The organism is Paracoccus yibinensis (assembly GCF_030846195.1).
GTDB classification, from domain to species: domain Bacteria; phylum Pseudomonadota; class Alphaproteobacteria; order Rhodobacterales; family Rhodobacteraceae; genus Paracoccus; species Paracoccus yibinensis.
Genome location: NZ_JAVCWH010000018.1, coordinates 1 through 42,911, shown reverse-complemented (window position 1 = coordinate 42,911; position 42,911 = coordinate 1). Strand labels below are relative to the sequence as shown.

The window sequence follows — 42,911 nt, the reverse complement described above, 5'->3', positions numbered from 1 at the left end:
GCCTTCCCGACCCCTTGACAGTCTCGGCCGGGGCCACGGGCAGGGCTGCGCCCTCCCCGCTCTGCTTTCCGAAAGGCATGGGCCTTTCAGAAATCAGAACAGGAAGGCTCGCCCATCGGCGGAACGGGCAGAAGACCCGGCCGCCCCGTCGCTAAAGGAGAGCCACAAATGGCTGACAAGTTCGACCTCTACGCCCACGTCACCGACAGCATCATTGCCAGCCTCAAAGCAGGCACCCCGGCATGGCGCAAGCCGTGGACCGGCGACAAGGGCGGCGCCCCTTTCCCGCTGCGGAGCAATGGCGAACCCTATTCCGGTATCAACGTCCTGATGTTGTGGCTTGCCGCTGACGCCAAGGGCTACCGCGCCCCCCGCTGGTTCACCTACAAGCAGGCCCAGGAGGCAGGCGGTCAGGTCCGCAAGGGCGAGAAATCGTCCACCGTCGTGAAATACGGCACCTTCGAGCGCGAGGACGCGGAAACGGGCGAGGAACGCCGCCTGCCCTACCTGAAAGCCTACCGCGTGTTTAACGCCGAGCAGATCGACGGCCTGCCCGCCGAATACTATGGCACCCCGGCCGAGCCTGCCCGCGACCTTGGCACCGAGGCCGACCCCGCCCTTGACGCATTTTTCGCAGCCACCGGCGCGGACATTCGCACCAGCGACGAGCCGCAAGCCTTCTACAACCCCGCCGACGACTTCATCCACATGCCGCCGATTGCGACGTTCCACAGCGCCGCAGGCTACTATGCCACGCTTGCCCACGAGGCCACGCACTGGACGGGACACAAGAGCCGCCTTGACCGCTTTGCCCGCTTCAACGACCGCAAGGCTTATGCCTTCGAGGAACTGATTGCCGAGATTGGCAACTGCATGACTTGCGCCCGGCTTGGCCTGACCCCCGATTTTGACCAGTCCGGCGCATATGTCCAAAGCTGGCTGCGCGCCCTGAAGGATGACAAGCGGCTGATTTTCAAAGCCGCCAGCGAGGCGCAGAAGGCCGCCGAATGGCTGGCAAAAGGCAAGCCCGCCGAGAAGGAAGAAGGGGCGGCCGCATGAGCGGCCCCCACCCCCTGCCCGCCCTGTCCTGCCGCAAATGCGGCAGGAGCAACCCCTTGGTCTATCTCGCGCCGGTCGTGGTCGAGGGAGCCGGAACCTGCATCTGCATGGATTGCGCCAAGGCGCGCGGCTGGCTGAATGCTGTCGGAAATCTTAAGCCAGGAGTTTCCTTGTGACCACCTACGAGATCCGGGACGACCCCGATGACCTGCCCATCATCTGCGCGACCTTGGCGGAAGCGGAGCTGCGCGGCCGACGCCGCGCCGCCCGCCTCGGCATCGAGGTTCTGATTTACGAAATGCACCCCACGCGCGGAGAGCGGTTTATCGGCGCGATCTGACACCCGGCCCCCGCAGCAGCGGGGGCTTTTCCTTGTCGATCTGATTGACCAGGCGGGGCGGAGCCGTCGAGCCGGCCCCGCCCCGCCTGGCCCTGCGCTATCCGCGCGGGAGCCGCGTGCGCGGCGATGCGGAGACGGCTGCGCCGTCAGCCCATGAAGAAGCCCCGCCCTTTCGGGCGGGGCGAGACTCAGGGAGGGAGTGTCGTTCAACGTAGGGTTGCCCCAAGGGTTCCTTTTGTGCCGCGGTATGGCGGCAGACATAGCCCCGATCACTGCCGGAATTGACCACAGCCTACTCACGTCCCTTCGCTCTGTGGGGGCACGTTCCGTTCGTAGGCTGCAAGCCCGTGGCAAGGGTCTGCCACGGGTGGACAATTCCGATCCGGCCACGCAAGGCCGCCTGCCTCGGAGGTTTTCAGGCTTCAGCACCACATGAAACCGGAAACGCGGAGCCTGTGTCCAACCGGAAGGTCTTGCCGTCTGCCGTCAGCTCGATCTGCGACCCACTGCGCAAAACGCCAACGAGGCCCTTCCAGTCTTCGCCATCGCGACTGACGGCGGAGCCGGAAACCATCTTGCCTTGATGCGCCTGTGTCGGGGACTTGATCAGATACTCCCCATCCAGCGGTTCACCGTCGAGCGTGACGCTCAGGTGGTTGGTCGGAGGAATGAACGCACCATCGGGATCACAGACGGCCGTGGCGGAGATCCCGTCACCGGAGGCGGTGTAGATATGAAGCCCCCTGAAATCGGTTTCTTCCTCCCAAGCCGATGCAGGAACGGCAACCAGACAGAAGGCAGCGGCAAGAGCCATGTGCTTCATTTCGACAGTTCCTTGATGGTGTCGTCCACGCAGGCGAACCAAGCTCGTTCGATCTGGCCGACTATCAGACTGGATCGCGGGGCCTCTGCACCATTGAGAACCTGATCCTGGATCGCCTGAAGTATCTCCTTCTTCACGGCGACAGAGGTGCGGTAGTTCCACTCGGAAGGCCCACTTGGTTCCTGCACTTGTGGGATGTAGCGAGGTTCGATCCGGATTTCTGGAAGACGGCTGTAGGCAGTTCGCAGCACGTCGCCAGGGTCGATGCCCCTCTCCACGATCTTCCTCATGGGCTCCACTTGTCGGACCAACAGCCTGAGGCGCACATCGACTTTTACTCCGCGGTTCTTCTTAGCGCGGGGCGGAAGAACTATCGTTGCGAGGCCCGGAGCCGTGGAAGCCGATGCACCCTTGGGTGCCGTCTCGGTCTCACTCATGATCGGTTCCTGCTGGAGCGACTCCTGTTGCACAGGGGTATTATCTGCTGGCAACTGGAGGCTTTCGCTGACATCAGGAACGGCGGTTTCAAGTGAACCTGAGAGCTTTGGGTGCGGTTCTGAAGGCGCTGCACTGACCTTCTTCCGCTTGTTGAATGCTTCCAAGGCATCCTTATTGAAGGGCTTGAGGATTGTGGGTTTGCGAACACCCGTCACCCCTTCCTCGAAGCCGGTGGCATCTTCTCTGGTGGTTCGGATGCGTTCACGCGCCATGAATATCCCCCATTCTCCTGTCGTCGAAGATGTTGTTCACAAGAGTGATGGCGTGAGCTAGAGCAGCCTCGAAGTGAAAAGCCTTGAGCTTTTCGTTTTTGTCTTCGCTGTCTCTGCACTTGGTCAGAACAGCACCCAATGGACCTAGTTCATCCATTTCACGATACTGCGTCTTTTCTGGCACCATCGTGGCAAGAGGATTGAACTGGTCGATGATTTCGTAATGGCGCTCAAACTCACGTGCCGCTAGATCCTTTGGCTTCGGATTGCCCCGGACGTGCGTCAGAAGGTTTGGCTTCACTCTGGAAAGCACAATCCTGAGAGGCGGTATCGAGTCCGGGTTCTCAGCCCTCCTTTTCAAATCCTGATGCCATTCTAATGTTTCTTTGGTGCGTTCGCGATCACCTTTAGCGTTCATGCATGGAACGATTAGAACGTCCGATACACTTGCTAGATCAACTGCCCAAGAGCTACCCTCGCCCTTTGTGTCGATTATGATGAACTCGACCTCATCCTCATAGCGTGAGACCAAATCGAATAGATCGTCAGCATCGGTCGGAGCGCGAACAATAATGTTCTTGTCGGCGTAGCCCGTTTCATTCGCTGTAACCCACCAGTTCACAATGTCTTTGCTAGGGTCCAAATCGATTATGAGGCATTTATGATCGGTGAAGGCAAAGGCAGAGGCTAAGAGCTTAGTTATAGTTGACTTCCCTGCGCCGCCTTTTCGGCTGATCATTCCAAGCACAGTTGCCATTTCGTTAGCTCCGTTTCTGTCCCAGCCTCTTTTGAGGCAATTTCTTTAATGATGGCAGGCTCACTTTCATTCCTATCGTCCTGCAATGCTATGTCAAGTCGTCGCGACGTAACGACGCGACGGGATAGCGTGCCGAGACAACGTGACGCGATGACGCGACACTATGACGCGACAATATGACGCGACGCAACGACGAGACGCGATGACGCTACGTAGCAACGCGACGTAACGGCGTAGCTACAGGACGAGACGTGAAAACGCGACGTAAAGACGTGACGTAAGAGCGTAACGCTACGACGCGACGTAACGACGGGGCGCGATGACGTGACGCAATGACGCGGAGTAACGACGCGAAGGTGCGACGTGGAGAGATGACGTAATGTTGCCTCAGATTGCAGTCGCGCCCGAGTTGCTAGCTTGATCTGGACGCAGCATTCGATGAGAGCCGCCTGCAGGGCCGCTGAGAGGGGCTAAGGGCTGCTCACTGGGAAGATGCACCCGAATGAACTTAAGGGCGCTCGGCGGCCCGCTCAGCCCCTCTGTGCCCCTATCAGCCACGTCACACTGCTTAGACTGTAGCCGGAAACGGAAAGGCTAGTGTTGGTCAAGCCAGATTTCATTGACATTTCATCAGTCTTGACCAACACTAGCCTTGTAGATTGGCAAGAAATACAAGTCTAATTTTTTACACATTGAACATGGCTGGAAGAACGTCAAAAATTAGTCCTAACGACGTGAAGAAGATCGTATCTTCAATGCGTTCTGGCGTGCCGGTCGCAGTCCTGGCGAAGACCTATGGTGTCACACGCCCAACCATTTACCGGGTTGTGCGGGCCTTCCACGAGAAGGAGGCTGTTGCGAATGCTGGCACCGCCCCAGTCTCATTCACTGTCGATCGTGACAGTCTCAGGGCATTCGACGCGTTCACAGGCCGTCTTGGTCTTGCAAGTAGGGCTGATGCCCTGCGTCGTGTTTGCCGCGTTCCAGCGGGTTTTTTAGAGCCTGACCCTGATCTGGCGGATGCGCTGCGCGACGTTGCGGCGCAGTTGTCAGCCATAGGGCGGAACGTGAACCAGCTTGTCGCGACCAAAAACTATGAGGTGAGGCGTGGTCAAAAACTCAAGCTGACCAAGCCGCAGGAGCAGCTTCTAACTGATCTTCTTGAGCACATCGACGGCGTTTCAACTGTTGTCCGCGAGATCGAAGGCAAGCGTGCGTCGCAGACCCTCCGTAGGTTTGTTGCGGCGATGAAGGGGCATGACGATGAGCCGCGTTAATGCCGTTTCTGCTGTAACCGGAAAACTCTTCGATGAGGATTGGAGCAGGGTTGGACGGGGTAGGGGGGTCGGTCAAGCTCGCCATATGGCACGCGCCGCCCAAGGCGCATCGCCAGCAATTTTCAAGATGATCCGCACAGGCGGTTGTGCCTCGCGCAGTCAGCTATCTGCTCAATTCAATTACCTGTTCAGCAAAAGTGTCGATGTTCACGATTCAAGAGGACTGCTGGACGGCGCAAAGGTTCTGAACCCGGAGCAGATCGAGTCTGCTGTTTCGCGTTGGGCTGATAACTGGAAGGGGCAAATGAATGCGGCACGGACAAGCCATATGCTTATGTCCTTTCCGCGCGGGGCAAAGCCCAGCCATGTCAGCCTGATCGCGGGAGAAATCTGCCGCGAAAAGCTGGGTGGTAGGTTCGACTACATGATTGCGGTTCATACCGACAGCCCGAACAAAAATCCTCATGCCCACATCATCGTCAACAGGAGAGGTCAGGATGGAGATTACTTCATCCTGCGCCGAGGCACGGAATACAGTTACGAGGCTTTCAAGGAGGCCATGGTTGATCATGCTGATCGCTATGGCATTAGACTTGAGGCCACCTCACGCTTGCAGCGAGGTCATATTCATTATCCGCCGACTGACGGCGAGTGGCGACGTGCCAGGGAAAGATCTGCACAGACTGGCACCGCTTTCGAGGCACCAGAAGGAAAGCCCCGAATTGGTGATGCTCTGGTCCGTGCCACCCAAGAAGTTCGCGACTGGTCCCTGCGCTATCGCGATTTAGCGAGCTTTGCCTCGCAGCAGAACATGCAGGATCTAGCAACTGCATTTGAAAAGGCATCTTCGGTCCTTGCCGGAGGTGGCACCATTATATCGAAAGGGGAACCATATATGTCCTTAGTAGAAGATTTCGATAAAGCCGCCGCGAACTTGAGAAAGGCCGTTGATGATGCGGAGCAGCGCATTGAGAATGCGGCCCCGAACCAGCGTCCCGCCATGGAGCGCAAGCTGGCCGAGGCGCTGACCTCTGTAGAGCATCTGCAGCCCTTGGGCGCCCGGTCGCGTGATCTGCGCGAGAGCGCCAGCGAAGAAGGTATCTATTCGGCCCATAATCTAAGCATGGTGAACACCCGCTTTGCCCTGGAAGGACGCGACAAGCTGACGGCCGCCCTGGACGGGACCGGCATCGATCCGGTCGAGGTCGAGGCTCGGATGCGCGTGGGGGCCAATTCTGCGGCCCTTGAGGCACGATGGGTTCAGCATGACCTACAGAGCGTAGCTGATCTGCGCGGCTTGGATCTGAGAGACCAGGCACAATTGCAGCAGGCTATCGCAGTGGTGGATGCCGCCTATGATCGCGTTGCAGACGCCTATGGCGTGGATGATGCAATCCATCAGAGAGCAGTCACAAACCGGAGCACTGGTGTAGAAGTAAGCACGGAAAACCCCGATCCGGTTGCAGGTCTGCCCACCGCCAGCGAACTCACTGAGTATCCTGGCTATGATGAGGTTAGAGCCCATATTCAGGGCAACTGGGTGTCTCGTGATGGCGTGGAAGAAACCCGTAGCGTCGTGATCGAAGATGAGGGTCGTTTCTATCCGGCCCTTGAGATTTCCAGAGGAGGGGGCGAGTCGACCTACTCCTTTGATGACAGCAAGTCCTATGCCTCCCTGCGGGAAGCGGCTGATAATAGCGCCGATGCGTATCGCTATTGGGAAGGTCTCGATACTGCCTCCCAGATGGAGCGTTCACGTGAGTCGGACGTGCTTGATCATGCGCCTGCGACTTCGATTGGATCGCAGCATCATGCTCAACCTAACTATGCCGAACTGGCCCGTTATGCGCGTCCTGTCGGGTCCGAGGACGAGAGACGGTTGCGTGAAGCCATTGAGAAAACTCTTAGCAGCGACGAGTTGGAGCGGTTGAAGAAGGGAGATGTGGACGTTTTGCGCGGGGTCGGTGACCGCGACGATCAATTGACCATGGCAAGGGACTATCTGCGTGCGGCTAACGACCCGGAAGCCCGGCATGGCCTTGAGCGCATCAGCGAACAGTTGAGCGAGGAACGCGAGCGGCAGCGTCAAGAGCGCGGTCATGAGGGAGGCGGCCATGAATAAGCTCCACATCTTGGGCGGGGCGCTGCTGTTTGCTGTCCTTGGAACCGGCTTCGCCTATATTGTCGGCATCGGGTTTCTGTCCTTCTGGCGTGGCTACAACGGCCAGTATCTCGACTGGCTGGCGATCGTGCGGGAATACCCGTCACTGCGTTCGACCGATCCGCGAGCATTTCAGATCCTCAACCTGATCTGGGGCGGCTTTGTTCTTCTGTCGCTAGTGCTGGCGGCCAATGTCCTCACCGAAAAACTGACGACCTTCGGCAAGGCGCATTGGCAAAGCAGGCGTGAATTGAAGAAGAACGGCTTTCTGGGAAAGCCGGGACGCGGATTTGTAGTGGGCAAGACGGGACCAGCCAAGGGCAGGGGGAAGTTTCTTTGCTCAGCTGCGTTTCCTCATTGTTTGCTGGTCGCTCCCACCGGGGCAGGGAAAGGGATCAGCTTCGTTATTCCGAACCTTCTCTTGTTCCAGGGCAGTGCCGTGGTTCTCGACGTGAAAGGTGAAAACTTCGAACTGACCAGCCGCCACCGGCAGTCTATGGGTGACAAGATCTGGCGATTTGCACCCCTCGATTGGGACAATCCCGGCCACCGCTATAATCCTCTGGACCGGATCAACGCACTGCCGAACCCCGATCAGCGCCAGATGGAAATCCGTATGTTGGCCGAGCTGTTCCTGCAAACGGAGGATGATGGTGCCAAGGGCCTGCTGGACGGCGGCATTGACCTGTTTGTTGCTTGCGGCATCTATGCGATTGAGCGCGGCACTCCGACCTTGGGAGAGATTTACCGGCTGGCTTCGGCTGGGGGCGACAAGCAGAAGCAATACATGAAGTATGCGGATGATGTGAAAAGTCCGGCTGCCCGTTTGCTGTTCGAGCGCCTGGCCTCGACCAATGACCGCACCCTGACCTCCTATCTGTCGCTTCTGATGACCTCGGGCCTGTCGCTCTGGTCAAACCCCGCCATCGACCGGGCAACGGAGACCAGCGACTTCAGCTTCCGGGATTTCCGGCGCTTTCCGCAGTCCGCTTATTTCGTGGCGCCGCCGCATGATAAGATCCGTGCCATCGCTCCACTCGTCCGGCTGTTCTTTTCGGATCTGCTGTCGAGCCTTCACGACCATCTTCCCGGTGAAGACGAGCCTTGGCGGGTCATGATCATGCTGGACGAGTTCGACATGCTGGGCCGAATGCCGAGCGTGACCGACAGCATCAAGACGCTGCGGGCTTACGGCGGTCACTTAGCTGTGGTGACGCAGACTATCCCTGCCCTCGACAAGATTTATGGCGAAGATACCCGGCTTTCGTTGCAAGGGGGCGCAGGGGTTAAAATCTATCTCGCCCCGTCCGAGCAGCGCACCAAGGCAGAGTTGGCGGCGGCTGTCGGCAAGACCACCGTGCGGGTCACGTCAAAGTCCCGGACCATCGGAAAAGGACCCCTTAACAGTATCAACGTTTCCGAGCGACATGAAGAACGTGACCTGTTGACCGAGGACGAGGCCGGGCGGCTTAAAGAGGATGAAATGATCATCCTTGCCAATGGGCATCACCCGATCAAAGCGTGGCGGATCAAATACTTTGATGACAAGGTGCTGAAGCCTATCTTCCAAGCACAGAAAGGCCCGCTGCCTGGTCCTGATCCCAAGGATATTGAACTGCGTTCGATGCGTGGCGAACTCATGCTTGCCACCAGCAAGATCACAGAACTGGCTCAGAAAGTAGACGGCGGTGTCACCAAAAGAAGCCGGGTCAAGGGTGCCTTACCACATATTGTGCTTGAGCAAGTGGGAAAGAAATCGTCCGATAATAAATCGGCCAACAATCCTGACAAGACAGCGCCAGTGATCGTTCGGAGGCGCAGCCTTAACCCAAACCTAGCGTCAGGTATCGCAATTTCCACCAATGATGCTGCCGTCAAGGCGATTGTCGTTACAACTGAAAAGGTTCAGACGATCTCGCCGGACGATGATGGACTGTCCCTAGAAGCAAGTTAAAAAAATCAGGCGGCCTGAAGGCCGCCTGTTTTCTTAGGTCGTTAGATCGCGCGCTTGAACACTATCTTTTTGCCAACGCGCGGGCCTTGTCCTGCATCCGATTTATGGACTCAGCCACACCTGTTGACGCTTGGGTGACTGCCGGATGCGCTGCAAACGCTTGGGCATTGCGACCAATCGCGTTCTCACCCCGATATGTTTGCTGGGCAGCTTGGATGGTGGATTTAGTCGCGGCAGCAGTGTTTTTTAGGCCCCCCATATACGTCCTTGCGTTTTTCCCCGCCATGTAACCAACAGCCGCCAAGCCCATCATCTGCATGTTTCCAGACACGGAACTGACAAGGGAGGGCAGGAGCACCATGCAGATCAGGATCAGGATCATCAGGACGATGAACGGCACGAAGGCCCCGATGCTGGCGAAGTTGGAGGTTCCGATGCGTCCAACCAGGTCGGTCCCCATAGAGATCATGATCGAAAAGATCGAGGCGATGAACAGGGGGTAAAGAGACCAACTGACACAGGCCGAAACCCACCGCTCGAAGAAGCCCTTTGTCGCCTCAAACAAGGTCAGGGCGATGACAATCGGGGCGAGACCCAGAAGCACGGTGATGACCACCTTCGGGAACAGGATCAGCACGGCAGAGACGGCCGATATGGTGCCGATCAGCAGGAGGCAGATCCCGGAGACAACGGCGGTCACAAACCAGCCACCCATTTCCGCAGCGATGTTCGTGGCCGCAAGGGTGAACTTGTCCATCATCTCGTCAATGGCAGTGGCAAATCCATCGGTGATCGTCGGCCCGCTCAGGCCGTCTCCGCTTGATGCCAGAATGCCGCCTGCCGTGGCCTCGATGGCTTTCTGGATGCCGCCCGCCACAGCCCAGAACTGGTTCCAGTTCCAGGCGAAGATGCCGATCAGGGCCAGCTTGATCATCAGGGCCAAGGCGTGCCCCCAGGTCATGGGACGCAGTTGCAGCATCATGTTGATGCCGACCAGGGCCACGGCCAGAACCGCCATATAGCCCACGAGGGTTCCAGAGGCTTCCACCAGCCCCAGGAATGTCGATCTGGCGGCATTGGTCAGGAAGGACTCGGCTGAACCCACGATCAGTTGGACAGCGGACATGTCAGCGCCCTCTCCATGCTTTACAAATATCCAGCGACTGTTTCAGGGTGTCGCCTTCCTTCCGGCCAAGCTGGGCCGAAAGCTGAAAAATCCCATCCCGATCCTTGCCAGCCGTCAGCTCCTCATACTGCCGTTCGGCTTCATCCCAGGATGGAAACTCAACCTCGCAGGGGCAGGAGTTGGTCTCGATGATCGCCTGTTGACGACTGATATTGTAGAGATGTTGCAGGATCAGGGATCGCCGCGCTTCGGCGGGTGGCAGGTCATCCGCCCATTGCGGCAGCGGAGGCATGACGCAGCCATGCCGCGACCTCTTTTCGCCGGTTTGAGGTTCAGACAGGTCCGGCATTGTGAAGTCCATGAAGTCCCGTTCAGCCTGGGCCGCTTCAGCCATTTTCCCTGTATCCGGGAACGGAGGCGGATCAGCGCGAAGCATGTTGGTCATCACCTCCGCCCCGGCGATCATGCCAACGGCTGCCGCCGCTGCACCAAGCAGCATCGAGTTGCGGTCAAACATGGGGGGCTTCTCCTTCGTCTCCGTTGTCGGGGATGTAGAATTCGAGAACGCCGCGGTTACCGCCGGCACGGCCGGTCTGGATCACCACGTCGATGGAACTGCCGATGTAGCGCAGCGTGTCCGTATAGGTGAGCGGCAGGTCCGCCTTCAGCGCCATGATGGCGAGCTTTGCCAAGGCCAGCTTCGGTGTTTCGGCATGGATCGTCGTCATCGAGCCGCCGTGGCCGGTGTTGATGGCCTCGATAAAGGTCATGGCTTCCTTGCCGCGCACCTCGCCCACAACCAGACGGTCAGGCCGCATTCGCAAACAGGACGTGAGCAGAACATCCGGCGAGCGGGTCCGGCTGTCGCGGTCCGCAATCAGCGTCACGACATTGGGCTGCGCAGGCACCAGCTCTGCCGCGTCCTCGATGGTGATCAGCCTCTCGCTGTCGGGAACATAGGAGAGCATCTTGCGGGCAAAGACGGTCTTTCCGCTGTCTGTCGCCCCCGCGATCAGGGCATTCATCTTGTGCGCGACGATAAAGGCCATGGCCGCGTCGATCTGGCCTGAGGCCGCAAGCGCCTTCAACTCGCGCTTCATCTCGGCGCGGGCTCCATCCACCGAATATTCCTGGCCATGGAGGTATTTGACCGTGATCTGGTCGAGGGGCAGGGTGGAGAAGAAGCGCAGCGAGATCGCCGCGCCCGTCGAGACTGCGGGGGCCGTGACCACCTGGGCGCGGATGGGCCGTCCCTTGTAGATCACGGAGGTGGAGATGATCGGGGCCTCCTTGCCGATGGTCAGCCGCCCGGCACTGGCGATGCGTCGGCCGAGATCGTCTATTTCCATCGCGCTCATGGGGGTGCGTTCGACCGGCTGCATGGCCGCGTCGCCATGCCGGAGTGACCAGATGCGCCCGTCCGGGTTGATGGCGATTTCCACAAGGGCATGGCTGTCGATGACAGGTCCAATCGCCGCCAGGGCTTCATCGAGATAGCTGCCGTGGCTCAGGTCATCCATGCTCAGAATATCTCCAGGTCGCGGTCCACCATCACCGTGACGCGGGTGCCCTGGGCCACGGTGATCGTCGGCGGGATCGAGATGTATTTTCCAATGGCCGCGTCCGTTGCGCCGCCAAGAGCATCCGACACGCCCGTTGCGGCGTCCGAGCCGCCCGTCGAGATCGTCACGCCTCCGTCGTTGTCTTCATCTTCCAGAAGCGAAGGAATGGCCGAGATCGTGGAAATCAGCGCCGCTGCCCCGAACCGCTTGAAGAAGTGGCTGTTGACCTTGCCGGTCGTGCCCGAGCGGCCAAGCGCGTCACCGCCAAAGGAACTGATCTGCACCGACTGGTTGTCGGGCATGATGATCCGTTCCCACGCGACCAGAAGCCGGTTCTGCCCGGTATCCACATCCGCCGAATAGCTGCCGATCAGCTTTGAGCCACGCGGAATGAGGATGCGCGAACCGTCATAGCTGACCACATCGGTTGTCACCACGCCCCGGATCGGGCCTTCAAGCGTCGAGTCGATGGCGGTTTCCAGAACCGCCTGGATCATCGTGCCCTGCGTGACGGTGTTGGCCGGGTTGACGATGATTTCCGCGCGCTGCACCTGCACCGGGCGTCCAGCATTGCGCACAAAGGCAGCGTCATCGCTGAGCTTCGCGGCCTGCTGCGCGGCACCCGCATCACCAAAGCCTGCGGCCTCCGCGATGGCACCTCCGGGACCATCGCCGCCGCCGATCGCGATCATCGAGGATTGCAGGCGCTGCTGTTCCAGTTGCGCGGCTTCTTCCGCAGCTTGCCGCCGCTGCGCCAAAAGATCATCGTCGCTGCCCGGCACGAAGCCCCCGCCGCCTTGCAGGCGCAGCATGTCCATTTCATTGTTCAGGCCAGCAATCTGCAAATCGCGGTCGCTCAGCATGTTCTGAAGCTCGCGCTCGCGGTTTTCCGCTTGCTGGCGAAGTTCCTCCAACTCGCCCTGCAGGGTGGCAAGGGCCTCGTTCTCGCCGTCCGATGCCGGGCTTTCAGCCTCGGGTGCGGGCTTGGACAAGGCATCGACTTGCGCCTGAAGGCTTCGGATCAACTCGATCACTTCCGAATTGTCGGGGGCGGGAACCGGGTCCGGCACAGCCTCCACCACGGCTGCGGGTTCAGGTGCGGGTTCCTCCCGCTGCGGCCGGTCCATGTCCCCAAAGCCGCTGCCTTCCGGCTGGAACTCCTGAGCCTGCCTGACGGGAAGAACCGTCTCGCCTTCCGGTTGGCTATAAACATAGACCGCACCGGCCAGAACGGCTGCGCCGCCGAGAGCCAGGGCCAGCTTGGCCGCACCGGGCTTGGCTGCCCGTCCGGTCCCACCCGTTCCGGCCTCCTGATCGTTCAGGGAGGCGAGCCGCTGACGAAGATCGTTGTTTGCCCCATCGCTCATTTCACCAACCTCACGGCTTTCATCATCCCCACGGTGGACTCGACCTTGCCCAAGCGCAGCACCCAGAAGGGGCTTGTGCCTGTCACCCGCACCACCCCGTCCGGCATGGTCTGCGAGTTGACCGTGACTTCCTGTCCGGCCGTGACCTTGAAGATCGCGGGCAGCTCGCCGTTGCGGCGGAACTTGAAGTAGGTGAAGGCACCATCATCCCAGACCTGCGTGGGCGTCGTGCCGTTCACCACGTTTCCACCATAGTCATGATTGGCAGGCCCACGGGCGATCTGCCGGTTGGCAGGCGTCGTGCCGCCCGAGCCGCGCGGATAGGTGAAGCGGACCACCGAGAACTGCGCGGAGGACGACTCCGAGACCTCGAAGTAATATTGCCGCTTGTTGGTATAGACGTTGATGTTGGTGGCAGCACCGCTGGTTGTGGGCTTCATCACGAAGGCACTGCCGCCCGGCACCGCGTCAAAGTTGAAGCTGACGGTATCGCCCGCAATGACAGAGGTGATCTGTTCATCCGGGCCAAACTCTACGGACGTGACCCGGCCCATCTGCGTCTGGATGCGGTAAACCTGTCCATCGACCCATTGGGCATAGCGGACACGGGCATCGAGATTTCCGGCGCGGGGCGTGACTTCAGCCCAAGCTGCGGAGACACCCATGCTGGCAGCAGCCAGGGCTGCAACAAAACCAAGAGCGCGTTTCATTGGACCTCCAACCGGTCAGACGTGATGGCATATTCGTAGACACTGAAGCCAAAGGGGTTCGTCCAAACCTCATCGAGAGGCCGGGCCTCGGTGGTCTCGTAGCGGAAGGCCAGGGTGGCGCTGAACAGGCCCTCGGTGATGCCCCCATCATCGGCCAGGCGCTTGCGCAGCCGGACCTGGGCGCGATCCTCGGTAATCAGCGTGACCGACAGGATCTCAACATCCATCCGGGCGCGGGCTCCGTATTTACGTTCGGGATAGTCCGGGTTTTCCGAGGACCAAAGGCTGCGCATCGAGGCAAGGGCTGCGCCCGATGAACGGTCGATCACCGAACGGACCCGCACATCATTGTCGAGTTGATTGAAGGTCTCGCGGTCGCGCACATAGGAATGGACAAGCGACTGAACGACCGCATCCCGGTGATCGAGGGATATGGCTTGCAGGTTCGCGGTCGGCAGCGCCATGCCGCTCGACGGATCAAACGGCACGAGGACCGGGGCAGGGGTTTCGTGACTGGCCGCGACCACGGCTGCCATGAGGCAACCGAGGGCGCCAAAGCTCCAACCGGCAATCCCGAACTTCTGCCAGAACGCGCCACGGCGGCGTTCGCCATAGATCAGTTCTTCCTCCGTTTCGCTGACCATCTTCGGAGCGACGGATGCGGCTTTCGCCTTTTTGTTTTTCTTGAGATCGAACATCGGGCCTTACCTCAGGTCCGGGATTTGGAAGTCGAGCATTTCCTGTTCCTGCGCCCAGGCACTCGCCTGCGACACATCCGACATGCCCATCCCATAGCTCTGCATGGCGAGAAGCTGGTTGTTCAGGATCAGCTCCTTCACCGCCTCGCCCATCATTCGGGTGTTGAGATCGATCGCCTCCTTGATGCCGGTCTGTTCCGGGATCTCGGCCACAAGCGTATCGAGGCGCTGAAGGCTGACAGAGGTTTCGCGCTGCGCGGTATCGGCGGTCGCCGCCACCAAGGCCCCTGTCGTGGCCTGTGTCGCCGCCCGCTTTTCCGCCACGCTGCCGCTCTTGCCCATGGTCTCGACGCGGGCAGGATCGAGGCCCGCCTTGGTCATGGTCGATTTGGCATTGGTCTGGATCGCCGTGCGATAGCCCGAGGATACCCCCGACCAATCGCCCGTGCTTGCCGATCCAGCGGCTTGCAGGATGCTGGTCATCTTGGGATCAAGAACCGTGTCGAGGCCGCCGCCCATGAGAAGGCCCTGAATATCGGCCTTGCCGGTCAGGACGGCATAGATGCCCTCCAGCTCCGCCGTCTGCCTTTGCAGTTCCGCCAGTTGATCGACAAGGTGATCCAGCATGTCGGACTGGATGCCGAAGTCTTCGAGCATCCGCTTGATCTGCGTGATCTGCTGGGTGATCGACTGCGTGTCGATGGTCGGCACGCCCTGGGCAAAACCGGATGACGTGACCGCCAGCGTCGAGGTCACGCACAAACCTGCACCGAGAAATAGACTGGTGATGGTGTTTCGCATCACAACCTCCCTTGGAAATCCATAAATCTGCGTTCCTGGGCAATGGCTGCCGCCGCAGCCACCGCCTCGGCCGAAAGCGGCTTGCAACGGGTCGCGATCAGCCGGGTCCGAATGACCAGAAGCCGGGCAAACTCCGCCCGCACAAAGCTGTTCAGAGCCATCGCCTCGGCCGCGTTTTCCGTCTTGTCGAGCCGCGACATGGCCTCTTCAAGCCGGGCCATTGCCAAGCCCATGTCCTGCCCGGCCTCGTCGGCAAACTGTGCGACGGCACCGCCGATCATCGCCTTCTCGGCATTCGCCAGATAGGAGGCCTCGATGGAGCCGATCTGGTCTGCCGCCCCGAGCTTTGCCATATATTCGCGGTATTTGGCGGGGATGACTTGGACGTATTTCCGGGTTTCCGCGAAGGGCGGCACGCCGCCATGCTTGCGGACATTGCCCGCCCCCGCGTTGTAGGCCGCGAGTGCCAGGATCATGTCGCCGTCAAAGGCATTGAGTTGCTGCGCCAGATAGCGCGCGCCGCCCTCTGCCTGAATGTAGGGGTCGGAGCGATAGGTGGACCGGATGCCCAGGTCGCCGGCGGTGTCGGGCATGATCTGGGTTAGGCCATAAGCCCCGACCGGCGACTCTGCATGAGGGTTGAAGCGGCTTTCCTGCCAGATCATCGCCTGCACCCAACACCGCCACTGGATCAGCGACAGGCCCGCTTTCTGAAGATGATGCGTGTCCCTGGCCGCGCGGATGATGATCTGCTCGACGTTTTCCCGACCCTCGCCAAAAAGCTGCTCAGCCGCCGCGCTGTTGTCCGTGGCATAGACCGCCTGCTTTCCATCCCCGGCCGCTTCAAGGTCCGCGATCATGGCAGCGGCCCCTGCGCCGCCACCCGGCAGGATCATTCCGCCCGTCACATCACCCAGGGTCTCGACCTGCTGGCGATCTGCCTCAAGCCTCTTGCGCGCTTCCTCCGCCTTCTGCCGTTGCAGCGCCAGGTCAGCTTCCATCTGCGCGGTAATCTCGGCTTCCTTGGCATTCTTGACCGGATCAAAGACCGGAACACCCTGCGCCAGCGACGTGCTGGACAGCATCAGCGCCACCAGCGGCAACGCTGCCGCCAACGGCCAAGGAAACAGCCGGTCAGGGCTGCGCATAAGGACCGTCCTCGACCGCGTTTTCATAAAAGCCGACCTTGCGAACGGCATCCTGCCGCGCCTCGCCCCACAGTTCAGGCAGGGGCCGCAGATCGCAGGTCAGATCGCCCCGCGCAGTGAAGCATTTGCTTTTGATGGGCTGTGACTGCGTGCCTGCGCAGGCCGACAGGGCAAGAGAGCCAAGGAGCGCCAGGAGGACAGGTTTACGCATTATCAAATCCTTTCCAGAAATCAGGCCGGGTTCGGTAATCCGCCCCCACAAGGGCCTCACCGGCCTTCATGCCGCCGAGGATGGTCAGGAGCGGGCCGAGGGCTGAAAGGTCCGTGTCGATCACATGCGAGCCGTCATCGGACCGCAGCAGCGCCACGCGCGAGCCGGGGTTCACCCCCATGAGGATTTCCAGCTCTTTTTGGTTGAGGCTGAGGCCGTCATAATCGCTGACACTGGCCTCCTTGTTCGGGAGCAGCATTTTCGTGGGCAGGGCTTGCAGCAGCGTGCGCCCATGCGCCGAGGCGTTCAGTTGGTGCGCAAACTGCGTCATCATCACGACAACGGTGTTTTGCTTTCGCGCTGTGACGAGCCAGTTCTCGATCCGGCCCGCGAAATAGCTGTTGTCGAGAGCCTTCCACGCTTCATCAATGATGATGATCGTCGGGCGCTTGTCCTCGATCTTCCGCTCGATGCGGCGGAAGATGTAGGACAGGACAGCCATGCGGGCCTTCTGGTTGTCGGTGTCCAGAATGTCGGTCAGGTCAAAGCCGACAAACTGACCGTCGAGGGAAAAGCTGTCCTCGACCTCCTGACCGAAGATCCAGCCAAAGCGGTGTCCGGCGGTCCATTCGTTCATCCTGTCGGCAAGCGCGCCCCCGTCATGGGTGGCACCCACCAGTTGGGCAAACTGGCTCCAGGTCCGCAGTCGCGGATTGCGCACCTCTGCGTTCTGGCGCACGGCATGACGCACCGCGCGGGACTGTTCAGGCTGAAGAGGGCTGTGCCCGCTTTCCATCAGGTGAATGAGCCAGTCGCTCAGCCATTCCTGCCCGGCCGTGTCGGTTTCCGTCCAAAGCGGGTTGAGGCCCGTGCGCTCGCCCGCCTTCAGTTCGGAATAGGTGCCGCCAAGGGCGCGCACGGCCATTTCCATGCCCCGGCGATAATCGAAGACAAAGACCCGAGCGCCGACCCGCTGCGCCTGTGCCGCCAGGAACGCGGCCTGCACCGATTTGCCCGATCCCATGCGGCCAAGGATAAGCGTATGGCCGTTGGAAGGTTCTTTCTGCGGATCGCCTTCCTCGTGGAAGTTGAAGCGATAGGCGCTGCGCGTGATGGTTGGAAACCATGTGATGTTGGTGCCCCAGGGCACCCGAGAGCCGGGCTTGCCCATGGCGGCGCGATGAAGCGCGGCCATGTCGGCAAACTGTTCGTTGGTGATCGCGCCCTCCCGGATGCGGAAGGCCCGGTTGCAGGGATGCTGGCCGAAATAGACCGTCCGCGCGGTATAGCCTTGCGAAACCAGCTTCACGCCCGCCGTGACGGCGATGTTGCGGATCATCGAACTGATGCGGCCAAGCTCTTCTTCGCTGTCGGCATAAACCGCGACCGCCATCTGATGCTGCCCGAAGGTGATCTCTCCCGAGGCCAGCCGGTTCTGGCCGTTCTGCAGGGCGAGGATCAGGTTCTCGGCCCTGTCGTTGATCGCGTCACGGCGGCGCAATTCGCGGGCGACCCGCTCTTCCATGACGCTGTTGTTGACCGGCACGAAGTAGTTGGAGACCACCATATCAACCGGCAGGTCCAGTTCATCAAACATGGTGACGAAGGATTCGCGCGGATATTCCTTGATCGAATAGATGGTGCCGACCCGATCCGGCAGGCTGCCGCCGCTCAGATAGATCTTGTCGCCCTTGAAGGTGACGCGGGTGTTCGAGACGGTTTCCGCAATCGTGCGGTCGAGGGCCGTGTGAAAGGTCGGAACCTCGATGCCCGTGTTGATGCTTTCGAGAAAGCCAAGGAGTTCGCCGCTTTCGCCCGTCAGCACGCGCGGCTCCATGCCGGACAGGGCCGAGCAGAGAAACGAGACAACCTCGCTCAGTTGCGCCACCTGGGCGCTGATCTGGCCCGCCAGAAGCGCGCGTGATTTCTGGATGCTGAACGGGATTTTCGAGAGCACGTCCGGCCGCTTGATGACCGTGATCGTGATCGTGTGTTCGCGCAGGTTCGCGCGGCCCATATAGCCTTGCCAACGCCGGTCGATCTGCGCCGCCATGCTGTCGCTCGTCACAGGCGGCAGGCTGGTGTCGATGCGCCGAGAAATCTTGTGGACCGTGTAGGCGAACTTGTCGCCGGTCTGGGCGATGATGCTGGCAAAAATGTCCTTGGCGCGATCCAGCAGCTCATCGGCCACGGTCAGGCTGTTCAGCCCACTGACCCGGATGCACTGGAAAAACTCGTTGCCCTTGGTGCGGATGGTTCGATCATCGACCAGAGACACATAGGGCAGCATGGAGGCCACCGACTGTTCCTTGCGCACCCATGAAGGCAGCACGTCGAGGGCGGCAGGCCCGATCCGAGGATTATGGTTCATAGCTGTCGGCACCCCAGAGGTCTTTGTTTCTGGTCCGGCGGGTCTGACGGCTGACGACAGTGACCACATCGAAGAAATGAGGGTCCCATTCCGCCGCCAGCCAGAAGGCCGGATAGGCAATGGCCGAGAGCAGAAGCGTCCAGAAGCTCTCGGCCCACACAAAGGCCAGGACGGACCCTGCCATCCAGATCACGGCATAGAACATCGGCAAGCCCATGAGACGAGGCGGGCGGATGAGACCGAGGAAAAGCAGGGACCGTCTGACCATGGGATCAGGCGCCCCACATGGTGTTAACGATGGTTGCCGCGCCGGCGACGATGGCGATACCCGCCACGACATAGATGACGGTGCGGAAATCGACGTAACCCATCAGCCAGGCAGCACCGATGCCGATCACGGCAAGCGTTGCCATAGCCTTGCCGAGCGGTCCGGTCAGGGTGTTGGCGATGCCGGTCAGGATATTGGTAATCGGACTCAGGTTGATCGTGCCTGCCGCCAGTGCGGGCGAAGTCATCAACATGAAAAGGCCGACCGCCAGGAGCGCGCAAAGCGCCAGATTATAGGCCGAGATCGGCATGGTGTTGTTCATAGGGTGTCTCCGTTCAGTCGGGAAAAAACGGCCATGACCTTGCGGACGTGACCAATGGTTTCGCGGTAAGGGGGGATACCGCCGTGGCGCGAAACGGCCTCGGGACCAGCGTTGTAGCCAGCCAGAGCCAGCTCCTTCGTCCCGAAGCGATCGAGAAGAAAAAGCAGGTAGCGGGCAGAACCATCGAGGTTCTGGTGCATGTCGTGGGGGTTTACGCCGAGCGTCGCCGCTGTTGCGGGCATGAGTTGCCCAAGACCGATAGCACCCACATGGCTGCGAGCTTTCGGATTGTAGGCACTCTCGATCTCAATATTGGCGCGGTAGAAGTTTCGCCATTCCGTGACGGACATGCCAGCTTTGCGCAAAGCAGCATGACCGCCGTAGCGCATCGCTGTTTGATCAATGGCACTGAGGACTTCTGGCCTTGCCGCGACTGCCCGTGGCGCTCGAAAACTGGGTTCCGGCTGGGCCAGGAAAGACATTGAGTTGTCTGGAAGCGAAGCCTGACGTTCGGCTTCCCTGATTATCGGTTGCCCACCGGAGCCATAGTGGCGGGCAAAACCGTTACTTTGTTCTCTGTATTGGAAGGTTCCATCGGACCCTGGCACAAGCACCATGCCATTTCCGAGGCAGGCATTTGCGCTAAGTGTCAGACCTCCAATCAGCAGAATAGCTGCCGTCCTTGAAGAGTTCAAACGCTTGTCCCTTTTCCTTAGGTATTATTATTCCGGGGAAGCCCCAAGATATTATTTTTGAAGCAACGCCCGACACTGTGAGCGATGTTTCTGCCTTGTTTCTTACTTTGTAGACCACTAACCGCCGTGATTTTTTATCAGCCGATACGACTTCAAAAATCCACTTGCCTACGACTGCCGTTCCTTTTCTCGAAACACTTTCGAGGCAAATAACGATAACTGATCCGCCCTCGTTTACGACTTGCGCAACATCCTCGCTGAGTATCACTGGAGGTATGACTTGACTCATTGTTGGCTCCTGCTCGTTGACAGGTGCCTTAATGCACTATGTTGGGTTGCTCACACTAGCTGGTTTCACCTAGATCAACACATGTCTAACCATTCATTTATTGTTAGTCAACAATAAATGAATTGTTTGCGAAGATCATTTTTGTTTGCGCCAGCTTGCGCGGCTAGGGCTACTCCAGCTTGCGCACAGGGCACTCGAAGACCTGGAAGGCTCCGTCGTCGTTGCCGGTTACAGGGCCGAGTTGCTTGACCGGCCAGTTCAGCGAGTTGGCCATACGCTTGAACGCTGGCGACCCTAGAAAGAGCACCGTCTCAGCGCCTTCTTCGCTTAGGAACTCGTTGACCTTCGCCAGGATCATCCGCGAGATTTCACGTGGCCCCTTCACCACCATACGGGTGATCTCCCACATGGAGGTGTCCATCGAAGGAACCTCATAGCAAAGGTTGTCCGGTAGACCGGGAAGGATACCCAGGCACGCATCCCTGATCATGTAGCTGTATTGCAGTTGACCTTTGCCGCTGACCTGGTTGGCACGACGCAGCCGAGCACCCCCGACTGTCACACCGTTAAGAGTGGCAATGACATAGACAGTATCGAAGCTGTCATACTGTTCGAACTCAAGCTCTTCAGCGTGAAAGAGAGGCCACTCCAAGCGGTCCACGAAGACCTCTTTGCGTAGCTTCAAATACTCATTCACCAAGTGCCAGCGATCCAGATTGCTGGGGCAGCGGACAACCTCAACATGGTAGCCGCTTTGCGCAGCTTCACTGAACTTTTGTTTTGCCTGCATCATCATCATTGCCACCTACTTCAAACACTTGTGTCGAACCTATAAACAAACGAATGCCATGGGGGGTCACGGCCCAGACACCGGCATTGGAGAATTTGACAGTAATTTCCTGGCCTTCGGTGAGGTGCGAAAACATCGTGAGCAGGTTTTGAGCCATATCTACTGTGAAGTTTGCCTCCGCAGAGATAGTCACCGCTTTCGGGCGCACTCTGTCCTCAATGCTCTTCATCGTTGTCCGGGCCTTCTGCCGTTCTCTTGCTTGGCTGGCATAGAGGAAGATTTTTGGCATTGACACTCACCTGTCTTTTTGGACAGGAGATAAGGACACTTTCACGAAAAGGCTTGACATTCCGCTATGCTTGAGATCGCGATCCCCAACCACGAAGCTGAGCTTCAACAGCTTGAAGCCATTGGTTTGTCAGGTTATTTTCTTGGCTTCGGACTGCGCTTCGGCCAGCCGGACTTCTTCATGAACAAGTATCCGGACGCGTGGACCAAGGAATACGAGACCGAGAACTACTTCTTTGGAGATCCCGTGGCTGTCTGGACGATCACGCGTGAGGGGATGGTCCGGTGGTCGCAGGTGAAGTTGCCCGACATGCGAAAGATCCTGGTTCGGGCCAAGGCACACGGCCTGAAGTATGGAGCTACATTTGTCGTCAAGATAGGATCGAAACGATCTTTCTTGTCTATCGCACGGCCTGATCGTGAACTGACAGATGAAGAGATGACACTTCTCATGTCGAAGATGAAGATGTGGGCTCAGCTCTTTACGCGGTCACGTGTTGCCTTGACTAACCAAGAACTAGAGACGTTGAGACTGATGCACAGCGGGTTGCGGCAGAGTGAAGCTGCGGAATTAATGAATATCAGTGTCTCAGGATTAAAGGCCCGACTTGATAGTGCGCAAAAGAAGCTGGGTGCCCGGAATACCACCAGTGCTGTCAGCACGGCAGTGAGAATGAACCTGATCTAATAATCAATTGTGTTAATCAATAAATAATCAATGCCGCGGTCATGCGGCATTGACTATTTTGGCGCACCTTATATTAATTTTTTCTTATTACAAAATCATGTATTCGGCGGGGCCGTATCAACCTGTTGATCGGCGCTAGGCTTGGTTAACAGAGAAAGTCAAGGGCAATCGTCTTATTGGCTAAATCTTCTGTCCATTTAGCCACTGGCCTTTAACTTCCAAAACTTCACCCTCAGAACTGGCGCAAATAACTTCTACTGCGTCAAAGAACCATGACCTTCTCTCTTGCACATCTACAGTTGGAGTCGGTCACACCTGGGCGGGCTTTGTCGCACTGCTGGAAGGCAGGTGCATGATCGGTCCACTTGCTGTCATAGCCTTGGTTCAGGTGGCTTCATCAGGACCATACATCCCTGCGCCTCAAGTTCTGCATCTGTGCGTCCCTCCCGCTGATCCCATAGAGGATCAAGCTACTCTGGAGCGGCACGGAATAGAGGAAAGAGAAGAATACATACGATATTTCAATGATTTAAACGCTTATCTCCTTTGCTTGCAGAAGTCCCAGACCGACATCATCCAACAGTCGAATGTCTGGCACGAGCGATACAAAGAAAAATTCCTGAGCGAATAAAGATGAAATCTTTAAATCATTCATTTATGTTGTATGTTGAGACCTACACGTGCTACTGGCCGTCAACAAGGAGGTTCAGATGAAGGTTAAGACCCTCGGTGCTGCCGCATGTGTAGCAACCGCCTTCAGCTTTGCATCGCCTGCTGCCGCCTACCCCATCGACTGCGCAATCCTTCTATGTCTGGCAGGCGGTTTTCCGGCCTCGGCAGAGTGCAGCGCGGCAAAGGCCGAACTAATCCGCCGCATCACACCCTGGCCGGTTGAGCCGCCCCTGCAACTGTGGCGATGCCCCATGGGCGGTCACAGTGTAAGCCTGCCAGGTGGAGGTGGTTCTGACAGCATACCGCCCGAGGTTGCCAAATATCGTGATGCCATCGAACTCTGGCAGCTTTCCAAGCATGTGACGAGCGGTAGCGGAGGACGAGACGTTTACACCAGCACGGTTCGCTACGGATATGCGCCTTCGTCTGGTGAGTGGGTCCGATTTCCTTCCAACGACAATGCCTTGCCTGAATGGCTGGATGACACGATCAGGCAGCGGACGGGCAAAGGGTTTCAGGACGAGTATGGCCGAGGCTTCAGGAGCATCGTGGTTCGGATGCAGGACTACACGGGCGCATCCATGACGGAATGGGTGAGCTACTGATGAATCACCGCCGAGGTCTACACAAAGAATTGCCGCTAAGCCCTTGCTGGCGTAGGCTGTTCGGCAAAATACCCAAAACGGGAGGGACGAGCGGAATCGGATAAACCACCAGCCCAAAAGGAAACCCCCCGCGCGGGGGTCCGCACGAGGGGGCTTGGTAGCATAACACAGGTTTGGCGACCTGATTAGCAGCGGATTACACCTGCTATAGTTAGCTGCCTACTCCCGGAAATCAAGAGCAAAAAGCGCATCTGTGCGAACGGATGAGGCTTGCCTGCGGACACCGCGCTTCTTGTGACACAGGAGCAGCACTTGACGACTGTAGCAGCCGCAGCAGGCGGCGATTTTTTCAAGCGCCTTGGCGTTCTGGCCCAGGCTTGCACCGGCGCGCGCGCCCAAGGCAGGACGCGCTTGCACCGCAACTCTCACCGAGCGGGAACCTGCGAAGGCACGTTCTGGCGCAGCACCACCCGGCAGGAGGTGCAGAGGATCATCAGGGCCGCGCAGCGATACGAGCTGCACGGCCGCAAGCCCGGGAGACGCAACGGACCCTTGGGCAGCATCGCCTTGGAGATCCTGGCGCTGTTCGGGAACCTGGTCAGCTTCAAGACCGGCCGCCTGGACCCGTCCCTTGACTGGATCATGGACAAGCTGAAGCGGTCGAGGGACGCTGTTGTTCGCGCCTTGAAGGCGCTGCGCGACCACGGTTTTCTGGACTGGCTGCGCCGGTTCGAGCCAACCCCGAATGAAGGCCGCGGCCCCCAGGTTCGGCAGGTCAGCAATGCGTATCGTCTTTTCGCACCCAAGCGTGCCTTGGCGCTTCTTGGCCGCTGGTCCGGCCGTCCTTCCCTGCCAGATGACGATGCCGCTGCACGGGATGACAGGAAGGCCATCGAGGCTGAGCATGTGGCATCGCTCGATCTAGGCAACTTCGCCAGCTTCCAGCTTGGTGACTCGCCTCTCGGGAGGGCACTAGCGCAGATGGGCAAAGCCCTGGACTTACGCGAGTCTGCCAAGCGGACTGAATCCCAGTCTACCTCTTATTCCTATGTCGTCATGTAAAACGAGGGTGTGACGCAAACGCGCTCAAACTGATCCGTCAGCTTTGGCGGCACCCGTGCATGGCTATGAACATAGCCTGTGGAAGCCGCACGGCACATCAGCACTGTCGCACGAGTTGAGACGTCCGAAAGAGGATCGTTCAACGGACACACAACCCTGCTGCTGAATAAGGCGGTAGAGCGTCAGCATTTGCTGCCTGGACGAAATCTCAGATGAATGGTCCGATATTTTTTGCAATGAAGGGGCGCCTAATGTTACAGATCAGGCCATGAAACAGATTTTGATCGGCTATGCCCGCTGTTCCACCGACAAACAGGATCTCGCTGCGCAGAAGGGCATCCTTTCCAGCCTCGGGGTCGCTTCCGATCGCATCTACACCGACCACGGCTTTACTGGCACGAACCGCGCCCGGCCTGGTCTCGATCAGGCGCTTGCAGCCTTGCGGGAGGGCGACACGCTGGTCGTGCCGAAACTGGACCGCTTGGCGCGTTCTGTCCCCGACGCCCGCGACATTGCCGACAAGCTGGCCACGCACGGGATCAAGCTTCAGCTTGGCACCTCGATCCATGATCCGACCGACCCCATGGGCAAGCTGTTTTTCAACATCCTAGCGACCTTTGCCGAGTTCGAGGCCGACCTGATCCGAATGCGGACCCGCGAGGGCATGGCAGTGGCCCGCGCCAAGGGCAAGCTGCGCGGCAAGAAACCGAAGCTGTCGGAGCGTCAGCAGCAGGAGTTGCGGCGCATGTATGACACAGGCGAGTATTCCATCAGCGATTTGGCTGAGGTGTTCTCGATTTCTCGTCCAACCGTGTACCGCACCTTAGGCAGGCATGTAGCGGTATGATGATGGACGATGCAGAACTTCCACGTCACCCGTCCCTAAATGATCCATATGATAAATCGCCTACTGTGGCTTTTCCAATGGGAGAGTTGCATGAAATTCTGAGCAGGTTATAACGCTAGTATCTTCTTCGACGTGGTAGTCGTATGAGGTCTGGAAGACAGGGTATGTAGCCTCATTGCCCAAAGCATCCCGGACGGGTTGAGTTGTGCGCGCGAGTCGCCGATCTTCTGTAACTCGCTCAGGGGTGCCGTCATCAACTATATAGGAATAGCAAACGCGGCTAATCTCACGAGAGTCCATATCGAGGTGAGATTCGAAAGGGGGAATTACTGCTGGAACAAATGAGCTGGTAATACCTCCGTCCTGGCCCCAAAAAATCATCGTAAGGTCTCTTGCCGTGTATGGAGTGTTATTGTGCAACCGGACAACAAACTGGCTATTGCTTGAATATGTTGCAGAAGAACTTGTCATATTCAAGGTTGCCTCAAATGCAGGACGTTGAGAAAGATGCTTCGCTATTTCTTGGGTTGCATCAGCAGTTTGATTGCTGCTCACAGATATTTTTTCTATTTCTTCGCTGTAAAAACCTATTTTCTCGTCTAATTTGGCAATAAACTTTGCGTCTCGGGGGTGAAACACATTCTGCGCTGCAGCGTGGACCTTGGTTGCTTTGCGATCGGTCGCGGCATAGGCTTTCCTCAGAACCCGGCCAGAGGAGCCGGCACCTGAGGAGGAACACCATGCCAAACGACCAGACACATGAATTCAAGGGTGTGGGTGTGCTGCCCTTTGCCCGCCGCTATGACAACTTCATCGGCGGCGACTGGGTTGCGCCCAAGTCCGGCAAGTATTTCATCAACACCACCCCGATCACCGGCGCCGAGATCGGCGAGATCGCACGTTCAAACGCCGATGACATCGAACTGGCGCTGGACGCCGCCCATGCCGCCAAGGACAGATGGGGCGCGGCCTCCCCGGCGGAACGCGCCAATGCCCTGCTGAAGATCGCCGACCGCATGGAGGCGAACCTTGAGTTGCTGGCTACCGCCGAGACCTGGGACAACGGCAAGCCCATCCGCGAGACCATGGCCGCCGACGTGCCGCTGGCCATCGACCATTTCCGTTATTTCGCCGGGGCGCTGCGCGCGCAAGAGGGCGGAATCAGCCAGATCGACAATGACACCGTTGCCTATCACTTCCATGAGCCGCTGGGCGTCGTCGGCCAGATCATCCCCTGGAACTTTCCGCTGCTGATGGCCTGCTGGAAGCTGGCGCCGGCGCTGGCGGCCGGCAACTGCGTGGTGATGAAACCGGCCGAACAGACCCCGGCCAGCATCATGGTCTGGGCCAGCCTGATCGGCGACCTGCTGCCGCCGGGGGTCCTGAACATCGTCAACGGCTTCGGGCTGGAAGCGGGCAAGCCCTTGGCCTCGAACCCGCGCATCTCGAAGATCGCCTTTACCGGCGAGACCACCACCGGCCGGCTGATCATGCAATATGCGGCCGAGAACCTGATCCCGGTGACGCTGGAACTGGGCGGCAAGTCCCCCAACGTGTTCTTTGCCGATGTGGCGCGCGAGGATGACGATTTCTTCGACAAGGCGCTGGAAGGTTTCGCCATGTTCGCGCTGAACCAGGGCGAGGTCTGCACCTGCCCGTCGCGCGTGCTGATCCAGGAATCGATCTATGACCGCTTCATGGAACGCGCGGTCAAGCGCGTGCAGGCGATCAAGCAGGGCGACCCGCGCGATGCCGCCACCATGATCGGCGCGCAGGCGTCCAGCGAGCAGAAGGAAAAGATCCTGTCCTATCTGGACATCGGCAGGAAAGAGGGCGCCGAGGTGCTGACCGGCGGCAAGGCCGCCGATCTGGGCGGCGAGTTGTCGGGCGGTTTCTACATCGAGCCGACGATCTTTGCCGGCCACAACAAGATGCGCGTCTTCCAGGAGGAAATCTTTGGCCCGGTGGTCTCGGTCACCACGTTCAAGGACCAGGCCGAGGCGCTGGCGATCGCCAATGACACGCTTTACGGCCTGGGCGCCGGTGTGTGGTCGCGCGACGCCAACACCTGCTACAGCATGGGCCGCGGCATCAAGGCCGGGCGGGTCTGGACCAATTGCTATCACGCCTATCCGGCGCATGCGGCCTTTGGCGGCTACAAGCAGTCGGGCATCGGGCGCGAGAACCACAAGATGATGCTGGACCACTATCAGCAGACCAAGAACATGCTGGTCAGCTATTCGCCCAAGAAGCTGGGCTTCTTCTAGGTCGGGCCTTGCGGGCGCGCCACCTGCGCGCGCCCCCAAACCATCCACAGTCTTGCAGCAAGGAATTGAACCATGGCCAAAACCATGAAGGCCGCCGTCGTGCGCGAATTCGGCAAACCGCTGACCATCGACGAGGTACCGATCCCCGAACCCGGTCCGGGCATGATCCAGGTGCGGATCCAGGCCTCGGGCGTCTGCCATACCGACCTGCACGCCGCCGAGGGCGACTGGCCGGTGAAACCGAACCCGCCCTTCATCCCGGGACATGAGGGAGTGGGCTTTGTCTCGGGCGTGGGCGCCGGCGTCAAGCACGTCAAGGAAGGCGACCGCGTGGGTGTGCCGTGGCTTTATACCGCCTGCGGCCATTGCCGGCACTGCCTTGGCGGCTGGGAGACGCTGTGCGAAAGCCAGCAGAACACCGGCTATTCGGTGAACGGCGGTTTCGGCGAATATGTCGTGGCCGACCCGAACTATATCGGGCATCTGCCGAAGAACGTCGATTTCCTTGATATCGCGCCGGTGCTTTGCGCGGGCGTCACCGTCTACAAGGGGCTGAAGGTCACCGACACCAAACCCGGCGACTGGGTGGTGATCTCGGGCATCGGCGGGCTGGGGCACATGGCGGTGCAATATGCAAAGGCCATGGGCATGAACGTCGCGGCGGTGGACATCGACGACGACAAGCTGGCGCTGGCGCGCAAGCTGGGCGCGACGGTGACGGTCAATGCCGCGACCGACCCCGACCCGGCCGCCGCGATCAAGCGCCAGACCGACGGCGGCGCGCAGGGCGTGCTGGTCACCGCCGTGGGCCGCAAGGCGTTCGAGCAGGCCATCGGCATGGTCGCCCGCGGCGGCACCGTGGCGCTGAACGGCCTGCCGCCGGGCGACTTTCCGCTGGACATCTTCGGCATGGTGCTGAACGGCATCACCGTGCGCGGCTCGATCGTCGGCACCCGGCTGGACTTGCAGGAATCGCTGGATTTCGCCGGCGAGGGCAAGGTCAAGGCGACCGTGCATCGCGCCAAGCTCGAGGATATCAACGATATCTTCGGCCAGATGCACAAGGGCCAGATCGAGGGCCGCATGGTGCTGGACATGGCGGGCTGAACATGGAACCCGTCGCCAATCCCGAGGGGCTGGACCAGGTCGATGCCACCCCGGCCGCGCTGGCGCTTCTGACCGAGATCGTCGCCGATCACGGGCCGGTGCTGTTCCACCAGTCCGGGGGCTGCTGCGACGGGTCTTCGCCCATGTGCTATCCGCAGGGCGATTTCCGCATCGGCCAGCATGACGTGAAGCTGGGCGAGATCGGCGGCATGCCGTTCTATATCTCGGCCAGCCAATACGAAGCCTGGAAGCACACCCGCCTGGTCATCGACGTGGTGCCCGGCCGCGGCGGCATGTTCAGCCTGGACAACGGGCGCGAGCGGCGCTTCCTGGTGCGGTCCGAGATCTGCCGGCTCTGACCGCGGCGCGGGCGCACGGCCTCCCCCAAGCCGTCCGTGCGCCCGCCCTGCCCCCCTGCCGCTTGCGGCGAGGTCGGCAGCATGCAGGCACGCGCCCGCCCGTCCGGCGCCTGCGAATGCTCCATTCCTCCGGCCCAGGCCCGCCTTTTTCCGTCCCGGTCCCTGGGGGCTTGGCTGGATCTTCCAGCCGGGCGGCCCCTGTGTTGTTGTCATGTTCCCAAGTGCTTGCCGCCCGGCTGGAAGATCCAGCCAAGCCCCGCTTCAGGGACCAACCTGTGCCGGATCAGCAGCCTGTCCCCACCTTTTTGCCCTGTCATGACCTGTAGTCCTTGACGATCAGGGGCATATCGGAACTATGGCCCATGTTCACGGATTGTTCTGGGCCATGTCACTTGATCTTCATCCTCTCAGCGTGACGCTGATCGACCGCGACATGCCGCTGGCCTCCATTCAGGTGCCAGCCGGTTTTCCATCCCCTGCGGCCGACGATCTTGAGGACACGGTTGATCCGATGAAGTGGATTGTCCGGCATGAACACGCGACCTTCTGGTGGCGGGTCTCGGGTGACAGCCTGGAAGCCGAAGGCATCCTGGACGGGGATCTGATCGCCGTGGATCGCGCCGGGCGGCGGCGCAGCGGGCGCATCGTCCTGGCCGTGGTCGATGGACAGATCACCGTGAAGAAGCTCGCCAAGCGCGACGGCCGGTGGTTCCTGGACCCGCGCGCCCGCAGCGACGGCTACCAGACCATTCCCGTGACCGAGACGACCGAGATATGGGGCGTGGTGGCGGGCGTCGTGCGCCGCCTGCCCGTCGAATAGGGCGATGCTTGAGGCGTCCGACAAGCCGATAGCCCTGATCGACTGCAACAACTTCTATGTGTCCTGCGAACGGCTGTTCGACACGAAGCTTCACGGCATCCCCGTGATCGTGCTGTCCAACAATGACGGCTGCGCCGTGGCGCGGTCTGACGAGGCGAAGGCGCTCGGGATCAAGATGGGGGCGCCCGCCTTCAAGATGCGCGACTTCATGCAGCGTCATGGCGTGAAGGCACTTTCGTCCAACTACACGCTATACGGCGATCTATCGGCGCGCGTGACGCAGGTTCTGCATGGCTACTCGCCGCGCCTCGACGTGTATTCGATCGACGAAACCTTCGTAGATCTCTCCGGCTTTGGCGAGCGGATGGAGGCGCACGCGGCCCGGATGCGGCAGGCGGTGCGGACGCAGGTGGGTATCCCGACCTGCGTTGGCATCGCGACCACAAAGACCCTTGCGAAGCTCGCGAACTTTGCCGCCAAGAAGAACCCGATCTTCGGGGGCGTGTGCAATCTCATGAACCCCCAGGTCCGGGACTATGTGATGAGCCGCATCCCCATCGGGGAGATATGGGGCGTCGGCCCGGCAACCGAGGCCAAGCTGATCGCCCAGGGCGTCAGAACCGCGGCCGCGCTGCGCGACCTGCCGATGGCGCTGTCCCGCAAGATCGGCACGGTTGTTCTCGAAAGGCTTGTGGCGGAGCTGCGCGGCATTGCCTGCATCGACTTCGAGGACGTGCCGCCGCAGAGAAAGGGCATGGCCGTGACCCGATCCTCGGGCACGCCCATGACGACATTCGATGTGCTGGCGCAGGCCGTCACGGCACATGCCACCCGCGCGGCCGAGAAGCTGCGCCAGCACGGCCTTGTCGCGGGAACGCTGACCGTCTTTTTCCACACCAACCCACACAAGCCGGATCGGCCGCAGCACTCCGCCTCGCGCAGCGTGCGCCTGCGGCCCATGTCCAACCACACCTTCGACCTGGTGGACGCCGCTGTTTCTGCCGCGCGCCGAGGCTGGCGCGGCGATCCGTCCGGCAATGGCTGCGGCTATACCAAGGCGGGCGTCATCCTCGATGACCTGCTGCCCGAAGCCGACCGGCCGGCCATGCTTTTCCAGCCTAACCGGCCGCGCGACGCCCGCCTGACAGATGCGCTCGATGCGATCAACGACCGCTTCGGCAAAAAGACGATGGTGCTGGCGCGCGAGGGCTTCGCCGGTGAATGGCGCTTGCGCGCCGATCACCGCTCGCCCCGCTACACCACCAGGATCAGCGAGTTGCCGACAGTGCGGGTATAGAGGGCGGATGAGGAGCGTCTGCTTTGCAGACCATACGGTCGTTCGCTGCTTCAGCATCCTCAGCTCTCATCCGGCCGTCCAGATTGACCCGAAGGGAGGAAGGCGGTTAGTTAGGGAGCTTCAAACGCTCACGATACACACCAATACGCTTCCGCGCACGATCAACCACATCATCATAATGCAACAGTTCAGAATACAGTTGGCCGATAGCATATTGGGACGTCGGCTCAATAATATTATCAGTATTGAACCACCCCTTCCCTCCCGGAAGGGGCTTGTAGCCCCGTAAGCGAATAGTGTTAATCGTATCCCCAATAAGGTATCCGTAAAATTTCTTCAACTTACCCTTGGATTTTGCAGCGAGAATAGATGCGTATTCCATTAGATCGTTGTCGTGATCATCTAGGCTCACACCAGGCGCCTTAAACTCTACAATCACCACAGAACCTTCCTCGTGAAATAGGGCAATGTCGGGCCGACATGCCTTGTTATCGTCCGTGGTGCGAGCTAGCAGCGAATCGATTTGTTCGTCGATATCAGCTTCGAATAGAGTATCATTGCCCCACTTGATCTGGCTAAGCGGCTTGTCCGAGGCGATGTAGTCGTAATAGTGATACTCTTCGCTCAAGAGCCAAACATCATGGTCAGCCACTTCACTACTATCTTTCCGCATAGGGAAAAATATGTTGTGAATAAGGGATTCATTGTTCTTGCGTTTTCCGTGCTTCAAGTCAGTTTGCACTTTCAGCAGCTCTTTAACAGCCATATCCAAAACTTCGATCATAGTGGATCGCCGCACTACTAACTGCGAAAGGTTGGCCATATCCACAGTTTTCAGGGATGCCGTGAACTGCCAAGATATGTAGTCGACTTTGCGCCGAAATTCATCACTATCAGGCTCAAGTTGCTCGATTGCTTCTTTCATCAATAACAGGCTGGCAGTTTCATCCACCACCTTGTCCTGCAAATTCTTTAGTGCACGCTTTGCTACACTAGATGGCGTATCACCGAACGTAACTCGTGTATTCGAGTGGGACAACATTTCTTCCGACACCCCGAAATTGTGACCAACTTCAGACACAATCTTTTCACGAGACCAATCAGGAGGAGTTATTAGTTCCTGAACCTTGTCATCTAGCTTGGCGTAAATGTCTTCGAAACTTATCAAAGAGCCATCGAATAGGTCAGCACTTCCGTTCTCTTGCGGAATTTTATCAAACCCGTCCCTCTGTTCATTCACGCCTTCATCAAGTAAGGCTCCTTCGATAAGAATTATGTGATAGCAGCCTTGGATTGCGTTGTTCTCGATTGATTTAGCCCGAAGGTACCGCTTGGTTATATCTTCCGCGATTGCAGATTTAGCACACAATCCGACGACGTTTTTCGGCAAAGGGTACGTGCGCTCATCAAGCTTGTAGTGCGTCACGGTCAGCGACGCGTGAATAGTCTTATCGCCCTCTACATGAACAACGTCTAGACTGCTTACTGAGGTGTGCACAGGTATGTCAGTTGCGTTCAAGACCGCGCTCGACTTCACGTCTTCCAGGTCGCTCTCAAATTCAATTCGAAAATCCCCCAGAGCCTCTCTGAGACTCACAAATCTTTGCAGTGCGCTGAACAGAACATATTGCTTAAGCGCCGCGGCTTTAAACCACTCATGAATGAACGAAACTGTGAATAACGTATCTCGAATCTTTGGTAAAACTCCAGAAAGTTTCACACTCGTTCCAAGCTCACCATTATCACGATGATCGATTTGGAAATCGGTTTCCTCAAGTTCTTTTCTGTTTTCTTCAGCAGGCAAGTATACGTAATACTTATTGCCATCCTCTAAATACATAGAAGATAATGATAGCTTTGAGAAATGGTGAAAAAATTGAACTCGCCCCGCTCCTTTACAGTTTCCAATGCCTGGAATACTTAGGTCATCTTTGTACGATGTGTCTTTGGTAAGAAACGCCTTCAGCTGATCCGGCCCAAGGCCACACCCATTGTCCAAGCACTCGATTTCTAAATCGTATTCATGACCGAGCAAGTCGATTCTTTTTGCCTGGACCGAAAATTTAATGTCGAGATTTAGATCGCCCTGTGTGGTCGCGCGCCTAATCAAGAAGGCATCAATTGAGTTTGCTATCAACTCATCAACGACGACGAGGGCATTCTTGCTCTTGCGAGTGTTTTTGAGGCTGCCTCGGATGTCCAAAGTCATGATCTAGCTTCAATACCTCGCTTTCTTCTGTAAGTACTTATCAGTGCTGGCACTCACTAGGTCAATCTCGCTGGTCATGTTCAGGGCAACGGGTTGCCTGGGCTTTCCTCGAATAAACAGGGCGTCCCCCTTCGGGTCGCGTCCCTGGTTCCGGCCGGCGAGCCGGCCTCCACCCGAGCTGGTCAGGACGATGCTCCCGGCTGCGCCGTGCGGATGCCTGTCTCGTCCCGAGCCAGTCCCTCGCCCGCCGGTCCTGGTCGCCCTGCCCTGCCCATCTCGTCCCTTCGGGCGGGACCGCTGACGCGGGCCGTGAGCCCGGTTGTCCAGCCTCGCGCCGGAACGACCTTGGGAGTGGAGGCGGGAGGCCGAAGCAGGCTGTAAGCGAGACCACAGGGATCGAGCGTCAGCCTGTGGTCAACCGGGCGGGCAGTTGCAGGCTGTCGGTGCTGCACAGAGATAGCTGCCTTCCTGTCTGACTGCTGCGGCAGGCAGAAGACACGGGAGAGGCCCGCGCGAGGCGCGGGCCAGGATGATCCATTTGCCGTTCCGGGGGATCGACGGGCTTTCGCCCGCTCACCCCCGTCCGCAGCCTTTTTGTTTTCCTGTCCGCCACGCATCCCCGCCCGAGCCGGTCAAGGGGCAAGCGCCGCCCGTTGGGCGTCGTCGTCCAGGCGGGCCGTGTCCTCGCCCGTGGCCGGGCTGCGGGCCGCACCACCCCGCCTTCCCGACCCCGTGACAGTCTCGGCCGGGGCCACGGGCAGGGCTGCGCCCTCCCCGCTCTGCTTTCCGAAAGGCATGGGCCTTTCAGAAATCAGATCAGGAAGGCTCGCCCATCGGCGGAACGGGCAGAAGACCCGGCCGCCCCGTCGCTAAGGAGAGCCACACATGGCACATTTCAATGCTGCCCCGGCAGACACGAACACCCCCGCCGAGCAGGCCCGCGACCAGATGCTGCGGCTGATGATTGCGGAACAGAATGATGCCTTCCGGCGCACCCTGGGCTTCGCAGCCTTGTGGCGCGGCCAGCATCTGAAAGGCCGCACCGTCGCCACGCCGGGCTTTCTCGCCATTCCCGAGCGCACCCAAGCCGCGCTGATGAATGCGGTTATCACCTTCACGGACTGGACCGAGGACAACGACCCTTACGAGGATCATTCCTTTGGCCGCGTCGAGGCGCATGGCGTGGCGATCTACTGGAAGATCGACCTTTACGACACCGCCTATCACTTCGGCGCGGAAACCCCCTCCGACCCCGAGCAGACGCGCCGTGTTCTGACCCTCTACCTGCCGTCCGAACACTGACCCGCAATCGGCCTGCTGTGGCTCCGTCAGCAGGCCGACCCTTCCCGCACCGTCAGCCTGAAAGGGGGTGAACTTATGAGCAGAGAAACCTTGCAGCGCCGTCTCGTAGAAGCGTGGGCGCTTGTCAGGAAGGGCGACAACTTCGGTATCGGCCGCCGCTTCCTGATCCAGCACGGCGCACTTTGAAAGCTCGCCCTGCCCCCACGGCCATGAGGGCAGGGCATCCATAACAAAAAACCATCCGTCGCAAAAGGACCATCCCATGAAACGCGAAACCATCGCCCCGGCTTCCATCCAGTATTTTCCGCTGGCGCAGCTCTATGTGTCCGACCTGAACCCGCGTCAGGACGCCGACCCGGAAGGGATCGACCTGCTGGCCGACAGCCTTGCCATGATCGGCCTGATCCAGAACCTGTCCGGCATCCTCGATGGGGAGGGCCGCGTGGGCATCGTCGCGGGAGGCCGCAGGCTGCGGGCCATCGCCCGCGCCGTCGAGCGGGACGCCACCGTCACCGAACGCCACCCGGAACTGGCCTCCATCCCGGTTCGCATCGCGCCCGACGAGGCCACCGCCCGCGCATGGGCCAGTGCCGAGAACGCGGCGCGGGAGGACTTGGCACCCGCTGACGAAATCCGCGCCTATGGCCGGATGAAGGAGGCAGGCGCGGACGTGTCGGCCATTGCCCGCAGCTTCGGCAAGACCGAGGCCCATGTTTATCGCCGCCTTGCCTTGGCAGCCCTGCCCGCCCCGGTTCTGGACGCGCTGAAAGAGGGCCAGATCAGCCTTGGCATGGCAAAAGCCTTTACCGTGTCGCAGGACGAGGCATTGACCCTGACTGTTCTGGCCGAGGTGAAGGGCCGCGACGTGTCGGAACACCGCATCAAGCAGGCATTGCAGCCCGCAGCCGTCAGCGCCACCGACCGCCGCGCCCGCTTTGTCGGACTGGACGCCTACGAGGCCGCAGGCGGCAGCGTGAGCCGCGACCTGTTCAGCGACACCGTGGCGCTGCACGATGCCGACCTGTTGCAGGACCTGTTCACCGAGCGGCTGAACGCCGAGGCCGGGAAGCTGGCGGCAGGCTGGAAATGGGCCGAGGTCATGGCCGACGAATATGTCTCCTATTCCGTCACTGAGAAGCTGGCCCGCCTTTATCCGGTCGAGGGTGATCTGACGGAAGAACAGGCCGAGCGGTATGACGAACTGGCCGAACTGGCGAACGCCGGTGCCTTGGACGAGGCCGGGCAAGCCGAACTTGAGGCTCTGGACGCGATCATCAAGGGCGACTTCACTGACGCGCAGCGCGCCGTGGCGGGCTACTATGTCTATGTCAGCCACAGCGGGACTGTGCAGTTGAGCGGCCCGTGGGTGCGGACCGAGGACCGGGCCGCAGCCATCGAGGCCGAGGTTCTGACCGGCCATGCCGCCCATGCGGACGGCGGCGATGCCGCGCCCGCGCCAAAGTCGCCCTATTCCGGCGCACTGGTCGAGGACATGAAGGCGATCCGGCTGGCCGCGATCCAGACCGCCCTTCTGGACAAGCCCGAAATGGTGTTCGACCTGCTGGCCTTCGGATTGTCGCTGGCCTCTGGTGTCAGCACGAATGTCTTTGACCTGTCGCCGGGACGCCCCATGAACCGCCCGAGCAAGACGGATGGTCTGGAATGGTCCGACCGGCTGGCCCATCCCCCGGCAGGACATGAGGCATGGAGCCGCCCGGAGTTGCGCATCGAGGATCTGGCCCAAGCCTTCCGCGACTTCACGGCGGCAGGCAAGAAGGCCCGCAATGCCGCACTGGTGGAAGGCATGGCCCGCACCCTGCCCTATGGCGCAGGCAATGCCGATTTCTTTGCGCTGATCGAGGCCGACAGCGGGGCCACCATCCGCAAGGTTTGGACGCCGACCGCCGAGAACTTCTTCAACCGCGTCAGCGCCGACTATCTGGACAGCCTGCATCTGGAACTGACCGGCTGCGATCCCGAGTGCAACGGCTTCAAGGCCCACAAGGCACAGAAGAAGGCGGAAAAGGCCCGCTGCATGGAACGGCTGTTCAGCGATGCCGAGTATCAGAAGGCATGGCGTGTCGATGCGGAGGCAAAGGCCCGGATCGACGCTTGGGTGCCGGATTGCTTCTGATCTGAAAAAAGCCGGGGGCGCAGACGACCAAGACCCGCCCCCGGATTACTCAAAAAAACAGGGGAAGCAGGCACATGCCACAACAACCTAAAGATGAGCAAGGCTTGAGCGCGGAACAGATCGACGCCTTGCGGGCCTATCGCGCCCAGCATGGCCGACGCTGGAAAAGCCGCCTTCTGGCCGAATGGCTATCCTCGACGGGCGACGAAGGGCCGGAGCTTCGCCAGGTCCGCAACACCTTTGGCCCGTCCTGGCTGCTGAACTATCGCCTGCCCGACTGACATTCCCATTCCTTCAGCGACGAAGGTTCACTTGGCCCGCCCCGCGCGGGGCTTCTTTTTGTGCCGCTGCTGGCTCAGGTTTCCCCTGGCCTGACACCGGCAGGCCGGCGCCAGGACAGGGGCGGCGCTCAGGCCGCGCCGGGCCGGCGCTGCGCGGCTTTTCATGCTTTTGGGAGCGGACGCGTGGGGAACTTCCGTTGCCAAGTTTCGATGAGAAAGAGCGCGGCAGTGCTTGCAGCATGGATCGACAGTCGAGCAATTCGTGCGTCAATGCGGGCATATCCCCTTTCGCGACCGTGCGCGTCGCCCCCGTGGGTGCGCAGCGATCCAACCCCGCCAATAACCGTGTTCAGGCCAGACAGAATTTGCCGCACATCATTGGCAATCAATGGGTCAATGTCAGTGCGGTCGGGAGATAGGCCAAGCGGTTGCTTCACTGCATTGTAGAGGCCCTGCACATCCTTTTTTGCAGGAAGAGGTTGCCCGAGTTCGACAAGAATTGACCGGCATACGCTTTCGATCGTGCTACACGCGGCGGTTACAGCATCTTCAGGGTCGGTCTGGCTGCTGGCAAGAGCGCGGTCCAGATCACGGCTCACCGTATCGAAGTCGATTACCTCTGATAGGCCAGCAAGCTCTGCAAGAACAGGCACACCTTTGCCTGCCTCTATAAGGCGTATCCGAATACCTTGCTGTTGCAGTTCAAAGCCATCGTAGCGAAGAGCGCGATTGAGGTAGTCCAGCACGGCATCGTGACGTTCAGGTTCATGGATGAAGTCGCGAGGATCGGCGGCTGCTTCGATGATCCTTGTAAGGTGCGGCGCTGCCTCAAAGCCGTTGTTGAGCCTGTTGAGACACTTCACAAGCGACGGGACGCGAGAACCCTCAACTGTAAAAGCGACGTTACAGCCCCGCATGAATTTTTCGATCTTTGGCCCACTGCGGTAGATGCCAACAGGAGGTGTCAGGTCATTGCCGCCACCCCCGCTGATGATCTCGGCAATAGCATCGATGCTTTGAGGCGATAGCGGAAACGGCATGGTTGCAAGTCGTCTTTTCGATGAAGCAGGTTAATGTTGCCATCATGTATGGCGGTCATAACGGAATAGCCCTTGGGAGCTTGTTCGGATTATGCCACATCGGTTTTAGAGAAATCATCGCCCTTGTAGAGCAAGGGCACATGGTAGGCTTTCGCGCAGGCATAGGACAAAGCATCGCCCATGTTGAGTTGCGCCGGATGCCCCACCATCTTGCCATAGAGTGACAAGGCACGGATCGCCTCGGCCCCCATGCTGCCCGTGATGTGCATTTCCTTGGCTTCAAGTTCCTTCAGCAGCTCATCGACAAGATCCGTCGCGGCGGCAAAGTCCTCGGCGGTCGCCGGGCCTTTGCCGCGCCGCTCGACACGCTTGCGCACAAGGGCAAGGGTCGCCTCCAGGCGCACAATGGGCGAATAGCGCAGGGTTCCGCGCGCGGCCTCCATCGCCTTCAGGAACGCGGGGCCATCCTCTTCCTGCAACAGCACGGCGGCAACAACGCTGGCGTCGAGAAACATCAGTCCTCGCCCCACTGTTCGTCCATGAATGCCTTGTCTGCCGCAATGTCGCTGCCAGTGGACACAAAACCGGCCTCCGCTGCTCGGCGTTGTATCCGCGCAACCCGGTCCGTCAGGGTCTCCTTGGCAGCGAGAGCGTTCAACTGGTCGGACAAGGCGCGGCGAACAGCCTCCGTCTTGTTCGTCATGCCGGTGGCCGCAAGATACTGATCGACAAGCGTATCCACCGCAGGGTCTTTGATGTAGAGTGGCATGGTATATCCTCGCTTTGGCTTAAGTATATCCTTTGGGGATATATAGGCAACATGTAATGGGATATACATCTCGGGTCTGTGTTCTGGAAAACCGGACCGCAGCCTGCCCAAACCTCCGTTCGTGCCGGTGGAAACAAGCCACAACTGATCGCGTTGATCCTTTGAAGATGCGGAGGACGACATGAGCAAGGAACAGACAAGCCGGGGCCGTGCCCAGGATCGCCGTCAGGTCGCAGCCGGACAGGATCACGAAGTCCGCTACGAGGCCGAGAAGATGAACGTGTCCAAGGACGAGGTGCGCGAGGCCGTGAAGTCCAAAGGCAACAGCCGCCAAAAGGTCGAGCGCAAGCTGTCCGAGGATTGAGACCATGGCGGGCCATGCAAGCGGGATGCGCACGATCCGGCCGGTGTCCTATCAGGAGACAGACAGTCGGTTTCGCACCGTCAACGATGCCAACGGCATGGGCCGGGCGCTGATGGAACATTGCGACCCGGCCGATCCTGCCTACCGGCAGGCGGCCGGTTCCTGCATCGCCTTTGCCGAAGGCACCGTGACACCTGAACAGGTCAGGGCCGACTTCATCCAGGCACTGATGTCAGCCGGGGTGTTCGTTCGCGAAGGATAGCAACTCATGCCCCTGCGTCAGCGGTCGTGTCGCTGCTGGACGGCGCATTGCAAAGGCGAAGAGCCAGACGCGCTTCGAGGCGAACCCCGTCAAGATCGCCCTTCTCGGCCAGCTTCTCGATCTGGCGGAGATAGCCAACCACCTTGCGAACAACATCATCTGCCATCTTCCATTCCTTCCGTTTCCGCTGTCTGGTCGGCCGTCATAAACCTCACCCAACATGAGCAGGCAATGACAGGTATATTCGCAACAATCGCAAACATTGCACGGGACAAAGCGGCGGCAGCAAGCCAGCAAGCAGAAAACGATCCGTCACTCTCAGCAGAAGACGTGATTGATTTGAAAGCGTATGCGGCAATGCTGGAGGCTTTAGCCACCCTTGCGGATGGTGGTAACTACCACGCAATCAAATGGATTTGCGGAAAATTTGGCTTAACAGCCGAATGGAACGCATATTTGGAAGAAACTGGCAGAGATCCTTATTTACCAAAGCATCAGCTTCCAGTTCAGGCAGAGAATGATGACTACGGCATCTCGCTGTAGCTTTGAAATGCCGCCTCCCTCGGCCCGTTCGGTCTAGGGCTTTCGCCCTGGACCTCTCGCCCCGAGGGACCGCGCTCTAGGCTTCGGCCGGCTGCACCGGCCTGCGCCCCGAGCCTGAACCCCTTTCCCTCCTTTGCGGCTTTTCCCGCGCTGTCTGTCTCGTCCCGAGCCAGCCTTTGCGGGGCCGCAATAGTCGGTCCAGCGGCCCAGTCTCGGCCCTGTCGGGTTGCGATCGCTTGCGGGCCGTGAGCCCGGTTGTCCAGCCTCGCGCCGCAACGACCTTGGGAGTGGAGGCGCAAGGCCGCGAGCCGGGCTGTAAGCGAGACCACAGGGATCGAGCGTCAGCCTGTGGTCAACCGGGCGGGCAGTTGAGTGCTGCCGGTGAAGCCCAGAGATAGCTGCCTTCCGTCTGACCTGCCCTGCCGTCGCTGTGCGGCCCAAGAAGACACGGGAGAGGCCCGCGCGCGGTGCGGGCCAAGATGATCCTTTTGCCGTTCCGGGGGATCGACGGGCTTTCGCCCGCTCACCCCCGTCCGCAGCCTTTTTGTTTTCCTGTCCGCCACGCATCCCCGCCCGAGCCGGTCAAGGGGCAAGCGCCGCCCGTTGGGCGTCGTCGTCCAGGCGGGCCGTGTCCTCGCCCGTTGCCGGGCTGCGGGCCGCACCACCCCGCCTTCCCGACCCCTTGACAGTCTCGGCCGGGGCCACGGGCAGGGCTGCGCCCTCCCCGCTCTGCTTTCCGAAAGGCATGGGCCTTTCAGAAATCAGAACAGGAAGGCTCGCCCATCGGCGGAACGGGCAGAAGACCCGGCCGCCCCGTCGCTAAAGGAGAGCCAAAAGATGGCGCTTTTCGAGATTGTCACCATGACCGACGACTGCGGCATGAGCCGCGTGCTGACCGATGACTTGGCCGCATGGGTCGAGGACATGGGCACCGAAATCACCGGAACCGAGACCCGCACCCGCCTGCGCCCCGAGTTGCAGGGACAGCCGAAGATCGCGGGCTTTGTCGGCCCCTGCTGGGGCGGCCTGTCCAAGACCGGCGAACCCATCATCCGCTACGAAGATCGCGGCACCTATGCCGCCTTGAGCCAGTAAGGAGGCGGCGATGACTCATTTTTCCGTGGTCCAGATCGACATGCACCCGGCCCCCTACGTTGCCGCGACCGGCAGCGCCCGCAGCGCACAGATCCTGGCCCGCCTTGTGGCCGAGCGTTGCCCCGGCAACGTGTTCGGCATCCGCGACAGCGCCGACTTCAAGGGACCAAAGAGCAACGGCTTCATCCGCGATTGCGCCCGATCCGTCGAGGTTCAGACCCTGGCCGCGCAGGAGTTGATGGCCGAGGCAGACGACAACCCCGACCAGCTTCTCAAATGGCACGTCTATTTCTACGACAGCGGCGGGGGTGAAAGCCGTTTCACCGTCAACGCCTATCTCGATCATGACAGGCGCGTCCGCGCCAAGTGCGAGGCAGACCCGACCCTCGTTGGCCGCGACGTGATCTATGGCGACGCGCCCACCCTGGAGACGCTTTATCTCATGCTTGATGCCTTCGCCGCCCGGCAGGAGGCGACCGCATGACATGGCGGATCATCGAGGCAAGGGCGCATCCCTGCGCCCTTCCCCGCGCCCATGACACCGAAGCCTTGGCTTGGCGCTTTGCGCGCCGCCACGGCCATGAGGTTTGGGAAGTAACGGACAACGGCCGGACCGCCTTCGAGCGTTTCCTTGGTCAAGGATGACGACGACATGACCTATCACAACACCGAGTTTCCGAAGATCGGGGAAACCACCGAACATGCAGCCCCCGCCCTGCGCCGCAGCCTGTCCGAGATCGTGGCCGAGTATGACGCCAAGGCCGCGGCCATTCCCGAGGCGATTGCCGAGTTCAACCGGGCCGAGACGGCAATCAACGTCGCGGCCTGCATCGGTGGAGCCTATGGCGGGCAGGTTTTTTCCCGCAGCCCGAGCCTTTACGAACGCGACGTGCGCCTTGCCCTGCTGCGTTCGGCCTGGAAGCATGTCTATGAGGGATTGCAGATCGAGCGCATTGCCAGTGCAAAGGATCGCAAGCATCTTGACTTGAAGCTGACCAACCCCCTGCCCTTCACCCTGCCCAATCTTGCGGAAGTGTTCGGGGATTACCTGCTGGACCCCCGGTTTCACGTCCTCAAGGGTCTGGCCGAGTGCTTTTGCGACCTGGACCCCGCCTATAAGAGCCATTCCAAGGTCAAGATCGGCGTCGAGGGCCTGCCCAAGCGCATCATCATCGGCAGCGCGACCGGCTGGAACGGATGGGGCCAGGAGCGGCTGAAGGACACCTTGAACGCCCTGCGCGTCTATCGGGGCCAGCCGCGTTATGAATACCGCGAATTTGCCGACATGATGAAGGAGGCTGAACGGCACGGCGAGGCCGATTGCTGCGCGGGCTTCATCCGCGCCTTCAAGAACGGCAACGTGCATCTGATTTTCAACGAGGATGGACGGCGCGACATTAACCGCGCCCTGGCCGAGTTCTATGGCGAGGTTCTGCCCGACGCGCCGACCGAGGCCGAGGC

General features: G+C 59.8%; 52 protein-coding genes. 26 read left to right on the top strand and 26 right to left on the bottom strand.

Features of this window, described 5'->3' with window-relative positions:
• The first annotated feature begins 168 nt into the window (after positions 1-168).
• The 3 genes from RAH32_RS19055 to RAH32_RS19045 are packed head-to-tail and all read left to right on the top strand — an operon-like array spanning position 169 to position 1,399.
• Positions 169-1,059, top strand: a complete 891-nt coding sequence (locus RAH32_RS19055; RefSeq protein ID WP_306610003.1) for an ArdC family protein — start codon at positions 169-171, stop codon at positions 1,057-1,059.
• The gene (locus RAH32_RS19050) at positions 1,056-1,235 is read left to right on the top strand and encodes a hypothetical protein (protein WP_306610002.1); all 180 of its coding nucleotides are present in this window, start codon (positions 1,056-1,058) and stop codon (positions 1,233-1,235) included. Before RAH32_RS19055 ends, RAH32_RS19050 begins: the two co-directional genes overlap by 4 nt.
• Positions 1,232-1,399: a hypothetical protein gene (locus RAH32_RS19045; RefSeq protein ID WP_306610001.1), complete on the top strand. Its 168-nt coding sequence runs from the start codon at positions 1,232-1,234 to the stop codon at positions 1,397-1,399. Before RAH32_RS19050 ends, RAH32_RS19045 begins: the two co-directional genes overlap by 4 nt.
• A gap of 415 nt (positions 1,400-1,814) precedes the next feature.
• Here the strand turns inward: RAH32_RS19045 and RAH32_RS19040 are convergent, their stop codons facing one another.
• Genes RAH32_RS19040 through RAH32_RS19030 form a run of 3 tightly spaced genes read right to left on the bottom strand, consistent with a single transcriptional unit; the run spans position 1,815 to position 3,689 of the window.
• On the bottom strand, positions 1,815-2,222 hold the full coding sequence (locus RAH32_RS19040) for a hypothetical protein (protein ID WP_306610000.1): 408 nt from the start codon (positions 2,220-2,222) through the stop codon (positions 1,815-1,817).
• Entirely contained in the window at positions 2,219-2,932 is a 714-nt protein-coding gene (locus RAH32_RS19035) for a hypothetical protein (RefSeq protein ID WP_306609999.1), read from the bottom strand. Before RAH32_RS19035 ends, RAH32_RS19040 begins: the two co-directional genes overlap by 4 nt.
• Positions 2,922-3,689 carry a ParA family protein gene (locus RAH32_RS19030; protein ID WP_130992143.1) on the bottom strand — a complete coding sequence of 256 codons (768 nt, stop codon included), beginning with the start codon at positions 3,687-3,689 and terminating at the stop codon, positions 2,922-2,924. The genes RAH32_RS19035 and RAH32_RS19030 overlap by 11 nt, the downstream gene beginning before the upstream one ends.
• 698 nt (positions 3,690-4,387) lie before the next feature.
• On the opposite strand from RAH32_RS19030, the gene RAH32_RS19025 reads away from it, so the two are divergent.
• Genes RAH32_RS19025 through RAH32_RS19015 form a run of 3 tightly spaced genes read left to right on the top strand, consistent with a single transcriptional unit; the run spans position 4,388 to position 9,081 of the window.
• Positions 4,388-4,966, top strand: coding sequence for a helix-turn-helix domain-containing protein (locus RAH32_RS19025; RefSeq protein WP_306609998.1), 579 nt, complete (start codon positions 4,388-4,390; stop codon positions 4,964-4,966).
• The gene (locus tag RAH32_RS19020; protein ID WP_306609997.1) at positions 4,953-7,088 is read left to right on the top strand and encodes a relaxase/mobilization nuclease domain-containing protein; all 2,136 of its coding nucleotides are present in this window, start codon (positions 4,953-4,955) and stop codon (positions 7,086-7,088) included. The genes RAH32_RS19025 and RAH32_RS19020 overlap by 14 nt, the downstream gene beginning before the upstream one ends.
• Positions 7,081-9,081, top strand: coding sequence for a type IV secretory system conjugative DNA transfer family protein (locus RAH32_RS19015; RefSeq protein WP_306609996.1), 2,001 nt, complete (start codon positions 7,081-7,083; stop codon positions 9,079-9,081). The genes RAH32_RS19020 and RAH32_RS19015 overlap by 8 nt, the downstream gene beginning before the upstream one ends.
• A 61-nt stretch (positions 9,082-9,142) precedes the next feature.
• On the opposite strand, the gene RAH32_RS19010 is transcribed toward RAH32_RS19015, so the two are convergent.
• The 16 genes from RAH32_RS19010 to RAH32_RS18935 all read right to left on the bottom strand — a co-directional run bounded on the left by RAH32_RS19010 (position 9,143) and on the right by RAH32_RS18935 (position 21,728).
• Entirely contained in the window at positions 9,143-10,099 is a 957-nt protein-coding gene (locus RAH32_RS19010; RefSeq protein ID WP_306610005.1) for a TrbL/VirB6 family protein, read from the bottom strand.
• A gap of 109 nt (positions 10,100-10,208) precedes the next feature.
• On the bottom strand, positions 10,209-10,724 hold the full coding sequence (locus RAH32_RS19005; RefSeq protein WP_306609995.1) for a hypothetical protein: 516 nt from the start codon (positions 10,722-10,724) through the stop codon (positions 10,209-10,211).
• Positions 10,717-11,727: an ATPase, T2SS/T4P/T4SS family gene (locus RAH32_RS19000; protein WP_306609994.1), complete on the bottom strand. Its 1,011-nt coding sequence runs from the start codon at positions 11,725-11,727 to the stop codon at positions 10,717-10,719. Before RAH32_RS19000 ends, RAH32_RS19005 begins: the two co-directional genes overlap by 8 nt.
• Before the next feature lie 2 nt (positions 11,728-11,729).
• On the bottom strand, positions 11,730-13,136 hold the full coding sequence (locus tag RAH32_RS18995) for a TraB/TrbI/VirB10 family type IV secretion system protein (RefSeq protein ID WP_306609993.1): 1,407 nt from the start codon (positions 13,134-13,136) through the stop codon (positions 11,730-11,732).
• The gene (locus RAH32_RS18990; protein WP_221831515.1) at positions 13,133-13,846 is read right to left on the bottom strand and encodes a TrbG/VirB9 family P-type conjugative transfer protein; all 714 of its coding nucleotides are present in this window, start codon (positions 13,844-13,846) and stop codon (positions 13,133-13,135) included. The genes RAH32_RS18995 and RAH32_RS18990 overlap by 4 nt, the downstream gene beginning before the upstream one ends.
• Positions 13,843-14,490: a VirB8 family type IV secretion system protein gene (locus RAH32_RS18985; protein WP_306610004.1), complete on the bottom strand. Its 648-nt coding sequence runs from the start codon at positions 14,488-14,490 to the stop codon at positions 13,843-13,845. The genes RAH32_RS18990 and RAH32_RS18985 overlap by 4 nt, the downstream gene beginning before the upstream one ends.
• A gap of 60 nt (positions 14,491-14,550) precedes the next feature.
• Entirely contained in the window at positions 14,551-15,345 is a 795-nt protein-coding gene (locus RAH32_RS18980) for a type IV secretion system protein (protein ID WP_306609992.1), read from the bottom strand.
• Positions 15,345-16,493, bottom strand: coding sequence for a transglycosylase SLT domain-containing protein (locus tag RAH32_RS18975; protein WP_306609991.1), 1,149 nt, complete (start codon positions 16,491-16,493; stop codon positions 15,345-15,347). Before RAH32_RS18975 ends, RAH32_RS18980 begins: the two co-directional genes overlap by 1 nt.
• A complete protein-coding gene (locus RAH32_RS18970; RefSeq protein ID WP_130992089.1) occupies positions 16,480-16,704 on the bottom strand; it encodes a hypothetical protein in 225 nt (74 codons plus the stop codon). Before RAH32_RS18970 ends, RAH32_RS18975 begins: the two co-directional genes overlap by 14 nt.
• Positions 16,697-19,075: a VirB4 family type IV secretion system protein gene (locus RAH32_RS18965; protein WP_306609990.1), complete on the bottom strand. Its 2,379-nt coding sequence runs from the start codon at positions 19,073-19,075 to the stop codon at positions 16,697-16,699. Before RAH32_RS18965 ends, RAH32_RS18970 begins: the two co-directional genes overlap by 8 nt.
• On the bottom strand, positions 19,065-19,343 hold the full coding sequence (locus RAH32_RS18960) for a VirB3 family type IV secretion system protein (RefSeq protein WP_306609989.1): 279 nt from the start codon (positions 19,341-19,343) through the stop codon (positions 19,065-19,067). The genes RAH32_RS18965 and RAH32_RS18960 overlap by 11 nt, the downstream gene beginning before the upstream one ends.
• A 4-nt stretch (positions 19,344-19,347) precedes the next feature.
• Positions 19,348-19,665, bottom strand: coding sequence for a TrbC/VirB2 family protein (locus tag RAH32_RS18955; RefSeq protein ID WP_130992092.1), 318 nt, complete (start codon positions 19,663-19,665; stop codon positions 19,348-19,350).
• Positions 19,662-20,282, bottom strand: a complete 621-nt coding sequence (locus RAH32_RS18950) for a lytic transglycosylase domain-containing protein (RefSeq protein ID WP_306609988.1) — start codon at positions 20,280-20,282, stop codon at positions 19,662-19,664. Before RAH32_RS18950 ends, RAH32_RS18955 begins: the two co-directional genes overlap by 4 nt.
• A 25-nt stretch (positions 20,283-20,307) precedes the next feature.
• Positions 20,308-20,649 carry a hypothetical protein gene (locus RAH32_RS18945; protein ID WP_130992094.1) on the bottom strand — a complete coding sequence of 114 codons (342 nt, stop codon included), beginning with the start codon at positions 20,647-20,649 and terminating at the stop codon, positions 20,308-20,310.
• Between the two features lie 169 nt (positions 20,650-20,818).
• A complete protein-coding gene (locus tag RAH32_RS18940; protein ID WP_130992095.1) occupies positions 20,819-21,448 on the bottom strand; it encodes an acyl-homoserine-lactone synthase in 630 nt (209 codons plus the stop codon).
• Positions 21,414-21,728 (bottom strand): hypothetical protein, encoded by a 315-nt coding sequence (locus RAH32_RS18935; RefSeq protein ID WP_130992096.1) that lies wholly within the window; start codon positions 21,726-21,728, stop codon positions 21,414-21,416. The genes RAH32_RS18940 and RAH32_RS18935 overlap by 35 nt, the downstream gene beginning before the upstream one ends.
• Positions 21,729-21,794: 66 nt before the next feature.
• Here RAH32_RS18935 and RAH32_RS18930 point away from each other — a divergent pair, with 66 nt between their 5' ends.
• The 5 genes from RAH32_RS18930 (at position 21,795) to RAH32_RS18910 (ending at position 25,601) form a co-directional block, all read left to right on the top strand.
• A complete protein-coding gene (locus RAH32_RS18930; RefSeq protein ID WP_306609987.1) occupies positions 21,795-22,415 on the top strand; it encodes a helix-turn-helix transcriptional regulator in 621 nt (206 codons plus the stop codon).
• Positions 22,416-22,767: 352 nt separating this feature from the next.
• Positions 22,768-23,046 carry a hypothetical protein gene (locus tag RAH32_RS18925; RefSeq protein WP_130992098.1) on the top strand — a complete coding sequence of 93 codons (279 nt, stop codon included), beginning with the start codon at positions 22,768-22,770 and terminating at the stop codon, positions 23,044-23,046.
• A gap of 79 nt (positions 23,047-23,125) precedes the next feature.
• Positions 23,126-23,692 carry a hypothetical protein gene (locus tag RAH32_RS18920; protein WP_246020838.1) on the top strand — a complete coding sequence of 189 codons (567 nt, stop codon included), beginning with the start codon at positions 23,126-23,128 and terminating at the stop codon, positions 23,690-23,692.
• Between the two features lie 312 nt (positions 23,693-24,004).
• Positions 24,005-24,754, top strand: coding sequence for a helix-turn-helix domain-containing protein (locus RAH32_RS18915; protein ID WP_306609986.1), 750 nt, complete (start codon positions 24,005-24,007; stop codon positions 24,752-24,754).
• A gap of 280 nt (positions 24,755-25,034) precedes the next feature.
• Positions 25,035-25,601 (top strand): recombinase family protein, encoded by a 567-nt coding sequence (locus RAH32_RS18910; RefSeq protein WP_306609985.1) that lies wholly within the window; start codon positions 25,035-25,037, stop codon positions 25,599-25,601.
• Positions 25,602-25,661: 60 nt separating this feature from the next.
• Here the strand turns inward: RAH32_RS18910 and RAH32_RS18905 are convergent, their stop codons facing one another.
• Complete coding sequence (locus RAH32_RS18905) at positions 25,662-26,360, bottom strand: hypothetical protein (protein ID WP_306609984.1); 699 nt, start codon at positions 26,358-26,360, stop codon at positions 25,662-25,664.
• Between RAH32_RS18905 and adh the strand changes: the two genes are divergently transcribed.
• From adh to RAH32_RS18880, 5 genes are all read left to right on the top strand, one after another.
• Entirely contained in the window at positions 26,342-27,868 is a 1,527-nt protein-coding gene (gene adh, locus RAH32_RS18900; protein ID WP_306609983.1) for an aldehyde dehydrogenase, read from the top strand. The genes RAH32_RS18905 and adh overlap by 19 nt on opposite strands.
• A gap of 72 nt (positions 27,869-27,940) precedes the next feature.
• Entirely contained in the window at positions 27,941-28,975 is a 1,035-nt protein-coding gene (adhP, locus tag RAH32_RS18895) for an alcohol dehydrogenase AdhP (RefSeq protein WP_306609982.1), read from the top strand.
• A gap of 2 nt (positions 28,976-28,977) precedes the next feature.
• Complete coding sequence (locus RAH32_RS18890) at positions 28,978-29,334, top strand: DUF779 domain-containing protein (protein ID WP_306609981.1); 357 nt, start codon at positions 28,978-28,980, stop codon at positions 29,332-29,334.
• 385 nt (positions 29,335-29,719) lie between these two features.
• Entirely contained in the window at positions 29,720-30,154 is a 435-nt protein-coding gene (locus RAH32_RS18885) for a LexA family protein (protein WP_306609980.1), read from the top strand.
• A 4-nt stretch (positions 30,155-30,158) separates the two neighbouring features.
• Complete coding sequence (locus RAH32_RS18880) at positions 30,159-31,451, top strand: Y-family DNA polymerase (protein WP_306609979.1); 1,293 nt, start codon at positions 30,159-30,161, stop codon at positions 31,449-31,451.
• A gap of 106 nt (positions 31,452-31,557) precedes the next feature.
• Here RAH32_RS18880 and RAH32_RS18875 read toward each other — a convergent pair whose 3' ends face one another.
• Positions 31,558-33,660 carry a hypothetical protein gene (locus RAH32_RS18875; RefSeq protein ID WP_306609978.1) on the bottom strand — a complete coding sequence of 701 codons (2,103 nt, stop codon included), beginning with the start codon at positions 33,658-33,660 and terminating at the stop codon, positions 31,558-31,560.
• Between the two features lie 632 nt (positions 33,661-34,292).
• Positions 34,293-34,457: a hypothetical protein gene (locus RAH32_RS18870; protein ID WP_306609977.1), complete on the bottom strand. Its 165-nt coding sequence runs from the start codon at positions 34,455-34,457 to the stop codon at positions 34,293-34,295.
• Positions 34,458-34,545: 88 nt separating this feature from the next.
• On the opposite strand from RAH32_RS18870, the gene RAH32_RS18865 reads away from it, so the two are divergent.
• The 3 genes from RAH32_RS18865 (at position 34,546) to RAH32_RS18855 (ending at position 37,377) form a co-directional block, all read left to right on the top strand.
• Positions 34,546-34,962: a DUF3768 domain-containing protein gene (locus RAH32_RS18865; protein WP_306609976.1), complete on the top strand. Its 417-nt coding sequence runs from the start codon at positions 34,546-34,548 to the stop codon at positions 34,960-34,962.
• A gap of 262 nt (positions 34,963-35,224) precedes the next feature.
• The gene (locus RAH32_RS18860; protein ID WP_306609975.1) at positions 35,225-37,096 is read left to right on the top strand and encodes a ParB/RepB/Spo0J family partition protein; all 1,872 of its coding nucleotides are present in this window, start codon (positions 35,225-35,227) and stop codon (positions 37,094-37,096) included.
• A 104-nt stretch (positions 37,097-37,200) separates the two neighbouring features.
• The gene (locus RAH32_RS18855) at positions 37,201-37,377 is read left to right on the top strand and encodes a hypothetical protein (protein WP_254433750.1); all 177 of its coding nucleotides are present in this window, start codon (positions 37,201-37,203) and stop codon (positions 37,375-37,377) included.
• Between the two features lie 161 nt (positions 37,378-37,538).
• Here the strand turns inward: RAH32_RS18855 and RAH32_RS18850 are convergent, their stop codons facing one another.
• From RAH32_RS18850 to RAH32_RS18840, 3 genes are all read right to left on the bottom strand, one after another.
• Entirely contained in the window at positions 37,539-38,417 is an 879-nt protein-coding gene (locus tag RAH32_RS18850; RefSeq protein ID WP_306609974.1) for an abortive infection family protein, read from the bottom strand.
• 89 nt (positions 38,418-38,506) lie between these two features.
• A complete protein-coding gene (locus RAH32_RS18845) occupies positions 38,507-38,932 on the bottom strand; it encodes a type II toxin-antitoxin system VapC family toxin (protein ID WP_306609973.1) in 426 nt (141 codons plus the stop codon).
• The gene (locus RAH32_RS18840; RefSeq protein ID WP_306609972.1) at positions 38,932-39,186 is read right to left on the bottom strand and encodes a type II toxin-antitoxin system VapB family antitoxin; all 255 of its coding nucleotides are present in this window, start codon (positions 39,184-39,186) and stop codon (positions 38,932-38,934) included. Before RAH32_RS18840 ends, RAH32_RS18845 begins: the two co-directional genes overlap by 1 nt.
• A 181-nt stretch (positions 39,187-39,367) precedes the next feature.
• Here RAH32_RS18840 and RAH32_RS18835 point away from each other — a divergent pair, with 181 nt between their 5' ends.
• Together RAH32_RS18835 and RAH32_RS18830 are read left to right on the top strand one after the other, a co-directional pair.
• A complete protein-coding gene (locus RAH32_RS18835) occupies positions 39,368-39,550 on the top strand; it encodes a DUF3606 domain-containing protein (protein ID WP_306609971.1) in 183 nt (60 codons plus the stop codon).
• Between the two features lie 4 nt (positions 39,551-39,554).
• On the top strand, positions 39,555-39,812 hold the full coding sequence (locus tag RAH32_RS18830; protein ID WP_306609970.1) for a DUF982 domain-containing protein: 258 nt from the start codon (positions 39,555-39,557) through the stop codon (positions 39,810-39,812).
• 4 nt (positions 39,813-39,816) lie between these two features.
• Here the strand turns inward: RAH32_RS18830 and RAH32_RS18825 are convergent, their stop codons facing one another.
• Complete coding sequence (locus RAH32_RS18825; protein WP_306609969.1) at positions 39,817-39,978, bottom strand: hypothetical protein; 162 nt, start codon at positions 39,976-39,978, stop codon at positions 39,817-39,819.
• A gap of 65 nt (positions 39,979-40,043) precedes the next feature.
• Between RAH32_RS18825 and RAH32_RS18820 the strand changes: the two genes are divergently transcribed.
• The 5 genes from RAH32_RS18820 to RAH32_RS18800 all read left to right on the top strand — a co-directional run.
• Positions 40,044-40,355, top strand: coding sequence for a hypothetical protein (locus RAH32_RS18820; protein ID WP_306609968.1), 312 nt, complete (start codon positions 40,044-40,046; stop codon positions 40,353-40,355).
• A gap of 837 nt (positions 40,356-41,192) precedes the next feature.
• Positions 41,193-41,450 (top strand): hypothetical protein, encoded by a 258-nt coding sequence (locus RAH32_RS18815; protein ID WP_130992135.1) that lies wholly within the window; start codon positions 41,193-41,195, stop codon positions 41,448-41,450.
• A gap of 10 nt (positions 41,451-41,460) precedes the next feature.
• Positions 41,461-41,934, top strand: coding sequence for a hypothetical protein (locus tag RAH32_RS18810; RefSeq protein WP_306609967.1), 474 nt, complete (start codon positions 41,461-41,463; stop codon positions 41,932-41,934).
• Positions 41,931-42,095: a hypothetical protein gene (locus RAH32_RS18805; protein WP_306609966.1), complete on the top strand. Its 165-nt coding sequence runs from the start codon at positions 41,931-41,933 to the stop codon at positions 42,093-42,095. Before RAH32_RS18810 ends, RAH32_RS18805 begins: the two co-directional genes overlap by 4 nt.
• 7 nt (positions 42,096-42,102) lie before the next feature.
• The coding region (locus tag RAH32_RS18800) for a DUF4942 domain-containing protein (protein WP_306609965.1) at positions 42,103-42,911 on the top strand (809 nt) is incomplete at its 3' end.

Excerpts from the sequence above, each read along its gene's own strand:
- RAH32_RS19055 (WP_306610003.1), top strand. The coding sequence starts at position 169 with ATGGCTGACAAGTTCGACCTCTACGCCCACGTCACCGACAGCATCATT.
- RAH32_RS19050 (WP_306610002.1), top strand. The coding sequence starts at position 1,056 with ATGAGCGGCCCCCACCCCCTGCCCGCCCTGTCCTGCCGCAAATGCGGC.
- RAH32_RS19040 (WP_306610000.1), bottom strand. The coding sequence starts at position 2,222 with ATGAAGCACATGGCTCTTGCCGCTGCCTTCTGTCTGGTTGCCGTTCCT.
- RAH32_RS19035 (WP_306609999.1), bottom strand. The coding sequence starts at position 2,932 with ATGGCGCGTGAACGCATCCGAACCACCAGAGAAGATGCCACCGGCTTC.
- RAH32_RS19030 (WP_130992143.1), bottom strand. The coding sequence starts at position 3,689 with ATGGCAACTGTGCTTGGAATGATCAGCCGAAAAGGCGGCGCAGGGAAG.
- RAH32_RS19025 (WP_306609998.1), top strand. The coding sequence starts at position 4,388 with ATGGCTGGAAGAACGTCAAAAATTAGTCCTAACGACGTGAAGAAGATC.
- RAH32_RS19020 (WP_306609997.1), top strand. The coding sequence starts at position 4,953 with ATGAGCCGCGTTAATGCCGTTTCTGCTGTAACCGGAAAACTCTTCGAT.
- RAH32_RS19015 (WP_306609996.1), top strand. The coding sequence starts at position 7,081 with ATGAATAAGCTCCACATCTTGGGCGGGGCGCTGCTGTTTGCTGTCCTT.
- RAH32_RS19010 (WP_306610005.1), bottom strand. The coding sequence starts at position 10,099 with ATGGCGGTTCTGGCCGTGGCCCTGGTCGGCATCAACATGATGCTGCAA.
- RAH32_RS19005 (WP_306609995.1), bottom strand. The coding sequence starts at position 10,724 with ATGTTTGACCGCAACTCGATGCTGCTTGGTGCAGCGGCGGCAGCCGTT.
- RAH32_RS19000 (WP_306609994.1), bottom strand. The coding sequence starts at position 11,727 with ATGGATGACCTGAGCCACGGCAGCTATCTCGATGAAGCCCTGGCGGCG.
- RAH32_RS18995 (WP_306609993.1), bottom strand. The coding sequence starts at position 13,136 with ATGAGCGATGGGGCAAACAACGATCTTCGTCAGCGGCTCGCCTCCCTG.
- RAH32_RS18990 (WP_221831515.1), bottom strand. The coding sequence starts at position 13,846 with ATGAAACGCGCTCTTGGTTTTGTTGCAGCCCTGGCTGCTGCCAGCATG.
- RAH32_RS18985 (WP_306610004.1), bottom strand. The coding sequence starts at position 14,490 with ATGGTCAGCGAAACGGAGGAAGAACTGATCTATGGCGAACGCCGCCGT.
- RAH32_RS18980 (WP_306609992.1), bottom strand. The coding sequence starts at position 15,345 with ATGCGAAACACCATCACCAGTCTATTTCTCGGTGCAGGTTTGTGCGTG.
- RAH32_RS18975 (WP_306609991.1), bottom strand. The coding sequence starts at position 16,493 with ATGCGCAGCCCTGACCGGCTGTTTCCTTGGCCGTTGGCGGCAGCGTTG.
- RAH32_RS18970 (WP_130992089.1), bottom strand. The coding sequence starts at position 16,704 with ATGCGTAAACCTGTCCTCCTGGCGCTCCTTGGCTCTCTTGCCCTGTCG.
- RAH32_RS18965 (WP_306609990.1), bottom strand. The coding sequence starts at position 19,075 with ATGAACCATAATCCTCGGATCGGGCCTGCCGCCCTCGACGTGCTGCCT.
- RAH32_RS18960 (WP_306609989.1), bottom strand. The coding sequence starts at position 19,343 with ATGGTCAGACGGTCCCTGCTTTTCCTCGGTCTCATCCGCCCGCCTCGT.
- RAH32_RS18955 (WP_130992092.1), bottom strand. The coding sequence starts at position 19,665 with ATGAACAACACCATGCCGATCTCGGCCTATAATCTGGCGCTTTGCGCG.
- RAH32_RS18950 (WP_306609988.1), bottom strand. The coding sequence starts at position 20,282 with ATGGTGCTTGTGCCAGGGTCCGATGGAACCTTCCAATACAGAGAACAA.
- RAH32_RS18945 (WP_130992094.1), bottom strand. The coding sequence starts at position 20,649 with ATGAGTCAAGTCATACCTCCAGTGATACTCAGCGAGGATGTTGCGCAA.
- RAH32_RS18940 (WP_130992095.1), bottom strand. The coding sequence starts at position 21,448 with ATGATGATGATGCAGGCAAAACAAAAGTTCAGTGAAGCTGCGCAAAGC.
- RAH32_RS18935 (WP_130992096.1), bottom strand. The coding sequence starts at position 21,728 with ATGCCAAAAATCTTCCTCTATGCCAGCCAAGCAAGAGAACGGCAGAAG.
- RAH32_RS18930 (WP_306609987.1), top strand. The coding sequence starts at position 21,795 with ATGCTTGAGATCGCGATCCCCAACCACGAAGCTGAGCTTCAACAGCTT.
- RAH32_RS18925 (WP_130992098.1), top strand. The coding sequence starts at position 22,768 with ATGATCGGTCCACTTGCTGTCATAGCCTTGGTTCAGGTGGCTTCATCA.
- RAH32_RS18920 (WP_246020838.1), top strand. The coding sequence starts at position 23,126 with ATGAAGGTTAAGACCCTCGGTGCTGCCGCATGTGTAGCAACCGCCTTC.
- adh (WP_306609983.1), top strand. The coding sequence starts at position 26,342 with ATGCCAAACGACCAGACACATGAATTCAAGGGTGTGGGTGTGCTGCCC.
- adhP (WP_306609982.1), top strand. The coding sequence starts at position 27,941 with ATGGCCAAAACCATGAAGGCCGCCGTCGTGCGCGAATTCGGCAAACCG.
- RAH32_RS18890 (WP_306609981.1), top strand. The coding sequence starts at position 28,978 with ATGGAACCCGTCGCCAATCCCGAGGGGCTGGACCAGGTCGATGCCACC.
- RAH32_RS18885 (WP_306609980.1), top strand. The coding sequence starts at position 29,720 with ATGTCACTTGATCTTCATCCTCTCAGCGTGACGCTGATCGACCGCGAC.
- RAH32_RS18880 (WP_306609979.1), top strand. The coding sequence starts at position 30,159 with ATGCTTGAGGCGTCCGACAAGCCGATAGCCCTGATCGACTGCAACAAC.
- RAH32_RS18875 (WP_306609978.1), bottom strand. The coding sequence starts at position 33,660 with ATGACTTTGGACATCCGAGGCAGCCTCAAAAACACTCGCAAGAGCAAG.
- RAH32_RS18870 (WP_306609977.1), bottom strand. The coding sequence starts at position 34,457 with ATGCCTTTCGGAAAGCAGAGCGGGGAGGGCGCAGCCCTGCCCGTGGCC.
- RAH32_RS18865 (WP_306609976.1), top strand. The coding sequence starts at position 34,546 with ATGGCACATTTCAATGCTGCCCCGGCAGACACGAACACCCCCGCCGAG.
- RAH32_RS18860 (WP_306609975.1), top strand. The coding sequence starts at position 35,225 with ATGAAACGCGAAACCATCGCCCCGGCTTCCATCCAGTATTTTCCGCTG.
- RAH32_RS18850 (WP_306609974.1), bottom strand. The coding sequence starts at position 38,417 with ATGCCGTTTCCGCTATCGCCTCAAAGCATCGATGCTATTGCCGAGATC.
- RAH32_RS18845 (WP_306609973.1), bottom strand. The coding sequence starts at position 38,932 with ATGTTTCTCGACGCCAGCGTTGTTGCCGCCGTGCTGTTGCAGGAAGAG.
- RAH32_RS18840 (WP_306609972.1), bottom strand. The coding sequence starts at position 39,186 with ATGCCACTCTACATCAAAGACCCTGCGGTGGATACGCTTGTCGATCAG.
- RAH32_RS18835 (WP_306609971.1), top strand. The coding sequence starts at position 39,368 with ATGAGCAAGGAACAGACAAGCCGGGGCCGTGCCCAGGATCGCCGTCAG.
- RAH32_RS18830 (WP_306609970.1), top strand. The coding sequence starts at position 39,555 with ATGGCGGGCCATGCAAGCGGGATGCGCACGATCCGGCCGGTGTCCTAT.
- RAH32_RS18825 (WP_306609969.1), bottom strand. The coding sequence starts at position 39,978 with ATGGCAGATGATGTTGTTCGCAAGGTGGTTGGCTATCTCCGCCAGATC.
- RAH32_RS18820 (WP_306609968.1), top strand. The coding sequence starts at position 40,044 with ATGACAGGTATATTCGCAACAATCGCAAACATTGCACGGGACAAAGCG.
- RAH32_RS18815 (WP_130992135.1), top strand. The coding sequence starts at position 41,193 with ATGGCGCTTTTCGAGATTGTCACCATGACCGACGACTGCGGCATGAGC.
- RAH32_RS18810 (WP_306609967.1), top strand. The coding sequence starts at position 41,461 with ATGACTCATTTTTCCGTGGTCCAGATCGACATGCACCCGGCCCCCTAC.
- RAH32_RS18805 (WP_306609966.1), top strand. The coding sequence starts at position 41,931 with ATGACATGGCGGATCATCGAGGCAAGGGCGCATCCCTGCGCCCTTCCC.